This window comes from Myxococcus virescens (assembly GCF_900101905.1).
Lineage (GTDB): Bacteria > Myxococcota > Myxococcia > Myxococcales > Myxococcaceae > Myxococcus > Myxococcus virescens.
Genome location: NZ_FNAJ01000018.1, coordinates 1 through 57,671, shown reverse-complemented (window position 1 = coordinate 57,671; position 57,671 = coordinate 1). Strand labels below are relative to the sequence as shown.

The following is a 57,671-nucleotide window of genomic DNA, read 5'->3' as shown; positions in this document are numbered from 1 at the left end:
GCTGGCCGCCGGGCGCCTGGGGCCGGCGTCACCGGGCACCACGCGCTTCACGGCGGCGCGAATCACCGACCACCTCACCACCCACGCCCGTGTCGTGGAGCGCTTCCTGCCCGTGCGCGTCACGGTGGATGCGGGAGGTTCGGTGGAGGTCCGGCCCGCGTGAAGTCCGGGCCGGAACCGGCTCAGGCCGCTTCGTCGTCGCCGCGGTTGGCGCCGAAGGTGTTCTGCCCGGCGATGTCCTTGGACGTGTTCCGGTACGCGCGGATGCCGAAAGGCACGGCGACCACGAACACGAGCCCCGCGAGGCCGATGGCCATCCACGGAATCGGCTTCTGCTTGAGCTGGACGTCCTTGCCGTAGGAGTTGAGGTTGTTGCCCATGGCGCGCTGCTTGGCGGCCTCACGCTCCTCGGCGGTCATCTCGCGGGGGGCCTGGAAATCCTGGACCTGCTTGCGAGGCTGGGCCAGCGCGGCACCACCCGAGCTGAGCGCGAGGACGAGGAACATCCGGGGAACGAGGTATCGCATATGGCGGGGGAGGCTATCACGACCCAACGGATGGACTGAACAGGGCTTGCACGCTGAGTGAGCGTCCATTACGGGCCGGGGACCCACATTTCCACTCCGGACGCCATGCTGCGCCTGCCCTTCATCGTCCTCGCCAACCTGTACCTCCTTCTGGTCTCCCTGCTGGGCGCCCCATTCCGAATGATGGCCGCCAGCCACCGGCCCGCCTACGTCCGCTTCCGGCTGACGGGGAACCCGCCGTACCGCGAGCGACGCCGGCGCCGGTTGCAGTTGGGGGGCAGCCGCCCCGAGCCGTCGGATGTCACGTCCGTGGAGCGCCTCCGCGAGTCGTTGGAGCTTCTGGCGAAGGACGGCCGGGTGAAGGGCATCCTCCTGGAGGTGGAGGACCTGGCCGTGCCCGCGGCGAAGCGGGATGCGCTGGTGGCGGTGTTGAGGGCCTTCCGAGCCCAGGGCAAGCGGGTGGTGGGCTGGGCGGTCCACGTGGACAACGAGGGCTATGCCCTCCTGTGCTCGACGGACGAGGTGCTCCTGCCCCCCATGGGCCGCGTGGAGCTGGTGGGCTACGCCGCTGAGGCCACTGCCTTGGGCGCGGGCCTGTCGCGCGTGGGCATCCGGCCGCAATTCATCCGGCGCGGGGACTACAAGACGGCGCCGGAGCTCTTCACCAGGCCCGTCGTGTCGGACATCCAGACGCGGACGGTGGAGTCGTTCCTGGATGAGCGCTACGCGGACCTGGTGGACGTGGTGGCTCGGGGGCGGCGCAAGACGCCGGAGGAGGTCCGGGCGCTGATCGACCAGGGGCCCTTCAGTGCTCGCCGGGCGGTGGACGCGGGGCTGGCGGACGCACTGGTGAGCGAGGCGAACCTGCCCGCGCACCTCGGGCTGGCGAAGTCGGGGGACGGGGAGGAGGAGATGGAGCTGGAGCCGATGGAGACCTATCTCTCCACGGTTCCGTTCCCGCCGGTCCGTTGGAAACGGCTGCGGCGGAACCCGCGCGTCGCGGTGGTGCCCGTGTCTGGAATCATCATCCCGGGCAAGGGGGCCAGCGGGAAGATGGCGACCTCGGAGACGGTGGTGAAGGCGCTGCGCGCCGCGGGGCGGGACAAGCGGTCGAAGGCGGTGGTCGTCTACATCAGCAGTCCGGGCGGGACGCCGCTGGCGTCGGAGCAGATGCTGGAGGCCGTGCAACGCGTGGCGCGGAAGAAACCCGTCATCGCGTACATGGACCGGGTGTGCGCCAGTGCGGGGTACATGGTGGCGGTGGGCGCGAAGGAGATCTGGTCCGCGCCGCACGCCATGGTGGGCTCGATTGGTGTCTTCGCGGGCAAGTTCGACATGTCCGGGCTGATGGAGAAGCTCGGGGTGCACAAGACAGTGCTGGTCCGGGGGCAGAACGCGGCCATGCTCTCGTTCTCGCGTGGCTTCACGCCGCAAGAGGAGGCCACGCTGGAGGCCGAGGTGGAGGAGATGTACCAGGCCTTCCTCGACATCGTCGCGAAGGGGCGGGGACGGACGAAGGAGGAGATCCACCAGTTGGCGGAGGGCCGCGTGTACTCGGGCGTTCGCGGGAAGGCCGTTGGATTGGTGGACCAGGTCGGGGGTTTCGAGGAGGCCTGCCGCCACGCGCTGTCGCTGGCGAAGGTGCCGGCGGCGGAGCGGTTCGAAATCATGACCTATGGCGCCCCCAAGCAGCGGGTGAACCTGTTGAAGCTGTTGATGGGGGCGTCCCATGCGCAGACGTATGCGCTGTGCCCCACGGCTTTGAGCCTGGATGGGCTGGGCGGCACGGAGGCGTTTGAAGATGCCGCGCGCTTCGGGGTGGCCGACGTGGTGGGTAGAGTGTTTCCTGATGACCAGTGGCCATTCGGGGGCTGACGGGCGCGAGCGGTAGACTGGAGGGATGCTGAAGGCACTCGCGTTGCTGACCGCATCCTGTCTGGCCCAGGCGGAGGCTTCTTCCGCCGCGAAGGTGGAGGAGAAGCTGCCGTTCGTCACGAGCCTCCACTTCGAGAATGACGTGCTCGCCAAGAGCGACCGGCTCTACACGAACGGCGTCCGCATCGAGCACTTCGGGGAGTACGACGGGTGCCGCTCCATCGCGCGGACGCTGCGGCTTCCGGACGGCGTGCAGCACCGGTACCTCTGTGGCGGCTCGCTGGCGCAGAATATGTACACGCCCAGCCGCATCGTTCCGCTGCCGGAGCAGGAGGTGTTCCCGGATCCGAACGACCGGCCCTACGGAGGCTGGCTGCACGGCGGCATCTTCTTCCAGCACATCTATGCGGGGAGGGCGCCTGCGGACTCGTCGAGGCTGACGCTCCAGGCCACGGTGGGCGTCACGGGGCCGGCGTCCGGGGCGGCGCAGACGCAGCGCTGGGTCCACCGGACGCTGAACGACATCTTCGGGCGCACGGTGGCAAGGATTCCGGTGGGTTGGGAGAAGCAGTTGCCCACCGAACCCGCGTTCCACTTCTCCGCACTCCGCGAGCAGCCGCTGCTCTGGAGCCCCGTGGTGGACGTGACGTGGTCCGCCGGGGCGATGCTGGGCACGGTGTTCGTGAACGCGAGCCTCGGCGGGACGGTCCGTGTGGGCTATCTGGCTCGGCCGTATGGCCTGGCGCCCATCATGCCGTCCGTGGTCAAGGAACTGGAGGCTCAGCGGGCTCCGGGAGAGGCCTCCTCGGAGCTGATGGCCATTCGAGATGAACGCGCCTGGGAGGCCTACCTGTACGCCCGGGGGCAGGTGAGGGTGGTGGCGAGGAACCTGTTCCTGGACGGAACGCTCTTCCGTCCGAGCATCAGCGTCCGGAAGGCGCCCATCGTCGGGGACAGCGAGTTCGGCGCGGCCTTCCGGGCGGGCGGGTTCCAGTTCGGCCTGAGCATGGTCTTCCGCTCTCAGGAACTGGCCGACCCGCCGAACCCGCTTCTGTCAGGGCACCGGTTCACCCAGATTCAGCTTTCGTATCTTCACTGAAGCCAGGGTGGGGGGATGACTCAGACGAGTAGTCTGACCTGTCTCAGGTCAGGGGGTGCGAGCGCCAGGTTCCTTTTGGGGAGGTGGTGTGGTGGTCAGGGTCTCCGGATTGACCTGGGCCAGGACGTCTTCCTTCACCTCCACCTGGGTCTTGTCCTTCAATGATTGGACCAGCTCATCGAGTGCTTTCGCACGACGTTCGGACTCCATTCGCTGAACGATGCGTGACTTGACCTGATCAAAAGTCTGGTTGAGCCCCACCTGACGAGCCTGCAACAGGAGCAGATGGACTCCCGTGTCCGTTTCGATGGGCGCCGAGAGCTGACCAATTGCCTTCAGCGCGAATGCCGACTCTGCAAGGGATTCGCCCCCCGCGGCCACCATTTCATCGCGGGTCAGGAATCCCAGGTCGCCGCCTTGCGATTGCGTCATGGTGTCCTGAGAGTGGGTGCGCACGGCCGTATCGAATGCCTGCTTCACATTCTCACTGCGCTGAATCTCGGCGGAAAGCCGAGCGGCCTGGGCCAATGCCTTGGCCCTTTCCGGACTTCCACGGGGAGCCTTCAGCAGCAATTGATTGACGCGCACTCTGGGAGGCTTCACGAACTCGGAAACATTTGCATCGAAGTAGGCGCGAGCTTCCTCGTCGCCCACAGCCGCACCTCCCGCGGATTCCGTGTGCGTCTTCACGAGTTGCTGAACCATGACTTTTTCAAGCATGGCGCGGACTTCCGGATCCGAGTCCAGCCCGCGGCGCCTGGCCTCCTGAACCAGCAATTCAAACCGGACAAGATTGTCCAGGAATTCCTTTTTCTTTTCCTGAGAGGAATAGCGGGAACGCACGAAGGACGGTTGCTCGGCGAGCTTGGCTTCGAACTCCTGCTTCGTGATGCGCCCCTCGCCCACGATGGCCACCACGGGTCCTTCCTCTTTGGAAGGATTTCCCGTCTTGCTGCGTTCGCATCCACCCGCACCCAGTGTCAAAGATACGGCCAGTGAGGCCGTTCCCACCCACCGAAGCTGCCTGACCATCGAGCACTCCACCTTGAAGTCTGCATCCACGGACGCTGATCCGGGATTGGTGCAATTGAATGTCACATGTCCGACGTCGGACAACTGCCTTGCGATCTTTCTCACATATAGAGTAATTCTGCCGTCGGACGGAATAGCGAGAATGCAAGCACGATGAAGCGCGCGATGGGGCTGTTGAAGTGGATCTATTTCTGCAGCCTGCTCGGTATATCGGCGTGCGAACGGGCTGCGCCTGCGCCCGCTGGGCTCTCGGCGAACGTTGTTGCCCGCTTCAAGGGCGGGGTGGTGACCCAGGAAGAGGTCCTTCGCGAAAGTCAGCGGCTCCCGCCGGGGCTGCGGGTGCGTTTCGAGCAGGGCACAGGGCGGGAGGAGTTCATCCGCTCGATGGTCGATAAGCGGTTGCTGGCACTTGAGGCCGAGCGGCTCGGGCTCACCCAGGACCCTGAAATCCGCCGTCAGGTTCGGGAGTTGGAAGAGCGGCTGACCATCCAGGCGCTGTTGGCCCGGGAGGAGAAGGCGGCCGGTGCGCCGACGGACCAGGAGGCTCGGGCCTACTATCAGGGCAACGTGGAGCGCTTCGCCCAGCCCGAGCGCCTGCGGATCGCCCGCATCCTCGTGTCCGTTCCGCCTGGAAGCCCCCGCTCTGCATGGGGGCAAGCCCTTCAGCGCGCGGAGGGCCTGCGCCGACGCATCGTCGTTGGTGGTGAGTCCATCGCAAAGGTCGCGGAAGCAGGGGATGGGCCAGAGCGGACCCGTGGCGGAGAGCTGGGGCTGTTAGCCCGAGGCGAGTTTGGCGGTGCGGCCCTGGAGAAGGCGGCGCTGGCGCTGAAGAAGCCGGGCGAGGCAACCGCCGTCATCGAGGAGCCCGCTGGGGCTGTCATCCTCGTGCTGCTGGAGCGCCAGGCCGCGAGGGTGCCCCCGTTCGAGGAGGTTCGGGAGGTCGTGCTGGGGCAGATGGCACCCATGCTCCAGCGGCGTGTCTTCGAGCAGGTATTGACGCGACTGCGGAAAGAGGCCTCAGTCGAGCTCCCGTCCGGGGGGGCTCGGGCAGCGGCGTCAGCGGGCACCGATACGGTGGCGCAGCACTGACGCATTCGTCGTGGTGGGCGTGAGGCGCGGCCGAGACTGACCGCGCGTGGTCTTCGTCGGATTCGAGGGGGAGCTGTGCTCCTGGATAACCTGAAGCGGGGCCTGGCGCTCGTCGCGCTGGTGGCCGGACTTGTTGGCGCGGGAAACGCCCATGCGCAGTCGCGCGTGGCCACGGTGTTTCCGCTGACCCCCTTTCGACCGGGAGCGACCGCCGTCGACCTGGGCATGTCCGTCGAGGGGGATGTCCGTCAGCTTCGGGTCGCCGTGAAGGCGACATCTCCGTCTGCTGGCACGCTGGTGGACGTGCGAGACGTGGTGGTCAATCAGGACCTCGCGGGCGCAGTCCCGTTCCACGTTCGCGTGCCACTGCGCCAAGAGCTCCCCGCGGACGCAATCCTGGAGATCAAGGCCGAGCCAGCGGAAGAGGGCACCGCCACGCCCCTGATTGCCCGGTACGACCTGACCCAGGAAGCGCCTGTCTTTCCCGCGGGCGCTGTCCGGGTCAACGCCAGCCAGGAGCTGACGCACCTCATGGTGAGCGTCCGCGCCCAAGGTCCGGTGGCCCATGCGGAGCTGACGCTCGTGGGCGCCTCTGTCGAGGCGCTGCGACGGGTCCAAGGCAGCCTCAGTGACGCGGAGTCCGTGGCCTTCTCCAGCGTACGCCGACTGGTGGCGCGCCCCAGCGAGCAGACCTCGAGCCAGGTCGACTTCATCGTGCCTTTGCTCGATGGAGCCCAGGTCCCGGCGGACGGCGTGGTCGTGGTCGATGTCGCCGTGCATGACCCCTACGGACGGGTGGTGAACACCTCTGCCGTCGAGTTCACCAGCGGGCGCGCGTTCGATCCGCTCGTGGACGTCACGATCAGCCCGGATCCATTGCTGCTCTCTGGCGGGTACGGATCCTCCGCCCAGGTGCAGGTGACGGGGCATTTCTCGCTCGCGGGCGACGTGAATCTCAGTGGCTCGTTCCAAGGCGTCACGTACGAGTCCTCCGATTCCTCCGTTTTCGTGGTCTCGCCAGAGGGGCTCGTACAGGCGAGGCATGACGGAACGGCCGTGCTGACCGCGACCTTCGCGGGCGTGAGCAAGACTGCCGAGGTCGTGGTTGACTCGGACGCAAGCCTTATCGGCATCCAGATGCTTCCGCTTCAGCCCAGGGTGGAACGCGTCGGCGGGACGCTGACGTTGCGTCTAGAGGGAATCCTGTCAGATGCGGCGGCGCCTTCGGGCGAGCGTCGTGTCGACCTCACGGCCGGGGTGCTCGGTACGACGTGGAGCTCCGAATCGCCCGATGTGGCCGCGGTAGGACGGGATGGCAAGGTGACCGGGCTGCGCCCTGGCGTCGCGCGGATTCGCGCGGTGCATGATGCCTTCAATACGTTCCTCGATGTGACCGTGCGCGACGGTATGCCCACGGTTCGTGTGGCGGCCCCCTCCACGGTGACGGCGGGCACCTCCTTCGACTTCCATGCGACCGCGACGGACGACATTGCCGTGTCTTACGTCGAGTTCCTGATCAACGGCGCTCCGGCGGGGCGGGATACCGAAGCGCCGTATTCGATGCGCATCCAGGCGCCCCCCTATGGCGGTGCGACGCTGACCCTGTCTGCGGCCGTTGTCGATAGCAGTGGTCAGCGTACCGAGGCCACCGCGGTGAAGGTGCGTGTGGCCGGAGTTCCCGCGCCCAGCACCCAGCCCGTCGTCATCGAGTTGCCCGCGCCTGGCGCACTGCTGGTCCAGGGCCTGCCTCAGGTTCTGCGCGTCACCAGCGGATCGTGGGCGGGTGGGGGACTGTCGACGGAAGATTTCCAGCTCGTTCGGTATTACGTCGACGACGTCTTCGCGGGCTCGGTGGACCTCCCTCGCGTCGAGGTTCGTAAGCACCCCACGAGCGGGGACGTCATCCCGGTTCCTCTCTGGGAGCTCACCTTCACGCCGCGGAATGGGACGGCAGGGACGAGTCTGGCCTTTCGAGTGGAGGCACTCGATCGAGGCGGCGCCCTGGTTCGATCCGACACGCTGCTGGTGCGCGTTGTCGCCGACGCGCCGCCGCTGCTGAATGTGGACCAGCCTCGTAGCGCCACCGTCAACGCCGTCGCGGGGGCGCCGTTCCGGGTGACGGGCACCGTGAGCGACGATGCGCTGGCCTTCGGTACCCAGCTGTCACTCACCGTGGATGGAACCACGGTGGATGCTGTGCGAATCGCACGCGGCGGGGCCGGAGGGTCCCCCTTGGGGAGCGAGCGCTTCAGTCTGGCCTGGACGCCGACCACCGCGGACGTGGGGCGTGCTCGTCGGCTCGAGCTGACGGCAACGGACAGCGCGGGCCAAATCGTCTCCCGGCTCTTTACCGTCACGGCCAAGGCGAATGCGCCGCCGCAAATCTCCATTCTGAGCCCTTTGGCGTCCACCACGATGGTGGGGGGCAGTCGGGTCCGCCTGACTGCGCTCGTGGTGGATGACACCGAGGACCCCGTCGAGGTTCGTTGGATGGCGGGGGACTCCGTCTTCGGCAGGGCCTCCGTCGCGCCATTCGAAGCGTTCTACACGTTGCCCCCGGTGGTTGAATCGACGGAGGTGACGCTGATCGCCGAAGCGCGAGATGCCGCTGGGAACACGACTCGGACCGAGGTGAAGATCTTCGCTGTTCCGGACACCAAGCCTCCGGCCGTGTCCTTCGTCGTTCCGAAGGATGGGACTTCCGTCCCCAGGACGAGTGACGTGCTGGCCACCGTGGCGGGCCTGGATGACGTCGCCGTGTCCAAGGTGGAAATCCTCCTGAACGGCAACGTCATCTTCACGGACAACGCACCTGGAACGAACGGAAGTGTGCGTGGATCGTTCGTGACCCACACGGTGCTCACGGAAGCGCAGCTGCAGGGGGCGACCCAGCTCACCTTGGTGGCCAAGGCGTATGACACGTCGAACAATGTCGGCGTTTCGCCACCGGTGGAGCTCCACACCAAGGATGATGAGCCTCCGAGCGTGTCGTTCGCGCTTACCACCCCCACCGAGGCCACTGCGGGCACCATGGTCCACGTGGAGTTGCTCGCCTCGGATGACGTGGGGGTGACGTCGGTGGAGCTGTTGGTCGACGGTCTGTCGCTGGGCACCGACAACGTCGCGCCGTACCGCTTCTCGTTCGACGCAAAGAGCACGCCGGGCATCGTGCGGATGGAGGCGCGTGCGCGTGACCGTGTCCCCGACCGCGTGACGACCGCTGAGAAGTTCCTCACGGTTGTGGAGGACACCCGCAAGCCCATGGTGACGTTCCGCGCACCGCTCCCCGGTGCGCCCGTGTTCACGGGACGGCCGCTACAGGTGGATGTCGCCGCCTCCGACGACGTGAGAATCGCGAAGGTGGAGTTGTTCGCGCCCGAGAGCCTGGGGGCTCTGACTCAGGCGGACACGGACGGCTTGTTCCAGGTGTTCAGCTGGTCAATCCCCGCAGTTGCAACGCCTGCAGGCCAGAAGTTGCGGCTTCGTGCCGTGGCGACGGACTCATCCGGACTTGTCGCGGAGCGGGAGCTCGACGTGGCCGTAGTCGAGGATCTGCCTCCCGTGGTGACGCTGACGTCACCCGCGGCGGGTACCCCCTACAAGGAGGGTGAAGACGTGCGAATCGTCGCCACCCTGGGAGACGACGACGGCATCGTCGGCATGGTGGGGCTCTCCGGTGGCCAACGGCAGGGCACGCTGCCCGAGACAGGGCCGGTGATACCACTCAGTGCCCAGCAATTCTTCACCGTGTGGGCTCCCATCATCAGCAAGGGTGCGCCTCCCTCAGTGGGTGTGGAGGCCCGGGACACGGGAGGGCAGGCGGGCAAGGCCGAAGTCCACCTCACGATTCGCCCGGATACCGAGGCACCCACTGCTCAGTTGCTGGCGCCCGCGCCGCCGAGCACGGGCGGCCCTCTTTCAGTCCGGGTCAACGGCGCGCTCGGGATGCGTGTCGCCGTAGAGGACGACGTCCGAGTGGCTCGGGTCGACGTGGAACTGGTGACGCAAGCGGGGACGGCGGTGCCCATTCCCAACGCGGACGCCATCCTCTCCGCCAAGGACAGCCGATATGAGGAAACCCGCGTCCCCAATCCCCTGGCCCCAGGGGAAATCATCACCAGCCGGCGCTTCTTCTCGAGTTTCGAGGGCACGCTCAAGCTCCAGGGGATTGAACAGGGCCGCTACACGCTCCGGGCGAGGGTTTTCGACCCAGCGGGCAACGCTACGCCGACGTCGGACCTGGAGCTCGACATCGTCCAGGCGCAAGACACGGAGCCACCCCGCGTTTCGCTGAAGTTCCACGGGACGCCATCCGACAAGTCCTGCGTGGCTGGCTCTCAGGTCAGGCTCCAGCTTGATGTGACGGATGATGGGACCCTCCAGACGCTTGTCGCGGAAGTCGACGACAAGCCGCTCGACGTGGAGCCCTTCGCTCCCGGGCCGTCCGCCACCCGGAGCTGGCAGCTGACCTTGCCTGCGCTGGGTACATTTGGTTCCCGCAGCTACACCGCCAAGGCCCATGCAACCGATGCCGCGGGCCGTACCACCCATGCCAGCGTGACGTGCGAGCTGGTGGCGGACGTACCGGCGGTGGTTCGTTGGGTGCAACCCTCGAGTGGGGGCGGGCTGATCGAGGAGGCGGTGCAGGCCGTCCAGGTGGATGTCGAGGAGGACACAGGCATTGGTGCGGCATGGTTGCTTGCGACGACGCGCCCACCCGCGAATTTCAGCAGCGATGGCCAGTTCCTGCTGCCAACCCCTGGCGCGACGGGCGTCGCCTACGGATCGGCCATTCGCCTGGCGTTCGGTCAGGACCAGTCGTTCGCGGTTGATGCGGGCCCCACCGCGCTGGAGGTCAGCGCACCGGTAAAGGGCACCGTGGAGGGAGATCCCCAGCGGCTCATCCTGAGCGTGGATCCCGACGCAGCCCCTGGTCTCCAGGCCGAGGTCCACTACCGGTTCACCGTGACTCCCGGGATGGAGACGAGCCCCAACGTTCAATCCTTCCTGGCCAGGCACCCTGGAGGCGTGCGCCGGGTGGATTTGAGCGAGGCACCGCACCAGGCGAACCTGACCTTCCCCTCTGGCATCCTCGTGGAGGATGTCCGGGTGTCGTTCCTCCCGCAGGCGGGAACGAATACGGCCTCGGCGATTTCGGACGTGGGCGTGCACTACGAAAGCCAATTCGTCCAGGTCCGGGCGACCGCGGCGGGTGAACGGCTGACGGTGCAGCCGTGGACGATGACCGTGCCGCCTGGCCGGCCAACCGTTGCAAGAACCGACTACCGCCTGCCCTCGGCCTGGTCCCCCAGCCCACTGGAGCTCACGGCCGCGGTTCGTGACCTTGCAGGCGCGCTGACACTCCAAAGTCAGAACGTCGCCGCACTGCCTGACACCCAGGCGCCCACGGTCCGAATCACCCAGCCCACCTCAGAAGATACCGTGGTGGCCGGCATGCCTTTCACGGTTCGTGTCCAGACCCGTGACGAGGTGGCGGTCCAACGGGTCGAGCTGCTGGTGGATGGCGTCCTGAGAGGAGCGCGAGAGGGCCGGGTATCCTCGGAGGTCGACTTCCCACTCTCCATTCCGGCTCCGACGTCAGGCATCCCCGTCATGCTCACGGCCATTGCCGTGGACCCGGCAGGCAATGCGTCCGTGTCGCAGCCGGTCTACCTGGAGGTTCATGACGACAGCGCGCCCCAGGTCGCCCTGGATCGGCTCTGGTATGACCTCCCGGGAAGTGGTCAGCACTTCGTCTCCGCCACGGAGCTGCGCAGTGGCTACGTCCGGCTGCTTCAGGGCGTACAGCATTCGGTGGTGGTGCGCGCGAAGGATGACGTCGGGCTGACGCACATGCAGGTGGAGTACGCAGGGACGGAGCTGATTTCCGAGGACCTCCCTCAGGTCCCAAGGGAATTCAGCCTCACCGTCAAGCTCACGCCACCGGTCGAAGCCAACGGAGCACCGTCGGTGCTGCATGTCACGGTGACCGACACTCTTGGCGCTCAGCAGTCGCTGAGGTTGGTTGTCGAGGGGCAGAAGCCGCAGGCGCCAGCGCTGGCCATTGCGAGTCCCACCCCCGGCGCAACCCTGACCGAGGGGAGCATCGGCATGGTGCTGTCGTCGGTGGCCGCCGATGACACGGGCGTGGCCAAGGTCGAGTATTTCGTCAACGGTCGACTGGCGCTGATCGTATCCCGTATCGAAGCGAGGGCCATCAGCGCGGGGGCAGCAGATGGGACGCCGAACAGTTTGCCCCAGGCTCATGACCCGGCGCTCAGGGACGCCATCAAGCATTTGCCGCCGTCGTTCCAGGCGGACCTGTCACGGGTCAAGGAGTTCCGGGGCAGCATCCTGATTCCCCCGGGATTCGTGACATTGGATCCCACGCGTGAGCGCACTGAGATCACCATCAGGGCGGTGGCCACGGATCTGGAAGGCCATGACACCTGGACGGAGCAAGTCGCCCAGGTCGTTCCTGATCAGGTGCATCCCTCCGCCATCATTCTCCGGCCTTCGCTCGGACAGGACCTGGTGGAGGGAAGCGCGGTCATCGTTGAGGCGGTCGGCGTCGACAACGTCTTCATCGAGGAGCTCGAAATCCTCGTGGGTCCCACGTTGGGTCAGCTTCGTGTCATCCGGAGCGCCGGTGGTTTCTCCACCGACTCGGGAGGCGAGAGGGACGGCTACTCATACTCCAGCCCGGTGGTGCGTGCTGAGTTCACCGTGCCTCGGTTGAACGAACTGGGGGCGGGGGACTCCGCTCCGTACCTGATCGCGGTTCGCGTTAGGGACTCCGCCGGTAAAGACAATGAGAACGAGCTCGCACTCCAGTTGGTCGATGTCGTCCGAGATCGTGCGCCTGCGGTGTCGCTGCTCTCTCCGGTGGATGGCAGTCCGGTCGTGGAGCACAGCACCATCCCGGTGACGGTCTCCGCCGAGGACGATGTGGCGGTCACCAGCGTCGCGCTGCGGGTCAATGGCGTGATGCTGGATCTGGTGCTGCGGGCACCGCCCTACGTGTTCATGGTTCCTGTTCCGGAGGGTGTCGAAGCCGTTGAGCTCCAGGCGGTGGCTCGGGACTCGTTCGACCACGAAGTCCGGAGCCAGGTGGTGCGCCTCCCGGTGGTCGAGGATCAGCCGCCGACTGTTGCCATCGCTGAGCCGCGAACAGGCGTCACGCTCACCGAGGGCAGGGACTTCGCCTTCGTGGTGGCCGCCCAGGACGATGTGGAGATTGTGTCAGTCGAGGCCAGCGTGGAAGGGGGGCTCAGCGGGCCGCTTCATTTCGCTGCCACAGCCGCGCCATTCCGCTTCCGCGTTCCACTTCCTCCTGGCTCAGCGGAGCGGACGCTGACGCTTCGCGCCACTGCGCGAGATTCGACGGGAAAGGAGGCCCGCGCGCCAGTCGTCCAGGTGGCTGTCCAGGCGGATACGACACCTCCTGAAGTTTCATTCCTCCGGCCCGCCGACAACTCGGAGATGACGGCCGGCCAGGTCCTTCGTGTCGAGGCCCATGCGGACGACAACGTCGGGGTCGTGCGTGTGGATTTCGAAGTGGATGGCATGCCGCACGTCACCATGCCCGCTCCACCCTTTGCCTTCTCGTATCGCGTCCCGCCGGAGCGGGTGGAGACCGAGCTTGAGTTCAAGGCGATCGCGACGGATACGTCCGGCAAAACGAAGAGTGCCACGGTGACGGTGGGGGTGGTGAAGGACGACCTCCCAGAGGTCGAGCTCAAGCCGATTGCTCAGATGATATCCGGTCGTCCCACGGCGCTGGTCGCAACAGCTTCGGACGATATCGCGGTCGCCAGCGTGAGGTTCTTCATGACGCGCCCTGGCGAGACCGAGGTGGAGATCGGCCGGCGAAACCAGCTTCCGTTCGAGTTCATCTACACGCCTGAGCGCATCACCGGGAACGCGCCACTTCCGACGCTGGTGTTCCGCGCGTGTGCCGTCGACGTGGCGGGGCAGGAGGGCTGCAGCAGCCCGGTCTCAGCGACTGTCCAGAAGGATCAGCCCCCCACGGTGACTGTCACCTCGCCACCGGCGGGCAGTGCAATCTTCGAGAGCGCCTCCGTGCGCCTGGAGGCGGATGCCCGAGACATCGAGGGAGCAGTGAAGGCCGTCCACTTCTTCGTGGACGGGCGGAATGTGGCCACCTCGACGGCACCAGCCGGAATCTCCGGCAAGCCCACCCTCTTCGCCGCAACGTTCCATCCCGAGTTGGGGAGCGGCAATCGAACGCTGGTCCTGACGGCGGTCGCCGTCGACTCCGCGGACCAGGAAACGCAATCCGAGCCTGTGCTGTTGGGCACCGTGAGGGACACCGTCCCGCCCGAAGTCGATCTCGTCGAGCCTCCCGGCCACGACGTGGTAACGGAGGGGACTTCCATCACGCTGTCTGCGGGGGCATCGGACAACGCCCGGGTCGCCCGAGTGGAGTTCCTGCTGAATGGCAGCGTCATCGACTCGACGACGGAGTCGGTCGTTGGGCCCGCGAACAGGCCACTGTACAGCGTGGAGTGGCCGATCCCCACGGACCACCGTGTTGGCGACATGTTGGAGTTCCGCGCAGCCGCGGTGGATCCGACTGGCAACCGGGGAGTGTCCAGCAGCGAGGAAGTGGAGATCGGCATGCGTCCGAACTTCTTCTTCGATGCGTTCAATCAGCAGGGCGAACAGTCTTTCCTGAGGGCAGGCCCTGACCAGCGCCTGTTGCTCGGCTCGATTCGTGACGGGGGCCACCAGGTGGCCCTGGTCCAGGTAGGTGAGGGGACCGCGACGACGTTGGGGTTGGCCATGGTGGATGGCCCTCCGAGAGCCGCGGCGCTGAAGGGGAACATCGCGGTGGTGGCGACCGGACGTTCGGGAACGACATCGACGGGACAGCATCCGCCGCAGCTGACGCTGATTGATATGACCGGTGTACCAGAGGTGCTCGCCCGGCGGCTGGGCTCGGTCGATCTTCCTGGCGAGAACATCCATGGCCTGGCCGTGTCCGGGCAACTCGCGTTCGTGGCCAACGGCGCGAACGGCGTCGCCGTGGTCGACATCGCGGATCCTGACTCGCCGGTACGGCTGAATTCGAGGAGCACCGTTGGCCCTGCGATGGACGTCGCGGTGCACGGCGACTTGTTGCTCGTGGCGGGTGGGCCCTCGGGGCTGCGAGTGCATCACCTGCAGGACCCCAGCTTCAAGGAAGCGGGCTTCATCGGGCTGCCTGGAGAGGCCGTTCGCGTGGTGGCGCAGGGGGCTCGGGCATACGTCGCGTGCAAGGACCCATCGGCGACCCTGGCGATTGTCGATCTCTCGAATCCCAGCGCACCGCTGCTTCAGGCACTTCTGACTCACCGTTCGGAGCGCCAGTCCCTCGTCGCGACAGGGCTGTCCGACGTCGCCGTGAGTGGGAACCTGGCGGTGGTAGCGGCCTCCCTGGTGGATGGCAAGGGCCAGCCGGTGAAGGGACTGATGTCGGTGTCCGCGCTGCAGCCGAATGGCACGCTTGAGAGCCCTCCCCTCAAGGCCAACCTGCCGCGCGCCAGCAGTGTGGCGATCACCTCGGGCATCCCCGTGGCCACCTACGGTGCGGCAAGAGGGGCGGCCTTCGCGCCATTCCGTCTCGTTGTCACCGGCATGCAGCCGCAGGACGGCGCGTCCCAGGTTGGCGTGGAGGCGCCGGTGGCCATCGAGTTCTCCACGCCCCTGGCCCCTGCATTCGTGACGGAGCAGTCCGTGATGCTCCGTGAAGGCGACGCCACGCTGGGGCGGTTGATTGATGCGGAAATCGAGGTGACCGCGAGGACGGTGACCCTGACGCCGCGGAAGCCCCTGACCGTGTCGGCTCAGTACTTCGTCACGGTGACGGAAGAGGTCAAGAACCTCAGCGGAGTCCCGTTGGAGGCGCCGTACATCGCGAGCTTCAGGACGCGAGGCACGGTCAACGAACTCCCTGTCGTGTCGAGTCTGTCTCCAGCCGCAGGTCCGCTAGACGGCGGTACGGAAGTGACGATTCGCGGCGACCATTTCGCGCAGGGCGCCCGGGTGTACTTCGCGGGCACCGAAGCGCGAGTGGTCACAGTGTCACAGGACCACAAGCAGCTCACCGTCATCACGCCTCCTGGTGTCGAAGGGCATGCGGTGGTGACGGCCCTCAATCCGGATGGTGGCGAAGCGTCACTCGTGGGCGGCTTCGTCTATCTGCCGATGCTGCAGGTGTCGCTGGTGGCCCCCGCTTCGGGCCCAGTGACGGGCGGAACGCAGGTCGAGGTATCAGGCGCGGGCTTCCACCGGGGCGCGACGGTCACCTTCAATGGAACCGAAGCGACGGAAGTCAGGGTCGTTGCGCCTGGGCGGCTGGTCGCGGTTACGCCCGAGGGCTCCTTCGGCCCCGCGGATGTGGTGGTGACCAATCCGGACGGTCAGCGCGCGTTCTCGGCAGGGGCCTTCCTCTACAGCCGACTTGCAGTTTCCAGGCGTGTTGGCCGTCACGATCCCCAGTCTCACGGCGAGAGCCAGCCGACTGGCGTATTGGCGCAAGGAACCCCGCTGGCCGTTGCGCTCCAGGACAAGACGGCGTGGGTGTTGTCGGGGGCGCGGGTCTACACTGCGGCGAAGAGTCTCACCGAGCTCTACTCCAAGAGCGCTCCGGGCGCTCTGGGGGCCGTGGATGTCACGTCGCCCGAGAACGCCTGGGCCATGGGCGGTGCGTCCATCCGGCTTCCTTTCGCTCCTGTGGCCCTGGCGGTGCGTGGTTCGCGCGCATTCGTCGTGGCCAATGGGACGTCCTTCGAGCATGTGGACGTCGCTGGAGAAGGAGAGGGCGCGCTGTTCGTCTTCGACCTGAGCAACAAGAGCTCGCCCACGTACGTCGGTGAGGTGACCTTCCCCGGAACGGCGCAGGCAATTGCCTTGGTCGGTGATCTGGCGCTCATCGCGGCGGGTAGCGCGGGTTTGCAGGTGCTGTCCATCGCGAACCCGGATCGCCCGTTGCTGCTTGGTGCGAAGCAGAACTTCCTGATGGCGGGAGTCTCCGGCCCCGTGGCCGTGGAGAAGGTCGCGGCTTCCGGGAGCCATGCGCTGCTTCATGCAACGCGGGGCACGCTGGCGAGCACGCTGATCGTCGACCTCGCCACTTCGTCGTTCTCGGTCGTGGGAGAGTTGTCCGGAAGCTTTGGGGAGATGGACATTCGTGGGCCTCAGGCACTTTCTGCGTCACGGTCGTTGCGTACCGTCTCGCTCGTGCCGTCGTCCCGGCCCTATGTGCAGGCGGTGGTGCCATCGCTCATGCGCTCGGGCCTCTTCGTCGGCGGTGCGGTGCAGCCGCACGTGATGGCCGCCATCACCTCGCCCATCAGTCCCGTGGGCAGTCCCGCATCGCTTCAGCTCGTGGAGGCCTCCAACATGGCGGCGCCGCAGAGCATCGACGCGCTCGACCTGTACCCCGCGACGAACCTCTCCGACGTGGACATCGATGGAGACGTCGCGGTCGCGACCATTTCGGCGACCCACCAGGGGGCCGCGCAGGACGGACTGGCCGTGGTGAGACTACCGTTCCCGGTGGTTGTCGCCAGCAGCCCACGAAATGGCGAGGAGCATGTCCGGCCGACTGAGTCCGTGCGACTCACCTTCAATGTCCCCATCTCTTTGGGGGACGAAGGTGACAGCTCGGTTCGCCTGTCTGAGCTCAACGGTTCTTCCGAGGGGCTAGACGTCACGGGAGCCGTGGGCGTCTCCGGCAATACGCTGACGGTGATGCCCAGCAGCAACGAGCTGGGGTTGAACACGCGCTATCGCCTGACCATTCAAGGCGTCCGTGAGGCCACCGGAGAAGATGCCGGCAGTGGTGCGGTGATGCCGGGCACTTATGTTCTTGAATTCACGACGGCAGGGGCACGTGACGCAGTCCAGATGACCATCACCCGCCTCTCGGTCCGGGAGGGACCTGTCGGCGGTGGCACGGAGATGAAGATCGAGGGCAGCGGGTTCACTCAGGGCCTCACGGTGGCCTTCAATGGGCGCCCGGCGGACAACCCCGATATTTCCGAGGATGGAACGGAGATTTCGTTGCTCACACCGCGCGGCGCCGAGGGGGCTGCGACCCTGGAGCTGAAGAGCACGGCGGGACATTCGACGGTGCTACCGGGCGCATTCCTCTACACACGCGAGCTCATGCTCACGAGCCTGGCGCCCGCGCGGGGCCCCACGTCGGGCGGCACGCGGGTCATCATCGAGGGGCACGGCTTCTCGGTGACCGGGCACGTCACCGTCCGCTTCAATGGCGTGGAGGCGCAGCGCGTTCGCGTCCTGGGACTCAACAGGCTCGAGGCCTACACGCCGAACGGTGTCGCGGGGCCCGCGCATGTCACCGTGCAGAACCCGGACGGCGAATCCAGCACGCTTCCGGCTGCCTTTACCTACGATGCGCCCACGGGGGCCTCGGTCGCGCTCGAGGGCACCCTTCGGGACGCGGTGGTGATTGGCTCCTATGCCTATGTGGTGGGGAGCCACGGCTTGCATGTCGTGGATATGTCGGGCGTGTATACCCCTGGCTCGCAGACGGGGCAGAGCGCTCCCATTCCCATTCCCCCCGATCGCCAGGCCGAAGTCGTGGACGAGGACGGTATCGTCGGCGATGACCGGATCGTGGGGACCGCAAGCGGTGGTGACCTGTGGGCGGTGTCGTATCCAGACACGGGGGGCGACAGGCTCTTTGCCAGTGGCGTGGCGACACGGGACGACGAAAAGGGCATCGTCGTGGGCGGGATCTACGAGTTCGACATCTCCGATCCAGCGAAGCCGCAGCTCATAAGCGAGCGGACCATTCCGGACGCTGGGGTGTATGACGTGGATGCGCGCGGAGACCGGTTGCTGGCTGCGGCCGCCAGCGCGGGCTTCCACACCTTCGATATCTCGCATGAGCCATTCCCCATTCGAGATTTCGCGTCGGACCCCGGTGCGCAAGCCGTGGCGCTGGAGGCCGGGCTGGCGGTGGCGGGCGTTGGAACACGAACGTCATCGGGCGAGGTGGCCGGCGGAAGCCTGCGGACGCTCTCGGTGGAAGGGCCGTTGACGGTCCAGGGAATGCTGGACGTCAACGTCCAACGCGTGCGGCTCCGGGGCACGCTCGCCGCCGTGGCCGCGGGCCATGATGGATTGGTGTTGGTGGACGTGAGCGACCCGTGCAACCCGCAGCAGCTTGGCGAGATCGATGTTGGCGGGTTTGCCAATGACGTACGTCTGGTGGGGAGCCTTGCCTACGTGTCGGCTGGCGCCGCGGGAGTAGCGGTCGTGGACGTGACTGCTCCGAGATCGCCGCAGCTCTTGCACCACGTCACGGGGGCACACGCGGGCAGCACCTTTGCCGCCACGGTGACGCCAGGTGGCCGGGTGGTGAGCCTGCGCCAGCGTGCAGTTGGAGGCGGCTGGTCGCTGGACTTCGGCCCTGGAACCGAACTGTCCGTCGTGAGCGCCAGTGTATCGCCCGGGCAGGTGGTTCCATTGAACCTCAGCTCGATCACCGTGACGTTGTCCACCGTGGTGAACGCCGACACGGTTGAGTCCGCGTTCCAGCTCACCGCAGGTGGCATGTTGGTCGAGGGGGACCTGGAAGCGGGCAACGTGGAGGAGGGGCGGAGTACCATCGTCTTCCGGCTCACCGAGCCGCTTCCGGCCAACGCGCCCATGCACCTGAGGCTGTCGGAAGCGCTGGAAAACACGGCCGGCAAGCCGCTCGTTGCCCCATTCGAGGTCGAGTTCTGGAGCGCGTTGGCCGAGGGCGGTTCCCCCCGGATAGCGCAGATGTTGCCCCGCGTGGGGCCCGTCTCGGGAGGCGGTACCAGCGAACTCCTGGGCTTCGAATTCGATACCTCGACCCAGGTGTCCATTGGCGGGAAGCCCGCGGACGTTTTGACCCGCTCGTCGACACGCCTCACCGTGAAGGTCCCGCCTGGCGAGCCAGGACTGGCGGACGTGGTGGTCTGGAACCAGTCCTCGGGACTGAGCGCGCGCCGTGCGGGTGGCTACCTGTACACGCTCCCGCTCTCCATCCGGAGCGCCACCCCGCAGTTCCTGAACCCCCGGGGTGGAAGCACGGTGGACATCACGGGTGAGGGCTTCCTGCCTGCCTGGGCTCACGCCCTGGGCTCCACCCAGGTTCGGGTCCGTGGCATTCCTGCGACCCAGGTCCAGGTGCTTTCATTGACGCGGATGCGCGCCGTTGCGGGCCCGGGTTCGTTCGGTGATGCCCCTATCGTGGTCGTTGGCCCGGATGGCATCGAGCGAAGCACGGCGCCGGATCGTGTGGGCTACGGCCTGCCTTTCCTCGGCGAGGAGCAGGCGCTCTCGGTCAGGCCTGGGGCGCTCTCGCGCAGCCCGCTGTCACCGTTCTACATCTACGCCGCGGCGGGTTCGTCGGTCAGTGGCAACCGATTCGAACAGGAGTACCAGGGCATTCTCACGGGCGGTGGCCTGGTGCCGCAGTCCTACCGAATGGCCTCGTTTGACGTTCAGCTCGCCACGCGGCCCAGGGCAGCAGGGGCGCAGGTCGTGGATCCTCCCGACGCGCTGGTTGACAGGCTGGTCGCCGTGCTGCAGCGCCGGCTGCCAAGCGGCACGCCATTGCCGGATGTCGAGCTGATGCCAGACTCGCTGGACGTGGCGATTTCGGGCGACACGCTCTATGTCGCCAATGGCCAGAGTGGTTTGTCGGTCATGGACGGGCGGGGCACGTCGGAGCAGCCCGACGGGTCGCTCGAAAGCCTGAAGCTCCTGGGGCGCGCGAAGCTGGGCTCTTCTGATGAAGGCCTGTTGGCCTCTCGTGTGGTCCCGACTCCCGTGGGAGCGTGGGTGCTCGCGAACGGATTGAAGGTGGACCCGGCTCTTCCACCGTCCAGCTTCTGTACCCCCATTCAGCCGCTGATTGGCGCGAAGGGTGCTCTGAGCCTGATTGACGCTCGGAATCCCGCCGATCCGTTGGTGGTGTCCCATATCGCCGGCGGAGAGGACTTCCAGCCGTTCGGTGCCACGATGAAGGATGGGCGGCTCTACGTGGTCACCGGCGAGCACCAGGGCGTCCAGTACGTGAAGTGTGACCCTGCGCAGCCGATGCCGCCGGCGCCATACCAGTCGCTCGATTACGGCCAACGCACGGCTTACAAGAATCGTGACGCGCTACCCACGAACCATCGCCTCTTCATCTACGGTTCCGCGGGGGCGGATGCCCAGGTCGTCGGGTCGATTGCGCTCGACGGCAACCTCACGGACGTCGTCGTTCATGATGGCGTGGCCATCGTCGCCTCGGCCGAATACGGACTCACGTTCGTGGACGTGACGGTTCCTGAGGCATTGAAGGTCATCAAGCGGATCAACTTCGATTCGCACCTCTCGAACAACCCGGGCCAGCCGCAGCGCCTGCGGCTCGTGGGCGACGTGCTGTTCGTCTCCGCCAGTGAAGGCGGCGTCGTCCTCGTGGACGTGTCGAAACGAGAAGATCCTGTCCTGCTGAGCGGCGGAAACAGTGAGTTTGCGCTCGATGTGTTGCCGGTCGGAGACCGGCTCATGCTCGCGGGCAAGAGCCGGCTGACGGAGCTGGAAACGCCGTTCATGCTCGTGACGGGCTACAGCCCGGCACGCGGGGCGACGGTGCCACCCAGCGTTCCGCAGCTCGTGGTTCAGATGAACCGTCCGATCGCGGCATCCCGTGTGACGAGCGACTCGGTCCGCCTGCTGGGCCCCGATGGCGTCTCAATCCCCCTGGACCTGGCGATCAGGGACAATCCAGGACAGCTCGACTACGCCATCGTCGCGACCCTCGGTGCGGCGCTGGCGCCCGAGAGCGAGTACCGACTGGAAGTCGACACCACTGTCACGGATCAGCGCGGAGGTGCGCTGCTGGTCCCGCTGCGGACCCACTTCCGGACGGGCAAGGCGAACGCTCGACAGCCCATCTTCGCCGCTGTCTCGGCTGTCTCGCCGACCACTGTCTCGACTTCGGGGGGGCAAGAGGTTGTCGTGCGCGGCAGCGGGCTCGCTGGCGTGAGCACCGTGAAGCTCTCGTCGAACCTCCAGGCGTCGATTACCTCTCGTTCTGAGACGGAGCTGCGTTTCACGCTCCCTGCGCTGAATGCGGGCCCCATCGACCTGTGGGTCATCGATGAGGGGCTGCCGCAGGCGTATCTGCCGGCGGGCCTGCTCGCGCTGGAGCCGTTCGCCGGGCCGGCGGCCATCAGCCCGGACCATGGGCCCGTGGAGGGGAAGACGCGCGTCCGGGTGTCGATGCCGGTTCGCGCCGTGGCGCCAGGGACCACCGTCCGAGTGGGGAATGAGCTCGCTGTCGATGTGGACGTTCTGAACCTTTCGTCGCTCGAGTTCACGACGCCAGCGGCGACCGGGGCCGGTATCGCGATGATCGAGCTGGTGCCGCCGTGCGACGAGGGATCGGCCGCTCCGTGCCCGGAGCCGGTCGCGGTGGGCGCTTTCTCCTACGATTTGCCGATCGGCGTGAGCATGGCCCTTCCGGGCTTCCCTCCGCGCACGGCATCGGACATCAAGCTGGTCGGAGACAAGCTGTATGTCGGTGTCTCCACCCCGGGGCAGGCCGGTCTTGAGATCTTTGATGTGCGCCTGGCGGAGCGGCCTCTCCGACTGGGAGGGCTGTCCACGCAGTCTCCGGTTCGGGGGCTCGATGTGGATGGGGCTCTGGCTTTGCTGGCGAACGACCTGGCCGGCCTGGCCGTGGTGGACGTGACGCACCCAGAGACGCCGGTCCTCATGCGACAGGTGAGCACGGGGAGCGCGGCCCCTGGAGCGGGACGGGCCACCGCGGTGCGCATCGAGGGCACGCAAGCGTTCGTCACGACCGTGGATTCGACGGTGGCGACAGGGAACGTACAGGTGTTCGATGTCAGCTCTCCCGTGCTGCCCGTGCTTGAGACGGTGCCGCTGGATGCGGATGCCTTGGCCCTGGACCTCGGTCCGGGACGCCTGTTCGCGCTGACCTCGAACATCGTCGAGACGCAGGGAGATGGGCTCTTCCTGTCCGTCTACGACCGTCAGGGCGCTCGCCTGGGCGGCATTGCTGTTGACACCGCCATCAGCTCCTACGAGGCGCTGGTGAGAAGCCGGCTGGTCGTTCGTGCGGACCGCGCCTATGTGACGGTAGGAAGCCGCCTGTACGTGTTCAACCTCTCGAACTTGGCGGACATCGAGCTGCTCCAGGACTCTGAGGTGGGTGCGGGGCTGGCCGGCATGGGGTGGGCAGCTGGCACACTCTTCGTCGCCACGAGCGGCCCCAACACGGTGCAGGTCGTTCCTCCGAACGAGCTGCTCGCGGTCGGAATGACGCCAGTGCCCGGTGGCCAGGCCATGCCGGGCACGCACGTGAAGGTGGACTTCACGCTGCCAGTGCTGAAGGCGTCCATCACCTCGGAGACCGCGACCGTGACGGTGGCCCGCGCGGGCCAGATCCTCACTGCCGCCGGAGAGTGGCACGTCGAATACGCGGTGAGGGGCTCATCCGTCATCTTCACGCCGAGCGCGCCGTTTACCCCCGGCGACGAAGTCACGGTCGTGCTGGATGGCCTGGACTCCTTCGATCAGTTGCCTCAAGCCGCCGCATTCGTTGGGACCTTCGAGGTCGTGGACGGCAACGCGTTGCAGCCGACCCTCAAGACATTGGAGCCTGCCTCCGGACGCGCCGACGAGGAGACCCTGGTCGAGATCGAAGGAAGTGGCTTCCGCCAGGGCACCATCACCAGCCCAGGCACCATCGTCCTCGTGGGTGGACAGGTTGCCTCGAGAAACGTGAATGCAGCCGGAACGTCCATGACCGTGACGGTTCCTGCCGCCCCCAAGGTCAACGGCATCCACGCCGCCGGCCCAGCGGCTGTGGAGGTCATCGACCCGAGCGGTCTCCGCGCACTGCGCTTGGGTGGCTTCGTGTATCGAGAGCCGCTGGAGTTGCTCAGTCTCTCTCCGACACGTTCCGCGCAGCAGGGAGGTACCCGGGTCCGGTTGCAGGGCAGGGGATTCGCGCCCGGGATGCAGGTGTCCTTCGGGGGGACGTACGCCTTCGATGTCCGCGTCCTGAGCAGCCAGTCTGCGGAAGTCGTTGCGCCGCCACATGCCGCTGGCTTGGTGGATGTGATTGCGCACGTGGGCTCCGATGAGTCCCCGCTGACGGGCGCGTTCCTCTACGGAGCGGGGGCTGTAGCGCGGCTGTCCACGGCCCCAATCCGCGACGTGGTCGTCGAATCCGGCGTGGCTTATGCGGCCTTGGGGGCCATCGTCGATATCCACGACGTGAACGGGGGCCCGCCGCTGCAAGCGAACCGGAAGACGTCCAACGGCGGACTGCTCGTGGCCAACCTGAGCGACCCGACGCACGTCACCGTCATCAGCGAGCTCGACTTCCCTGGAGCTGGTGGCAGTCGACGAGTGCTGAAGCGCGGAGGGACCGTTTACGTCGCCGCAGGGGAAGGGGGCGTCCGTAGCGTAGACGTTTCGACGCCCGGCGACATCGAAGATCCGGTCCCACCGCTCGAGGTCAGCGGCGCTGCGTCGGACATCGCGCTGGGCGACTCACTCCTCTTCGTCGGTGACGCGGAGGGTGTGAAGGTGTTCGATCTGGGCAATGGCAGCCAGCGGCCACTGCGTGTCGGAAGCCGTGCCATCCCAGGCGGCGTGAGTGCCCTGGCCCTGTATGGCCCGAACCTGCTGGTGTCGAGCGCCGCTTCTGGAGCTCCGTCGCTCTATGTCCTGGATGCCCGGACGGGCGATCTGAGCACCCGGGGGACGGTCGCGCTCTCGGCTCCTGCGGTGCACATCACGGTGGAAGGGACACGTGCCTTCCTTTCGCTCGGGAAGGCGAAGCAAGTCGCCATCTACCAGTTGCTGGACGTCCAGAATCCCGCGACCGCAGGCACCTTGATGGTGGAAGGGGTGGTTGGCGGTTGGGCATCCGCTGAGCAGACGCACGTCGCGGGAGGCGTTGCGTATGTGGCCGCGGGGGGCGGCAAGGTGTTGCGCTTCTCCGTGCGCGAAGGGCAGGCCCCCACGCAGCTGGGCCGTGCCACGGTGGTCGGCGATGCACGGACTCTGTCGTTCATGGGCCGCTATCTGCTGGTTGGCACGCTCGTGCTCGACAGGAACGGCACGCCCGTCGAATTGCCTGTCAGCGACCCAGTCGATGCCGGGCTGCCGCTCGCAGGTGCCCTGGCGTCGGTGGAGCTCGACACGCTCGACATCCGGGGAACGCATCCGCGAGATGGCGACATCGTGGCGCCAGGGGACGTTGCGCAGGTGCTGCTGACCGCGCTGCCCGATGCGTCGAGCGTGGGCGAAGTAAAGCTGGTGCGGCGGGATTCCGGAGAGGAGGTCCCCGTCGCGCGGCAGGCACTATCGGACGCCCAGGGCGGACAGGTGGTGTTGACGCCGTACGCTCCGTTGGCCCGGGATACGGCCTACGAGCTTCAGATCGGCGCCGGTTTGAAGGACCTCCGAGGCGCGACGCTGGGCACCCAGGGACGGGTCCGCTTCAGGACCAGCCGGGATGCCGTGCAGGAACGCCCCGAAATTGCTTCCGTGTCGCCCGGCTATGGGTTGGCTTCCGGTGGGAATGAGGCGGAGGTACTCGGGAGCGGTTTCCTGAGCGGCTGTACCGTCACGATTGGGGGCGTGCAGGCTCCCGTGCAGGAACTGGCGGCGGACGGTCGCAGGATTCGCGTGTTGGTACCCGCTGGGAAGGCAGGGGCCGCGGCGGTCGAGGTCACCAATCCGGGCGGCTTGTCTCACCTGCGTCTGGGGGCGTACCGGTATCTGGCGGCGCCGACCGTGGCTGACGTGCAGCCACGGCACGCCGCGTACAACAGCCGTTCGGTGGTCAAGCTGACCGGCGAGGGGCTCTTCCCGGGCTCACTGGTTCACTTCGACGCCAAGCCCGCGCGTTCCGTGACGATGGACGACACGGGGGCATTGCTCGTCGAGGTCCCGGACCAGGTGATCGGGCGTGTCGCCCTGACAGTGCAGACGCCCGGAGCACCTCCCCAGCAGGCGACGTTGCCGGGAGGATTCACCTTCACCCTGGCTGAGCGTTCGCACCTCGACAACATGGGGCCCGTGCTGGTTCGACGGGGACACCGTGTCTTCGCTGCGCGGGATGGGTGGCTCTCCGTCGTTGACTTCTCCGTGGCGGGAAGCCCGGAGCCTATGGGCGATGCGGTTCACGGGGTTAATGACCCCGTGGACATGGCCATTCATGGTGAGGACCTGTTCCTGGCTGGCCGCCGCGAGATTGTTCGCTACAGCGTCTCGGACGTGGTGTGCAGCCCCGCTCCCAAGGCGCCCTGCAGTCCGGTGGAGCAGGAGCGGCTGCCCTTTGCTCCCGCGTCCGGCTTTGAGTTGACGGCCGTCGCGGCGGGCGGCGCGGGCGCCTATGTCGCAATCGCAGACGGGAACGAGCTGGCGCTCATGGCTCCGGTGGACGGGGCGTACGTGACCGTTGCCCGAACCTTCCTTGGCAGCGGCAAGGTCATCGACTTGGATGTGGTGGACGGCGCCTTGCTCCTGCTGATCCAGGACGGAAGCGATTCCCGCCTGGAAGTGCGCAGCACGGAAGGTAGTTCGCTTCCGTTGATTGACGACATCCCTGGTCTCGGAAGCTCCATGGGGGCGATGACACGCGAGGGCTCCCGGGTCGTGGTTTCGGCGGGGACCCAGTTGCACCTGATTGATGTCACGAGCGTGGATGCGCCTCAGATATTGGCTTCCGCCGTGGATCCGAACGGCGGGCTCTCCAAGACCCTCGCGCTGAGCGGCCCATGGCTGATCGCCGCCAATGGGAACCGGGTCTCCTGGCTGGACACCACGCAGGGCCTGGTGGAGCGCACGTTCGCGAGCACTCCGGGCACGGTTTCCGGCGCGGCTATCCTCAATGGCGTCGCCGTCGTGAGCGCCAGCGGCTCGTTGCGGGTTCTTGAATTGCCGTACCCCACGGTTGACACGCTGTCTCCGTTGCCCGGCGCGCCCATCGCTCGGAACGGGAGCGCTTCCGTCACGTTGCCCTCGGAGCTGCCTGGATCGGTGGCCGCGGCGTCTTCGCTGCAGCTGTGGGACGGTGCGCTGCCAGTCGGCGGAAATGCCGGACACAGCGGGTCGTCGCTCAGCTTCGTCCCAACGGGCGAGCTCGACCTCGGGAAAACCTACGTGGCTCGGCTGACCCTGGAGCCGATGCCGTTGGTGACGGGAGGCCACCTGTTGGGCGCGTGGGACTACGTCCTCCGAGCAGGAGGTGCGCCCACATCGCTCCGCGTGGATGACGTGGAGCCCGCCACCGGCCCGATGGCGGGCGGCATTCAGGTCACGGTGTCCGGCGTTGGATTTGATGAAGGGACCACGGTGCAGATTGGCGGCGTCGAGGCCACGCGCGTCGGGGATGCGCAAGATGGCGTCCTGACGGTGGTGCTCCCTTCATCCGCGGCGCCAGGGCCGGCGCTGGTCCGAGTGATGGGGGGCAACGGGGCCAGCGCCGTAGCGGCTTCACCCTTCGTGTATGTCGCGCCGATGAGCTTCGTGGACGTGAGCCCGCGCGCGGTAGACGTAGAGGGTGGCTGGGTCCACATCTCCGGTACGGGGTTCCACCGCGGCCTCGAGGTTCGGTTCGATGGCAGTCGCGCAGTGACTGAAGACAACTTGGCCACCAGCGTGCGGGCCTTCGTGCCCAAGGGAGACATCCGTCACCTTGCGCTCACGCTGTCTCAACCCGGTGCCGAGCCGCTCCAAATTCCGAAGGCCGTGTACCGAGGGGACGTGCGTGCGCCAGAGGTGGAGCGTGTCGATCCGATGGCGATGGTCGGCTCCCAGAACGTGCCGCTGGCGTCCGTATTCGAGGTCCGGTTCGACGAGCCGTTGTCCACCGAGAGTGGAAGCCTTCTGCAACTGCGGCTGAACGCATCGGATATCGCCATTCCTGGCGTGTCCCAGTTGCTGGCCGATGGTCGGACGCTGCGCTTCACGCCGACAGCGAACCTCGCCTCGACAACCTGGTACGCCCTGACCGCCACGGGGGTGACGGACGCAGTGGGCAATGTCGCGAGTCCCTTCCGACAAAACTTCCGTACGGTGGATACCACGAAGCCTACGCTCCAGCTCCAGCGGGCAGGTGGTACGGTCGTGCTGGAGAGGGACTCGTTCGCGGCGGGCGTCTTCTGGTCGTTCCACGTTGCCGCCACGGATGACAGTAGGCAGTCGGTCACGACGACTTTCAGCGTGAACGGCACGCCCGTGCCTAGTGCGTCCAATGGGGCCTACGTGTACAGGTGGCCTCTGGACGAGGTGGGCACCCGTCAGCTCCTGACTGCGACCGCGACGGATTCGAGCGGGAACATCAGTGCTCCTGTGGAGGTGGTGATTCATGTCGTCGAGGATTCCCCGCCAGAAGTCAGGATCCAGCAGCCGGTCGCGGACGTGACGCGGGAGGAGGGCGGTTCGGAGCCCGTGGTGGTGACTGCGTTGGACAACGCCGTGGTCACGGCGGTCGAACTCCACGTGGATGGCATCCCGTGGGCGAAGCTGGATGGCCTCACCCAAGCGAGCGCAGCTTTGACGCGCGATATCCCGCTGGCCCGCATCAAGGGCTCGGCGGCGAGCGAACAGCGCGTGCTCACAGCGTATGCTACCGACAACAAGGGGCAGGTCACCGCGTCTGCGCCCCGAGTCATCACGGTGACACGAGATGCCGTGCCGCCGTCGGTCCAGCTTCGAACGCCTGTCGCGGGTGGCAAGGTGGCAGGGGGCGCGAGTCTGGCCATTGAGGCCCTTGCCTCCGACTCGAATGGAATCGCCGAGGTCGAGTTCTTCGTCGATGACGCCTCGGTGGGGCTGGTTCGTAATACTCCGTGGCGTGTCACATGGCAGGCGCCGGTCGTTTCCAGCGCCCAGACTCATTTGGTTCGCGTCGTTGCACGTGATTTCCGGGAGAATGAGGCCGACGCTTCTGCTTCGTTCACGGTGGAGCCGTCGCCGGTTCGGCCGTTCGCACAGGTGACTTCGCCTGACGCCGGGACCCAGCTGCAGGAGGGCAGGCCTTTCGGCGTGACGGTGAAGGCGGTCTCCGTCGCCTCCGTGGCGTCCGTTCGAATTACGGCAGGCAGTGAGGAGCACGTGCTGACCCAGGCTCCCTGGGTGACAGAATTCCGGGCGCCCGTGCTCGATGGCGGAACGGCGCCGCTGGAGCTCACCGCACAGGTCACGGACGTGGCGGGGGCGTCGAGCCTTGTGTCCCGCGTCATGGTGTCCGTCGTTGACGACGGTCAGTCGGAAGTCAACGTCGCACTGGCTCAGGAGCCGGATGGGCCGTTGCTGTTGGGCGGCTCGATGTTGACGCTGGCGGGGGAAACCGACGCTGGCGTTCTCCCAGAGCTGTCCGTGAGTGTGGCGGACACCACGGTTCACGTGCAGAGAGTGGCGGGAATCCCAGTGGGTGAAGCGCGGCTGCCGGAGGAGCCCGAGGGCGCCCCAGTCATCACCCGTGCATCGCTCCAGGCGCCAGGAGGCGCGTCCAGTGTCGCCGAGCGGCAGGGCTCTCTGGCTGTGCTGTCCATGGGAGAGACCGATGCCGTAGAGGATGCCCTGGACTTCATGGAGCCCGTCGCCCTGGTCTCACGTGGCGATTCGGTCCTGGTCGTCCGGTCGGATGGTGGGGGAGGTGGCGCACTGGAGCTGAGGTCGCGTCAGTCCGGCACACGAGTGGCTTCCCGGAGCTTCACTGGGACACCTGTGGGAGCCGTGTTCGCGGGCAACGAGGTCGTGGTCGCCATTCGCAAGCGGGGCGCCGGAGCGCTGGAGCGATTCTCACTGCCAGGGCTCGAACACCAACCCCTGGAATCGACACCGCTCGTTCGCGCTCCGACAGCGTTGGACGGTGCGCGAAACTGGCTGGCGGTCGCGACCGACCAGGGGGTTGAGCTGCGCCACGTTGACGGAGCACTGGCGAGCCGGATCCTCATGCGGCCGGTGCTCGCGCTGTCCGCCGAAGGCTCGCGGCTCTTTGCCATGACGGCCACGGAGTTGGTGGCGGTGGATGTCACTGCTGCGCATGCGCATCGCGAGCTCGCGCGTTTGCCGTTGGACGGTGCTCCCTACAAGGCCGTCGCGGCGCTCGGAAACGGCGGGGTCTGCGTGGCGGGTACCGAGGTGCGTTGTTTCGCAGTCGCAGAGACAGGGGGGGCGCAAGCCGAGTGGCTGGCGCGAGGAAGCGTCTCGCTGGGTGCCGAAGCGCTGAACGCCTTGGCTTTTGGCGAGTTGTTGTCGGTGGGAACTCCTTCAGGCGCTCGCGTCCTGGACGTGCGTGAGACGGTCATGGGAGCAGGCCTCTACCCGGCGGTGAAGGGGCTTGCGGCGCTGGTGCCTGGCGCCCTGGTAGGGGGGACCTCGCAAGGACTGTCCCACCTGGCGGTGATTCGTGGCCCGATGACACCTCGGGTGGCCTTCCAGCTGCCGGCAACGGCACGCCAGGGAGCGCGCGTCACAGTCGACGCGTCGGTGTCCGACGATGCAATTCCCCTCAACGGGTTCACGGCGGAACTCTCTGTCAACGGCGTCGTCGTGGAGACCCGGGACACGTCGTTGCCGCAGTGGATCGACATGCCATCCACGGGCGACTCGGCCACAGTGGAACTGGCGGTGCGGGATCTTGCGGGACGTCAGGTGGTGCTCAAGCGCGAGGTGACGCTGACTGAGCCTGGCCCGGCAGACGGACCAGCGCTGGCTGACGTGCGCCTGCCCGCGGAAGTGCCGGAGGGCGCCTACTTCCCCATCGTCGCCCTGCCGGAGGCTCCAGCGCAGGTGGCGCAGGTGGAGGTGACGCTCGCTGGCGGCGCTCCCATCATCCTGACGGCGCCGCGGCTTGCGGGCGAGCTCCGCGCCCCCATGGTTTCAGCAGGAGCGCCAACGTCCGTACAGGTGACGTTCGTCGCTCTGGATGTGCAGGGGCGACGCGGCGCGCCTTTGACACGCACGCTGTTGGTGCACGACGACCCGGGGGCATCGATCCCCGTGGTGAGCGTGCTGCGGCGCGCGCAGGGTGATACGACCCCCATTTACGAAGGGACCTTCGTCACGATTGAGGCTGCCGTCGAGGGGGGAACCGGTGGCGAGATCATCGTCCTGAGTGTTGATGGATTGGAGGCTGGGCGCGCCAAGGGCGCACAGCTACTGATGCCTGTGCGTACCCCATTGGGTGATGGCGCCAGGACCGTGACTGTGACTGCAGTGGCGAGAGATGCAGCCGGGCGCGAGTCAGCCCCAGCGACCTTGGCGCTCGTTGTCGTCGATGATTTGACTCCGCCCGTCCTGACGTCCATCAAGACGGACCCTGAGGGAGAGTTCATTGCCGCAGGCAGCGAGCTGATTGCCAGCGTCGAGGCCGCAGATGGGGTCGCATTGGAGCGCGTCTCCATCGAGCTGTCGATCGATGAGGTACGCCAGGCCGGGGGAGGGAAGGAGCTCCGGTATGAAATCCCCGAGAATGCTGCTCCTGGAACGTTGCTGAGCCTGACTGCAATTGCAGAAGATGCGGCTGGGAATATCTCGACAGTTTCGGCGACCCGGACGGTAACAGGGGGCGCGCGACCACACGAGGTAGCAAGCGTCTCGCTCGATGGCGCTTCCCAAATCATCCGACGTGGGGACCTGGTCTACGTTACAACCTCGATAGGACTCTGGATCGGTCAGGTGAGCGGGAACGTACACGCTCCTACGGTCACGCAATTGGCTTCATTTCCGACGCCCGTGCCCCCTGTGGGACTGGCGGTACTTGATCAGCTATCGGCGCTTGCTCTTGAAGGCCATGGCCTGTGGTTCGTCGATGTCAGTGTTCCGTCGACTCCCCGATTGGTGTCTCGGTTGCCGGGGATGTACAACAGCGTGGCCTCGTCAAAGATTTTCTACGCGACGCGTAACCAGTCCAACTGGACGTATCGCTTCGAAGAGATTGATGTTGGCGATCCGGCCTCTCCAGCACGCTCCGAATGGGGGAACTCAAGCGGGCCGAGTCGAGTTTTGGAGGCCCTCGCGGAGGGCCCTATCGTCACACACAGTGCGTCACAGGTGGTCGTACCTATTGTGAATGACTTGGGTGAAGTGCACTCGCGAATCATTGATGTTCCGAACGAGCAGATTCGCGCTGTGGCACGGGATGGGGATCTGATCGTCGTCGGAACGGAACAATCACTTCATGCTTGGGTAAGGGTCGATGCGAATCACGTCCACGCAAAAGCACGGGTTCTTTCGCTGACCTCGGGCGTGCGTTCGCTCAAGGTTATTCGTGGCGTGGCCTACATCGCTTGTGATGACGGCTGGTTGAGAATGGTGGACTACCGCGAGCCGAGTGACCCGCGCGTGGTCTCTCGAATCAAGCTTGACGTGCTCGATCTGCAGCTGAGCGGCGGTCTTTTGTTCGCCGTAGGCCCGTCCGGCCTTCAGGTACTGCGACTCCCAGCGCCGACCTCGGGACAGCCTACGGGCGCTGTGCCAGTCCAGCACGTTGCGTTCGGGCTCGCACCCTTCAGGGGCGGCGTCGTTGTTGCGAACGGGGCATCGGGTGTTCAATACATTGACGTTGCAGGTGGGGCGGAACCGTCTCTTCGCGGAACTGCTTTGTCTGGCGCGAATATCCATCAGGTCGAAAGCCTCGGTCGTAACGTCTTTGCCCTTGATGACAAATCGCTGAGGATCGCTGAAACAAGCGCGTCGATTGGAGGTCAGCTTCAGTGGCTCACGAGCAGGTCGGGAGCGCTCCAGCAAGCGCTTGGCCCTGTGGATCGATTCTCGGTTGCGCTTGACCGGATCTGGGCAATTTCCTCGTCGGGCACCTTGAGATCGGTCAACTGGCCTGCTGTGACGGGCAGCCAGACTTTGGCGTTTGGGCGCTCGGTGCTCGACGTCACGGGTGACGAGTCGCGGGCGCTCGTGGCCATGGGCACCAATGGAGTTGCCGTGGTGGAGGTCGCTCCGTCAGGGCAGTTGATCCAGACGGCGGTGCTTCCCGTATCGGCATCCTTCGTTGCACTTGACGGACACTTGGCTTTGGCCGGCAGCGAGAAGTCGGTCTCCATCTTCGAACTGCGCGATGGAGACTCGCCAGAGCTCGTGGGAACCCTGTCTACGCTGGGGGACGTGCAGCGGATTCGCCTTGAAGGACGGCTGGCACTGATCAGCGAAGGCGCCGCAGGCGTCGAAGTGTGGCATTTGCCAGAAGGGGGACCGGCGGAACGGGTTGCGCATCTTGCAGAGACAAATGCGCAGGATGCAGTTCTTGCGTCTGGCCGGATAGTGGTTGCAGACAGTACGGTCGGAGTTTCGGGAAGTGTCCGTACATACACTCCTCCAGACGCCGTAACGCCTTCGGTTCGAATCCACACGCCCAAGGGCTTCATGGCGCTAGAAGCTGGAAGTGAATTCAACCTCCATGCTCTCGCGCGCGGTGTCAGAGTAGATGCCGCTGAATTGCTTGTGGATGGGCGACCGGTGGCGGCCATTGACGAGATGAGCCTGAGCGGGGCTTGGATGGTGGATCCGCGCTCTAGTGCCGGACAGTCTCACTTTGTGCAGGTTCGTGTTCGCGACGCGGGCGGCACGATCGCCACTTCGCCTCCAGTAGAGATCTCCGTTCAGCCACCCTCCACGGAGTTGCCTACGCTCCGCGTGACCGTCCCTTCCAGTGGCGCCGACATCTACTCAGGAGCTGTTGTCAGTGTCTCCGCAGAAAAGGGAGGGGGATTGCCTCCCTTCAGGGTCACGGCTCGGCTTGGGGCGACCTATCTTGGCCAGCTTCATTCGGTCCCGGGAGACGCGTCGAAGTTTGAAGGCGCGTTCCAAGCGCCGATCTTCGATACATCCGAGAGCATTCCTCTGACCGTGGTCATGACGGAGGGCGGGGGACGAATGGTCGAAGCGTCGGTTCCGGTCGACGTATTCAGAGATATTCAGCCTCCCGGGATGCCAAGCGGCCTACCGGCACAAGTGCGAGCGGGACCATTTGTCAATCAACTGGTGCTGAAAGGTACTGATGATGGGATTCTGTGGCTCGAACTCGAGCAGGACGGGAAGCTGATCGCCGTTTCGCCGCAAGTCAGAAGCAGCGTTACGTTCAACCATTCCCTTCTCCTGCCTGAGGAGGCGGTAGGGCAGTCCTTGTCATTGGTGCTGACTGCCGTGGACCTGGCAGGGCGCCGAACGAGCGTCTCTCAAAGTTATACCGTCCTTCCGGATGGGACGGCGCCAGCAGTGACGTTCGCAGCGTCGAGCCCACCCACATCTGCGAGCGAAGGCACGGTTGTTACCGTCACAGCGACGGCGAATGATGCCGATCGAGACGTGTCAAACGTTCGAATCTTTGCGGACGGTGTCGAAATTGGGTCTTCGAACTCCACCTCGCTCTCCGTTAGTTATACGCTGCCCCGCCTGAGTGAGCGGCCCTCGGTTCATTTCCGGGCTGTTGCCACAGATTCGCGGGGCCGAACGGGCTCGGACGAACGCACGACAGTCCTGGCGGCCAACCCGCTTCCTGTAATCGATGCCTGGATACTCCCAATCAGTCCGATTCAGAGGGAGACTGTCCGCGCGTGCGTGCAGGCAACCGACAACGTCGGAGTCGTCACGCTCACCGCCACCGCCGATGACGTACCTCTGGAGGAACGTGTCTCGTGCGGCGAACGGTGCCAGAGGCGCTGTGCGAACGTGACGCTTGGGGCATCCGCAACGCAGCTGTTGGTCACTGCGACTGCTACCGACAGTCTGGGTGCAGTCGTACATTTCTCTCGAACGTACTCGGTAGGCGCCAATCGGCCGCCTGCCGTTACGCTCAATCCGATCACCTACATGCTGGTCGGCGAAGAGAGAGAATTCATTGGATACGTCGTCGACGAGCGAACCCCGCTCGCGTGGGCAGAGTTCCGCGTGAATGGCATTGCTCTCGGAGAGCGATTCATCGCCCCAGCGACGTCAGCGAATCTTCGTCGAAGGTTCACGCCTATCGCCGGTGGAGTCGCACGCATCTCGCTCGTTGCGCAAGACCAGCATGGCCAGGTGACAGAAGTGCATCAGGATGTTCTCGTCCTGGATGCGCGATATCCTGCGGACGTCACCAGCACCATTGCTGCTGATGACATGCGCTTTGAAGGGCAGGACATCATTATTCGAAGTGGTCAAACCATCCGAATCGATGGCGTCCATGCATTCCGGAACCTGTATGTATTGCAGAATGCAGTGGTGACCCATGGTCCCCAAGACGGAGAAGTGCGAAACGTCATGGACCTCACTGTCTCGAATGAGGCGAATATCTATCAAGGAGGCAAGATCGATGTCAGCGGTCGCGGCTATCTCGGGGGCCGGCAGCCTGGAAATTCTGATCGATCTGGCAAAACTCTGGGAAATGAACCGACGGAATTCGATTCGGCTGGAGGGAGCCATGGTGGCTTCGGGAAGGCAATTCCTCGAGCTGACGGCGCAGTGGCTGTCGCAACTTACGGCGATTATCGAAATCCGGCTGAGCTCGGAGCAGGGGGGGCCGGCGGAGAAGCCTCGGACGTTCTCGGAGGGAACGGGGGCGGTCTAATAAGGCTCAAGGCGGCGACGTTGCGCTTGGATGGCGAATTGCTTGCGAATGCGGAAGGTGGAAGCACCCTCAATGCGAGCTATGGCGGCGCCGGCGGCGGGATCCGTGTCGAGGCCGGAGCGCTGACCGGAACGGGCAGCATCAAGGCGAACGGTGCTGGCCGGGCGACGGCTTACGGAGGAGGCGGCGGACGCGTAGCGATCTACTATGACTCCGCCGTGAGTTCATTCGACTGGTCGAAGGTAGAAGCCAAGGGTCAGTACGCCAGCGCGGGGACGGTGTTTTTGAAGGGGACAGCGCAGGAGTATGGCGAACTCATCCTGGCGACCGACGCTGGAGGCCTGCTCCACTTCAATGACCGCGCAAAACCTACGCGGGTTGATGGCGGCATTTTTGATCGCTTCGTTGCGTTTGGGCATGGCGACGTGGAGGTCATGGGGCCGCTCACGACGGATACTCTCGAGATTGAGCGCGGTGTTCGGGCCACCTTCCACGGAGAAGTGACGGGGGCAGTGGCATCGCTTCACGTCGATGGAGCGAGCCAGATGACCTTGCGTCAGCCTTGGGCATTCCAACCCGATATTTCGGTGGAAATAACCGGACAGCTTGCAGTCGTCGGTGGCGCGCCGCTGCGGTTGTCGAGCTTGAAGTTGACAGGAAGTTATCCTGTGCTGAGGCAGGAGCGCAGTTTGGACAACCAGCCGCGGCCGCTAGAAATCGTTGTCAATGGCCACGTCGACTTGGTGGGCGGAGCGAGCATCGATGTTTCGGGGCAGGGCTATTTGGGAGGGGGGCGAGAAGGGAACCCCGATCCATCCGGCCTGACTCATGGCAATGTGCCCTCCGGACGGGTCGGCGCTGCAGGCAGCCATGGCGGATATGGACGGATGACCTACCCGCTCTCTCAGGGCGAGCCCGTTGCTGTCTATGGTGATTACAAAATGCCCTTGACGTTTGGAGCAGGAGGCTCCTTGGGCAACGTCGATGCCGGAGGAAACGGGGGTGGAGTGCTCCATTTGACTGCGGCCTCCATGCGTTTGAACGGCAACCTGTACGCGAACGGTTCGGGCCGTGCTGTCGGTGGCTTTTATGGCGGAGCTGGAGGAAGTGTCCTCGTCAATGTCGGAGCACTGACAGGGTCAGGCATCATTTCGGCAAGAGGCGGCTCCAACTGGGCAGGAGGGGGACGTATCGCTGTTTACTATGACGCCTCTGCATCCTCGTTCTCCTGGAACGGTACCTCTGCGAATGGGGCGGATGAAGGTGGCACGGGAACGGTGTACCTCAAGGCACTCCAGGACGAATACGGCGACATTGTCTTTGACAATGGAACGCGAAAGCCCGACCCGACTCGAGTGAGGCCAACCGAGCTCTTTGGGACCCCAGAAGGGGTACAGACCTTCCGAAACTTCACGGTCAAGGGCGGGGCTTCGGTGTTCACACCTGACGCGTTGGACGTCAGGGGGGCGCTGACTGTGGATATGAATTCCCGACTGCAGTCTCAAAACATCATCCGGCCATGAAACTCATCTCCTACACTCGGGGCGCTCCAGCGCCCCGTTCGCTCAGGCGCACCTCGTCTGCAATTGTCATCTTCTTGACGGTTGCCTCAGCATACGGCTGCCGTGATGCCGATGTGATCGCGGAGGTAGGGCACACCGAACTTCGGCGCTCGGACCTGGTTGAGTTCTCCTCTAGACGCGCCACTGGCGCGGAGGCATTGGATGCCGAGCTCGAGGCGCTTGTCGGGCAGGCTCGCCTGGCTGAGCAAGCTGTTTCTGCCGGGCTTGATCAGCGAGCCGATGTACGTGCGCGGCTTTCGGCAGCTCGCCGCGAAGTTCTGGCGCAAGTATTCCTCCAGGAGGAGCTCCAAGGCGCCACGAGCGAAGCGAACTTGCGTGAGCGCTTTGAGTCCACGAAGGCGTCTTTGGCGCGGAGGCAAGTTCATGTCCGTCAGGTCATCATCAGGATTGCCTCCAATGCGGACGCGGCCGAGCGCCGAAGGGCCATGGACCGCGCAAGCCTCATCTATGCCCGAATCATTGGTGGGGAAGCCTTTGAAGACGTTGCTCGAGAGGTAAGTCAGGACGAGGTCTCCGCGGTGCGTGGAGGCGACCTCGGTATCGTTCGGGAAGGACAGGTTCACGCCTCGTTCTTCGAGGCCGCGGCTGCCTTGAAGAAAGATGAGGTGAGCAAGCCGTTCGAGACGCCCTATGGCATTCATGTGGTCCAGGCGCTTGCGCCCGTAGAAACCGTAATGCCGACGTTCGAAGAGGCGAGGGGACGCGTTGCCGCAGAGGCCCGGCGTGAGGCCGAAAGCCATCTGATGAAGGAGCTGGAGACGAAGATTCCCGTCAAGCGCTTTCCTGCGGCGCTATCGGCGCTCGATGGTGGTACTCACGCGTCAGGAGCTTCGGCCGGGGAAGGGGGACAACAATGACCTCCTCGCGAAATCGCAGAGGGCTCTGCCCTGGCCCGGTGACAGCGACTGCGAGTCGTCCAGCGTCCATGCACCGAACACTGGTTCGGTCCTTGTGCCTGGGGTGGATGCTGACCTGGAGCTTTGGCTGTAGCGAACAAGCCGCGACGACGGTAGAGCGGCAGTCCGATGCTCCTGCCACTCCATTGAGTTCGGTACGGCCGGACCACCAGTTCGAGCAGGCGAAGCAGCGGACCAAGGCACTGGGAGAGCGCTGTGCCACTGGCGGCGAGTCCGATTGCCATTCCCGCCTCTGCCTGCGGGCCGGGCCTCAGCTCGACCAGGACTATTTCTGCAGCCAGCAGTGCCGCAGTGATGACGACTGCCCGAAAGCCTGGAGCTGCGTCCAGATTCATCCCTCCGCCGGAGGGCAGGTGTGCGCGCCGCCTGAAGGCTGGACCGGCGCTGTAGCGGAGTCTCGATGAAGCCGTATATGGGTCCTTCTGTTTCGCTCCTTGGAGCCTTGTGCCTCATGCTTCCGGGGAACGCCTTGGCGCAGAGCCTGTGCCTTCCCGGAAGCGACTGCTGCGGCGTCGAGCCGTGGTCTCAGACCGTGACGGAGCCTGCAGCGGGTCGCGGGAACGGGCAGGAGTCGCCGGCATCTTTCTCACGCGTCTTCACCTCCCTGCCCGGCATGGAGGCGGGTGGTGTCCCTCGCGTCTACCAGACGGTGGACTCATGTGACGCCGCCGGGGCATGCAGCCCAGGCAGCGTGCGCCACGAATGGGCCTGTGCGACCGAGAACGCGCACGCCTACGAGCGCGCCATCAAGAACAAGCGGGATGCCTGGGAGGTGTACGTCCACGCTCCGTCCGGTGAGGGAGCCGGGGCGCCCGCAATGACGATGGAGAAGAGGACCGTGCTCCGCGGGGCCCAGGACATGGCGGGCACTGGCGCACTCATCGAAGAGCACTACACCCACAGCTACGGGCCCGGTGGACAGCAGCAGTTGGCTTCGGTGGAGAAGGCCAGCTTGCTGGGCGGCGCTGACGAGCGGGCCCGGACTTACCACCGCTACAACACCTCGGGCCGGCTGGTGGCTTCCATTCGTTCCGGGTGGACTCGTGACATGGACAGGCAGACGAATGCCTGGAGCACCCAGAAGCGGTGGATTGGCACCTTCTACTTCGTTCAGCGCACGGGTGAGGAGACCTCGGATCCATTGGGGCGGGTCCTCGAGGTCCACGGCCCTTGCTGGGTGGATGGCGAGGCCGCCACGGACTGCCAGGCTGGAACCAACTACCCGCTCACACAATACTTCTACTGGGCGGACTCGGAGACCACGGGCTTCCGCAAGAACCAGCTGAGGCGGGTGGCTCGCTTTCCCGCAGGCCCGTCAAGCGCGCCCGTCGACACGCGATTCAACGCATATGATGTCGCTGGAAACGTCACTGAGCGCGTCGATGCGAACGGCGTGACCACCGTCTTCACCTGGAATGATGGCCTTCTGACGGCGCAGACGGTGCGAACCTCCGGGCCACAAACGGACATCGTCACCCGCTTTGGCTATGACGACGGGCACCTCGCGTGGGTGCAGCGGCCTGAAGCGAATTTCGAGGTGTTCTGCTACCGCACCGGGACACCCTCTGGGGCCTGTAGTGGCGGAACACTCACCGAGAACCTTCAATGGAAGGCTCGGGCGGCGGATAGCACGGGAGCCGTCTGGACGGAGAAGGTCGCCTTCACATATTGGCCGGACGGTTCCTTGAAGGAAGAGCGATTCCTGGAGGCACCGGGCGTGGCTCGTCGCGTGCGCTCCTTCGCCGCGGATGCGCATCTGCGCCCCACGCACGAGAAGTGGGGTGTTGGGCCTGGCAGCTACACGAGCGCGAGGTCATTTGACGGTGCGGACAACCTGACTGGGGTTGGACATGCCTTCAACGCCCCGCCTGCGTGGTGCGGTGTGGGGCCCAATGGCGTGCCGTCGGCTGCGGTCTGCAGCTCGCTTTCGTACGACCGGGCGAACCGTCTCGAACAAGTCGACGAGTTTCCTTCCGAGGGGCAGGGACAGCGGTTGCTACTGCGCTACGACGCACACGGCAATGTTTCGTCCCTCAAGGCGGGTTGCCTCAGCAGCAATACCTTCGAGGCATGCACGCAGCCTTCCGCGACCTTCACCTATGACGACTTCGGCAATCTCGTGGAGGTCGCGCCCCCACAGATGAATGGCGCCATGCGCTATGCCTACGACGCGCTCGGCAACAAGACCGTCGAAGTCTCGCCGTACATGGGCAGTACCTTCAAGATCCCGCTGCTCTTCACGTACGACCATCTCTCCCGACTGGTCCAGGTCCAGGCGCTCTACGCAGACGCGGACTTCGTCTTTACGCACTACAAGCTCGCGTATGACAACGAGGGTACGCCTCCGTCTGGCTGTGCGACGCAGCTCAAGAGCATGGGCCGGCTTCGGTATCGGGAGGATAGTTTTGGGCGCACCTGGTACCAATATGATGACTTCGGCCGGGTGGTTCGCGAGATTCGGGTGCGGGCCAATGCGTCCGGGTGCGGCCAGGGGCTCGATCTCGATCCGGACACCCACTACAGCTACACGCCGAACGGTAACCTCGCATCCATCACGTATCCCCACGGCCGGCAGGTGTCGTACGTCCATGGCGTGGGGGCCGGCGTCGACCGGGTCACCGCCGTCGACGTGACACACCACGATGGCACGGAGTGGCAGACCCGACGCGTCATCAGCGGCGTGGTCTGGGAGCCGTACGGCGGTTTGAGGGGCTACCAGCAGCAGCACGTTCGTGCAGACGTCACCCGCTCGGTGGAGTACATGCTCGGGGACGATGCCTCCATGCCGCCGGCGACGTCAGCGGCGGCCTGCGCAGATACGCCGCCTTCAGCCGCGTCGACCGATCTGACAGGGCGACTCCGGTCCTTGCGCGTGTCGTCCGGGCCGCTCAGCCCTGGTTCGGGGACTGGGGACATCTACAGCCGCACCTATACATGGACCGCTGACCTGGTGCGCAGGATCGACACCTGTTTGCTCGACTCGACGCAGGCCCAGACAGAGGAGTTCTCCTACGACCGGACGTTGCGGCTCACGAGCGCAAGTCGTCCTTCTGGAAACCTTGCCGCGGCGGGAGGGCCGTATGCATCGAGGACCTACGTCTTCGACCGTCGAGGCAATCGCACATCGTCCTCGGAAGACGGTCTCAGTAGGACGACGACCTATCATTTTTACGGCCCCCAGGATCCCGACCACTTGTTCGTCGAGAACTCGGGCCCGGGGCCCATGTTCGCCAACACCTTTTATTACGACCCGAATGGCAACGTGAGCAGGAAGGCCACGAACCGGCTCACGACGGGTGATAGTCATACCCATCTCAACCTGAATCCGGCGGACGGCGTGCGGGACCAGCACATGCGCTCGATGAGCGTGGGCTGGACGAACTCCTACTACGTCTACCTGTACGACGCCTTCAATCGTCGGCGTCTCAAGGACTATCCGACGGGCGTTCGTGAGGAGTTTTTTCACGACCTGGGCGACCAGTTGCTGTCGGACAGAGGCGGCGATCGGATCCTCGCGCCGGTGAACTACCTGATTGAGGATGACTTCGTGTGGTTGGGGGGCAGGCCGGTGGCCGTGGTTCGCGGCAAGTTCACGCCGCAGTGGACCCGACTGTCGGATGACTCGCCCGAGTGTGCACGCAACGGAGACCCGGCTGCCTGTGGTCTCTACTTCATCGTCACGGACCACGCCGGCAGGCCCGTGCTCATGATGGATGCGGATGGCCGCATCACGGGGACCGGCGAGTACGATCCGCTCGGACACGTCAATCGCGTATCCCATTACGCGATGTCCGGAAATCCCTACGGTGATGGCCTCGACCAGGAGTTGACTCGATTCCAGCAGCCGGCACGGAGCGCATCACTGAAGCTCCAGGCGCGGGTGCTTTTCAGCCTCATCGACACCGAGCCCGCACACGACTACGTGTTCCTCAAGGATGGGAGCACGGGCGCCCAGCTCGCAGGCCCCTACAGTGGCACGAACCGGGGCATGGTCTGGAGCGACTGGGTCGAAGCCACGAATGGCGAAGTCGCCGTGCAGTTCGTCACCAACATGACCTGCGATGCCGCCACCTGTGGTGCAGACGCGGGCGTGCCTTCGAACTGCACCTGTCCAGGAACCGCGCGGCGGCGTGGCGTCGCGATTCCCGCCTACGAGTACCGGCGTTTCGAGAACGGGGCAGCACCCTTCTGGACGAACCTCCGACGGGTGGGGCAGTACTACGACACCGAGTCGGACCTGTTCGACGAAGGCATGCGGTCCTACGACCCGAGCGTGGGACGGTATTTCCAGCCGGATCCGCGCGTCCTCGATCCTCAGGTCATCATCTCGAACGCGCTTCAGGGCCGGAGTGCCGCGCCCTACGTCTACGCCCACAACAATCCGCTCCAGAGCCTGCGCACGGAAGCGGAGGCCAACATGCGTCTTCCTGGGGGCTCGACCTGGAACGGCCATCCCGCTCCTGGAGCCTCTCTGGGGGAGGATCCCCGGCATGGGGTGGAGTTGAACCTGGGCATAGTGCGCGACAGCACGCGGCGTGACGTAACAGGGCCGTAACGGCAGGGGAACGGGCGAGGCGCCACGATGAAGCACGGTTCATTCATGCAGCGTAGGACGGCAGGCAGGACGCGCCGCGCTCTCCACCCCGGGTGGAGAGCGCCGGAGCGTGCGCGACACCGGGATCTGGGCGCCTGGCTCGTTGCCACGCCTGGGGACGGGATGACCGTGTTGGTTCGACGTCTGCGAGCCCAGAACCGTAGTGCGAAGAGGGGATGTCGGATGAGTCGGTTGCTGCAGGTTCTGGCGCTGGGGCTCTGGGTTGCCGCGTGTACGCAGGAGGCCCGTCCCTCCGAATCAGCCGCCGCGAAGGTGCTGAGCGCCGCCGTCGAGGCGGCTGACGCGGCTCCCACAGACGTTTGCGCGGAAGTGGAGCCCGAAGGGCACTCCGCCGACTGGGTGGCGGGACCGGTTGAGTCCACGGGCACTCCGGTCGCGACGACGTTTGCCGCGAGCGCAGGCGAATGGGGCCTGCTCGCCCTCCAGCATGGAGATGGGCTGGGGCAGGGGGCGGCGGGAACCGCCGAGGTGCTTCTCGATGGGCAGCGCGTCGCCTTCGCGGGCAGTGGCGAGGGCTTGAAAGCCGTCCCCGTGTGGCTGAGCGCGAGCAATCAGCTCGAGGTTCGAGCCACCGGTGGCAGCTCCGCCCGCGCATCCGTGGCTCACCTGTCCAAGTTGCCTTGCACGTTGCTCGATGTGACCGTCGAGCGCGGGCGGGGTGCCCCTGCGCGCGTGTCCCGGAGCTTCCATGGGGCAGGCCCCGGGGCTCAGGGCGTCCTGGTGGTGGAGGCACGGAATGGCAACTCGCTCGTTGGCCAGGTGGTGTTGAACGAGCGCGTCGTCATGCGCCTCAGTCCCGAGGCGGGGCCGTTCCGCCCTCGCGTCATCCAAGTGCCCCTGCTGATGGCGAATACGCTGAAGGTCGAGCTCTCCGGCGGCCAGGGTTCGTCCATCCAGGCCCGCGTGTTGGATGTCGACACGCTCGCGCCGATGTTCGAGCTGACGTCACCCCAGGATGGCACGCTGGCAACCGCCACGCCCTGGGAGGTGAGCGGTACCGCGGGACTCGACGTCACCCGCGTGGAGGTCAACGGTGTTCCCGCGACCCTGACGTCGGGGACGTGGAGTGCCTCCGTGCCGCTGACTCCGGGGCAGAACGCCCTGGTCACGACGGCGCGAGATGCCTGCGGCAACGTGCGGCGCAGCTGCCGTGCCGTGACGCTCGACGACCAGAAGCCGGTGGTGACGGTCTCCGGCGTTTCAGAGGGGCAGTACGTCCGTGGCCCCGTGGTGCTGACCTACACCGTGGAGGATGCGCACCTCGACACGGCGACGGCCACTCTGGATGGCCTGCCTTTCTCCAGTGGCGGCAGCGTTTCAGGTGATGGGCCACACGTCCTGGTGGTCACGGCGGTGGACCGGGCCGGGAACACCGAGGTGGTCCAGCGGAGCTTCGTCATCGACTCCGTGCCCCCGGAGTTGGTCGTGCAGTCGCCTGTCGCGGGCCTCGTCACCCAGGAGGAGCAGGTCGAGCTCGTCGCGTCCGTCGTAGAGGCCAATGTCGTCGCCAGCGTGAAGGTGGGCGGCCAGGACCTAGTCCGTGGCGGCGATGGGCTGTGGCGGCGGACCATGGCGCTGACCGAGGGCGCCAACCACCTCGTTGTCTCGGCGATGGATGCTGCCGGCAATGCCGATACCGCCACGCTCACCGTGTTGCGGGACTCCACGCCGCCCCAACTGGTCGTGACCAGCCCCTCGGCGGGGGCCCGCATCGGTGGGCTGTCCGTCAAGGTCCGTGGCACCGCGACCGACACCTCGCCGGTGGTGCTCACCTTGAACGGAGCGCCCATCCAGGTGACTGCGGATGGCTCCTTCGAGATCGACCATGCCTTGAGCCAGGGAGACAACACGTTGGAGCTCCTGGTGACGGACGCCATCAACCTCTCCGCCGCTCGCACCATCCATGTGCGTGCGAATGGAAGGGCTCCGAACCTGACGGTGACTGAACCTACGTCGGATACACAGACCGAGGAGCGGACGGTGACGGTGCGTGGCACGGCATCCGTCGAGGACACCGAGGACTCCGTCACGGTGGTGGTCGCCGGTTCTCTGGCCGCTGTCTCGGGGGATGGGGCCTTCGTTCGAACCGTTCAGCTCACGCCCGGACACCAGACGCTTCGCGTCGTGGCCATGGATGGCTACGGACTCCAGACGGAGCGCATCATCAACGTGACGCGGGTCGTCTCGGAGCCCGACGGGGGCTCCACGGACGCGGGGACCCTGCCGGATGCCGGGAGCGGCACGGATGCGGGCAGTGAGCCTCAAGTCGACTCCGGGACGCCCGGAACCGACGCGGGTACGGGTTCATCCGCACCCGTGCTCCGTGTGGACATGCCGTCCCCCGATGCGGTGCTGGGTGGCGAGAGCCTGGCAGTGGTGGGGCAGGTGGAGGGCGGCACGCTCCCCCTCGACGTGAAGATCAACGGTGTCGCCGCGACGATGATGGTGCGCAGCTTCAGCCAGTCACTTTCGCTGCCCGAAGGTGACCACACGCTGACCCTCGTCGTCACGGACGCGGACGAGCGGACCGCGAGCACGACGCGCACGGTGACCGTGGACCGGACTGCGCCCATGCTGGAGGTGACGCGACCTGCAGCGAGCCCTGTTACCGTGAGTGAGTCTCCCTACCTGATTCAGGGCATTGCGGGTGACAAGCACCTCGCGGGAGTCACGGTCCAGGGGGTGCCCGTCACGGTGATGGGAGGCAGCTTCAGTGCGGCCGTGCCGCTGTCCATGGGCCAGACCGTCGTGAACGTGGTCGCGAGCGACCGGGCTGGCAACCAGAAGCACCGCAACGTCGTGCTGAACGTCGAGAACGCGCCCCCGGTCATCACCGTGCTCGAGCCCGCAAGTGGAAGCGAGGCTCCGGCGGCGACGGTTCGTGTCCGGGCTCGCGTGGTCGCCTTCGCGGCGCTGAGCGAGGTGCGGATCGGAACGGGACTGGCGGCCGAGGAGTCCCCCGGAATCTATGCGGCGCACGTGCCGCTGGCCCTGGGGGAGAACACGCTCACGGTGACCGCCACGGATGTCCGGGGCTTCTCCGCAACGAACTCCGTGACGGTGTTCTATCGGGACCCCGCGACGGAACCGCTGGTCGTGACCGGCGTCCAGCCGGAACCCGGTGCGGTGAACGTCAAGACAGATGCGCTCATCAGCGTGTCCTTCAACAAGGCGGCGACGCTGGAGTCGGTTCGTACCGGATTCCGAGTGCTCCATCGAGGCGCCGACCTGCCTGGAGGCTATTCACTCGCGCCGGGTGGACAGACTGCGACTTTCATCGCGCGCTCGCCACTTCCCGAGAGCGAGCCGCTCGAGATCCGTGTGTCGGACCTCCACGCCGCGGTGGGGCCCGGGCAGGCCGACGACTTCCGTAGCGAACTGACCGTGCGCCGTCCGCTGACGCGGATTCGCGGCTTCGTGATGGACGACAGCTTCCAGCCGCTTCCTGGCGCCCGCGTGGTCATGGAGGGCACTGGAGAGTCGGTCCGCACGGGGGCGGATGGCAACTGGTCCCTCAGTACCTCGGTGTCTGGACCTCAGGTTCTGCGCTACGAGGGGGGAACGAGCCAGGATGGGAGGCCGCTCCCGACGGTGCGGCGCCTGCTGACCGTCACCGCGGAAGAGGAGACGGTGGACGTTCCGGTCGCGTTGACGGCCGTGGATACCGACAGCGCGGTGCGCGTGGATACGACTGCTGCGCTGCACGTGGATTTCTCGTCGCGGCACGAGGGCTTGACCCTGGATGGCAGCGCCGACGCACTCCTGTTCGAGAATGGCCAGACGCAGGGAATGTTGACGGCGACCCGGCTCGAAGCCGTGACGCTGCCGATGAAGCTGGGGAGCCATTCGACGCCCACCGCCGTCTGGCAGATCGGGCCGGCCGGACTTCGCGTCCAGAAGCCGCTCATGCTCCAGTTCCCGAACGTCACGTCGAAGGGGGCGGGGCACTTCGCTGTCGTGCTCGCACACGAGCCGCGCAATCACACGCTGGCGCGCATGGGCCTGGCGCGGGTATCCGCCGACGGCGCGTACGTCCGGACGGAGACCCCGCTGGACCTCCGCTCGGTGGAAGTCATCGGCTACATGATGCTCACCGACGAGCAGCACACCATCGTGAATGACGCCCTGGCGAACATGGGCGGGCAGGGGGCGTCCCCGGACGACGGTGGCATGCAGGGAACCCTGTTCCCTGGGCAGTTGCCCGCACGTCCCATGGGGCCGCTCTGGAAGCAGGCGCTCGATGCGCTCTTGAGCGAAGCCCACGCGCAGTACCCGCCAGGAACCCAGGTCTATTCGCAACTGGACCAGTCCATCCAGAACCAGGTGCCCGCGACGGTGGTCGGTGCACTCCGCGCCCCTGAGGACCGTCGGATTGCCGTGGGCCTGTCGAAGGACACGCAGCGTTTCATCGCCGTTCCCCGTCAGGTGGCCTTGCCCTACCGAATGCCCGTGTCGATGCAGGTGACACGCGTCGCGACAGGGGCGTCAGGGGCGCGCATCGACGCCATGCTCTCCGCGAAGGCGGCGAATGGTTCCGAGATCGCTCCGCCGGCAGGAGAGGTCTGGGCCGCGAGCAGCCAGGCTGAGGATCAGACGGAAGTCACACTGACTGGCAATGTCGAACTGTCGCGCGGAACCACCACCATCTTCTTGCGCGGACGCACTGGGAGCGAGCTGCGGACCTACATCCTCCAGGTTGAGACGGTTCCGGTGGATCCGGAGGCGGGAACCGCGCCCGATGCAGGAGCAGCAGGCGATGGCGGCACTGGGGGAGCTCCGTATCGGCTCGTCTTCAAACTGGATGAACAGGCCACTGCGGGCACGGAGGAGATGCACTCCGTGGTTCGCTTCCCGGGCATGCGCGTCACCGTCACGGGGCCCGGTCCGACGATGAGTGGGGTGACGGGCGCTACGGGGGAGTTCGCCATTCCTGTGTCGGTTCCCGCTGGCGCCTCAATGGGCATTGCCTGTGCGGATGTGCCGCTCGGCGCCAGGCCCGTGCTCGGGCGTGACACGGCGACGGGCGCCCCCGTCGTTCAGTCCATGGTTTCCGCGAGCTACCCGACCTGCTCACCTACCTTTACGGTCAGCTCGGGAAGCCAGGTCCGCGCGGATCTGCTCGTGGATGCCCGGCTGCTCCACGGAGCGTTGCACTTCGTGGACCGAGAAGGCCGGGCGCTGCGTCACGACTGCGAGGCAAACGCATCCAGCGAGTACAGCCCGGATGCGGGGGCATATGTCTCCATTGCCAATGCGGACATTTCACAGACGGAGGTCCACTTCTTCCGTGGGGATGACCTGACGCGCCCCATTGCCCAGTTCACGGTGGGCGTGCCCGACAACGAGTGCGCGCCGGCACCGCAGGGACAGCGCGATCCGCAAGGTCGTTATGCGAGAGTTCGCATGGGGCCCACGACGCCCTTCAAGCGTGTCATCCGGGAGCGCTGCCGAGAGCTCAACCCCGCCCTCGTCTATGACCCGAGTGCGCCTGCCCCCAGTCACCTGAGCGAGGCCGACCGCGCCTTCTACGAGACGGAGTGTCGCGACAATCACACCAACTTCCTGCGGTTGACCGCCGGTGAGCCGCTGGTCGTCGTCGCGGTCAACCATGCGACGGGTCACACCGGAATGACGCGGCTACCCGTTCCGCCCATCTCCAAGAAGCAGTTGGATGAGACTGGACGCTGCGCACTGGACGATGAGCTGGGGCCGCTGAAGGTCGTGGAGTTCGGCCAGACAGTGCAACTGTCGCGCTGTTCGGTGGCGCAGCTCGGCATTGATGCGCCGGTGTACCTCTTCCCGCCGGAAATCGACGTGCGCATCTGGCGCAGTGCCGAGGCCGGGGGCATTCAGCAGGACCTGCCGCCGACGCTCGTCCGTCATGGCGGCGCCGCCACGACGCGTGACAACTACGTGCACCTGGACACCCACTGGCGTGTTCGGACGATGGCTCCGGTTGAGTGGCGTAGTGAAGACGGCGGTGTGCGGACGTCGCCCATCGACGCGGGGCTACCCCCGGACAGAGTGGACGGCGGCGTGTCCCAATGCGGGGCAGGCAGCGGACCGGATGGTAGTGCCAATCCGAATTGCACGCCGAACGTCCTGCGGGATGTCGGTATCTCGGGCGTGCTGCTCGAAACGTGCTCGGAGTACGGGCCAGGCGCGGCGGCCTCCGCGACCAAGCAGGCCGCGTGCCTCCGTAGCCAGGATCTCCAGGACGTGCCTGCTGGCGTTCCGCCGCTGGCGGGGCGGGTGGTGCGCGTCACGGACTCCGCTATGGAGCAGCCCGAGGTGACGCAGTTCGCGGTGGTGCCGGGCCGAGGCTCTGGCGCGCTCCAGGCCGCGATGCGAATCATGGGAGCTGACGGTCAGCAGATGACCGTGGGCAGTCTGCCGCGCGCCAATTTCTACCTCCACGTCGTTGGGCATCAGGTGTTTCCTCGAGACCTCGACGGCGATGGCGTTCTTGCTCCGAGTGAGCGCAATTCGAGTCCGCCCGACTTTACGGAATCGGAGGAGGTTGACCTGCCTGGGATGCCCTCACGAGCGCTCGGGCTGAAGAACGTCTATTCCAGCATGGACCCAGATGGCTTCCGGGTCCTGCGGTACGACCGCGACCGTGAGCACGAATTCCGCGTGCTCGATCTGACCAATCCACGAGTCGTGGCCCAGAACAGCGTCGGCCAACGCGACGTGGGAAGCGAAGAGTCCACGGAGGCGGCTCTCGACGACCTTGCCTACAGGTTCCTCGCGGCCCTCTTGGAGCCCGACGAACCCGGGCGTGCCGGGACGCTGACTGGCGACTATGTGGTGCGCTTCGGTAGCGACCAATATGGAGTGGAGTGTGATGTCAGCTTCGACGACGGCGCGTTGGTGGGCTCGTGCGACAACGAGTTCATTGACGACGTCCTCGCGGCGAATGACATCCTGTACATGGAGTTGTATCTCAGCGGAAACGCCGAGAACGTCCTCTATCGCTTCAACTTAATGGGCGTGTCTCCGCGCATCGACCTGCTGAAGGCCGGCAGCGCCTTTACGGCCGAGCGGTCTGTCGAAGTCGATGCCCAAGGTCAGGCAGTGACCGACCGGCCCGTTTCGACGCCCGCCGTTGCTCGGTTCGCCCTTGACCCGGGCGTCATCCACCGAGGGCGGGTGAAGGTGTGCACGTCCGAAAACTGCGCCGCGGACACCCTTCTCAAGCAGGCGGATGTGGAGTTGCTCGGCAGCGGCGCCTATCGAGTCGTTGGCGAAACAGGGACAACGCAGCAGAAGCTCGAACAACTCGACGAGGTGGGGCTCAACGCGGCCCGGTTCTTCCAGGTTCCAATTCCCGCAAACATGGTCTCGATGCCAGGTGCCCTTACCGCAGGGAGGCGGTTCTACCTGGTCCAAGAGATTGAGCTTCCCGAGCCTCGTCACCTCGTCCAGAGGCTGGGGCGTCCGCAAGGCCGTTTCGAGGGAGCGAATGCCCGAGCGCCGGGCCAAGCGACCATTCAGGGCATCAACGTAGCCGACGGCCACCTCGCATTCGAGCACGAGGATTTCTCCGTTCCACACATGGCCGAGGTGGTCCGCTTCGCGCGTACCTACAACAACCAGAGCAGTCGCGTAGGGCCCACGGGCGTGGGCTGGACGCACAGCTACGAGGGCTACGTCCAAGAGGAGAAGGTTGGGCGTTATACCGTCGTGCTCGCAGGGCAGGCGTACGACGTTCCACTGTGCGGTGCCATCGACGAAGAGGAATCTACTGCGGATAGCTGCGCTACCGACCGTTCACATGGGCTGGATGTGACGTTGGTGAAGCGCGATGGCCTGAACGTCGTGGTGGTGAAGACCCCTGATGGGTTCGTCTACGAGTTTGGAACATTGGCTCGTGGCTCTTCGCCAAAGATGCGGCGGCGCTGGCTGCTCGACAGGTTCCACAACGGTCGCGGACGGGAAGACGACGAAGGGTGGACGAAGCTGGTTTACCGGGCCGAGGACACGCTCCTGGACTCCGTGGAGCGCTCTCCCGGCAAGCTGCGCCTCGAGTTTGACTACGAAGCCATTGATGTTGCGAATCCTGCCGTCGCCTATCGACTGCGGAACCTGTCGCGGAATGAAGGGTTCAAGCTCCTCAAGTCGGTGGAACTGGTCCTCATCTCTGACGAAAAGGTCTTGCACAGCCTGGAGTTCGGGCACGACGAACGCGGAAACCTGACCCGCGTCACCAGGGTTTCAACGTCCCTTCCCACCGCAACGCCCGGGACGGATTCGAACGCAACGCAGTCGTGGGAGTACGCGTATCTTCCACTTCCCGCGGACATGTCTGGATACAAGCAGTGGCTCGCCTCCAATGAATTGGCGACAGCAAAGTACTTCCTGAGCCCTCCGATGGGAGGCGAGCGCAAGGTCCAGTGGCAAGTGACGTACGGTCGTACAGCTTCGCAAGGCACCTACGCGCACTTGGATGTGCGGGAAGTGGTGACCTCAGTACATGGAACGGGGATGCCCAGCCCGGGCTGGCGCATTGTTGCGCCTGATTCCTCGACCCGAAAAATCCACCGTCCGGATGGCGTCGAAGTCACACTTCAGCTCAATGCCTACGGGAACACGAACGCAGTGCGCGTCCCGGATTTGGGCCCCAGCACGATGGCATGGGGCAGTGATGCCCGTGGCGGCCCTGTGCAGATGGAAGTCTCAGCGTCACCATCGGGGCGCAGCATCCGGAATGAGCACAACAACAGGATGCAGCTCGATCGTAAGTTGCTTGAGGAAGCGCCTCCAAACAGCATCCCCATACCGGGTGTAGGCGCCTCGGCCGAACTGTGGTCCGTCCAGTCTCGTCACGAGGCGACTGGTCGCATAACCAGCATGACGGTGCTTAAGGGGGGGGCTCAACAAGCTTCCGTAAGCACGCCACTGACGAACGCAGGTGATCCGATGGGGGTCACCATCAGCGATGGGGCGTTTGGGACTGCATTCGCCGCGTCCCAGTTCCCTGATCCAGACGGCGTGGTCATCGAAGGAGAAGATCCGGCGGGCAACACGTTGCTCTACTCGGGGCACGAGAACCAACCGCTGGGCCTGCCCACGCACGTGACAGTGACGCACCCTGAGCACGGTACTGAAACACCTACCGGAGGTTTGCTTCGCTATACCATTGCCTACAGCTACGACGACCTGGGGAACCGCGTTTCAGAACACAATGAGACCACCGGGGCGCGGGTGGATTTGGCCTATGACTCAGTCGGACGGGTGCTCACGCGAAATGTGGCAGGTCAGCCCTCGCAGGAGTGGAGCTATTCGTATGAGCTTGGTGACGATGAACTGACTGTCACGGAATCGCTTCCTCTTGGACATTGGGGCCGGACGCAGATTCGCAAGACGATTACCCGGGAGGGGCTCAAGCGCGAAGAGACCGTTCACTATGGCCGGGACGATCAGCCGGCAACAGTGCGCTACACTGGCTACCTGGGGACTCAGCTGCGCTCGTTCCAAGATGAACGAGGGAAACTCCATGAGTTCGTCTACGACTCTGCAGGACGTTTGACGGGAGAGAAGGTCGATTCGGTCTCTCTTTACACGTACTCGCTCGATGAAGACGGAAAGGTTGTTGAAGAAACGGATAGCAATGGATTGCGGACACGTATCGGCTACGACGCTCTTGGGCGCGCAGTCCGTTGGGAATATGAATCGAAGATCAATGACCCTGGCTGTTCGGGTGACTGCACGTTCTCCGATGTCGAGTCCGTCGTCCTGAACGCGTCGGGTGCCGTTGTCGAACGTACGTTTGGATCACTCAAGGACGGTTCCGTTCGAAGGCCGCACATTGTTGAGTCGACGGTGGATGCACTTGGTCGCGAACGAAGGGTTGCCAGCCATGTAGATAGCCAAGGTGGCATCAATTCACGGACTGAATACGATGAGGCGGGTAGGGTAACGCTCCAGGAAGATTACGAGACGGAGCTCCGTGACACTTATGAGTATGCCGACGTCATGGGGCGCCTGACGCGACACGAGCGCACAGTTCAGTCGGTTCATGGGACAAGAACCCTGCTCGAGACGCATGCCTATAGCGACTCATCCTCGGGCACGACCACGACCGTCGTGACAAGGACCCTGAACGGCAGAGACGAGGCTTCAGACCGGCAGGAGGTTAGGACTTATACGGTCGACACGCTCGGACGTGTTCGAACAATGCAGGAGACGGTTGACGGACAGCTTGCCATACATTCCTGGAGCCATGATGCGCTCGGTCGACAAGTTAAACACACCGATCCCTCGACGTTCAGTCGAGAAACGACGTGGGAGTATGACGCGGCTGGCAACCTCTTAAGGGCTAGCGCCCCCGCGACTGGCACGATTGAGTATTATCATGATGAGCAAGGTCGAGTTCGCAGACGAGTCGGACCGCAGATTAATGCTCAGTTGGAAATGTACTATGACGCTCTGGGGCGGATCGAGCGTCGCACCCAGGCCCTGGACCCAAGCAGTCCGGATGGCGCACTGGCCGAGTGGCGCTTCGAGTACCTTGGTGGTGGTGTAGAAAAGGAGTACGCTCCACACTCCACCACCATTACCCGAACTCAAAATGCCCGCGGACTGGTTGAAGAAGAGTTCTGGGAGCAAAAGGATTATGAGGCGCACACTGTACGTACTCGATACGACGGCGCTTGGGTGAAAAGGCAGGAAACTGCAGAGGGCCAGTCCTTGCTCGTGGTGTCTCGCGAGGCCACAAACGCTATCGATGACCGTGGGCGTGCGCGAAATGAAGTTGAAGCGTGGTCCTCGCAAGGGCGCGAATACCGCTACGAGACGAGCACGCAATGGAACGGTCGGCAATCTACGGCTGTTAATTCGTGGACATGGGGAACTACGGATCTGGGAGGCAGGACTGTAACGACCCAGTTTGACAGCCTCGGCAATGCTGTTCGGCGCACCCAGGGCGGCGGCACGGACCAATGGGACTTCTATGCCGACGGGAAATCGATGTGGGAAGCCTCCTTCGGCTTCGATGCCGATGTTGCCGCACGAACGTGGACCTACGAAACAAGCGGACGCGTCAAAGGAATGCGCTTCGGCCAGGAGTTGACTGCATATACCTACTATGCGGATGGCCTGCCTAGGTCTGTTACAACTCCCGATCTACGCATCCGCATGCTGGCATTCAATGCTCGGGGGCTATTGGAGACAGAGAAGTATGGGCGCGACAATGACGTTAGGAGCACCCGCTATGCCGCGCACGACAGCGCCGGAAACGCCACTCAGGTCTGGCATGCAGCTGACTCAGAGACTGAAAGAAGCGCGTGGAATTATGGCTATGGGCCAAACGGTGAGTTGCTCCGGGTGTCTAATGCTGACATAGGAACATTCGAGTACACCTATGACGCCTTCGGACACATTGCCGACATCAATCCTCCAGTAGGATCCGTCACGCCTTCTTCGGCATTCAAGTACGACTCACTTGGGCGTGAGCGCTCGCGCAGTCGCGGAACGTCAACCTGGAACACTACGTGGCGGAACGGAAGTACAGAGATACTGAATCCACTGGGAGAGCGCGTCGAGAGAATTCTCGATGGGCGCGGTCGTGTTGTTCGAGAATTGTTCAAGCCGGCTGCCCCTCAGGCGGACGCCTCAGGTGTTTCGCGGACGTTTAAGGATATCGAGTCAGTTGATTATGCTTTCAACGGCCTCGATCAATTGCGACAGGCGACTGAACGCCGTGGCAACAACCTAGTTGTTCGTAAGCTCGATTACGACTTGCGCGACCGTCTTTGGACCAACAGCGACGGCGAAAGCTTGATTCTCTATAGCTATCACGACAGTGGCGCATTGAAATCACTGCAATCTCCCGCAGGGATTGTTCAGTATGCGGTCGATGGATACCAACGACTGGATACGGTGATTTTGACCAATGGGCGTGCGCTTGATGTTGACTGGGAGGCTGGCGGCGAGCGCCTATCATCGCTGGGGGACGCATCAAACAAGCAGTCATATTGCTATGATGCGCGCGGTCGAATCAAATCGATAACGCACTCACCGCTTCCTGAGAACTGCGCCAGCCCAATTGCTTCGCCTTTGCTCCGCTTTAGCTACGAATATGACGAGCGTGACAACAGGCTATCTGAACTGGTGAGCAGGCAGGGCTCGGAAACGGTCGAGACGACGCAATTTGGATACGATGCCGCCGATCGCTTGACCGGGGTGCGCTACCCAGAGGGGCAGTCGGTCGTCTATAGCCTGTCGAATGATGGTTCGCGACTTGCAGAAAAAATTGTCTCTGCATATGCAGGCCCCTTGGGGAAAGGGGCTTTCGAGGCGGTAACGCATCCGCAGGAACACCTGACGTATCACTACGACACCTCTGACGCGCCCGGTTCTCTACGTGAGATTCGGAAAAAGGCTTTGAATCTACCACCTGGCGATGTCCCTACAGACATCGTCGTTGCGAGCTACTCAACAAACCGTGCAGGACGTGTGGTGCGCGATGCGCAAGGAGCACTCACGCGTTGGATGTATTTTGATGCGGCCGGCCGACTTGTTGAAATGGATTTGGTGGATGGCGATCGGCAGCAAAAACTCACATACTCGTATGATTACGCCGGACTACGTCGTTCCCGCTCAAATGGCGACAGCGTCACAAAGTACCTGTGGAGTGGGAGTTCGTTGATTGAGGAGCAACTGCCAGGTGCGGAGCCACTAATGTACCAGCGTGCAGCTGGACTGGTAGTGGCTACTGGCGGAGACCGCATTTTGCATGATGGGCTCGGGAGCGCGGTAGGCCGGCTCAAGACTGACGGTACCCTCACTACGACTCAGTTCGACGCCTGGGGTGGGTACCGCAAAGGAATCGCCCCGACGGCTGCGCAAGCCAGCATTGGATACACGGGCCATGCCTGGGACGCCGAAGCCGGACTCACCTACGCCCAGCAGCGTTGGTATGACTCGGCTACGGGGCGGTTCCTGTCCGAGGATCCGGTGGGGGCTGGGGCTTATCTTGGAGCGCCTAATGAGCTGAATCCGTGGCTGTACACGGCCGCTAATCCGTTGCGGTATGTGGACCCGGATGGTCGAGAGCTGACGTGGGCAGGTGCAAAAACCTCTGCAAAGGAAATAGCCCGGCAGGGAGTTAATGGGACACTGACCGCATATGAGTACGCCGTTCGGGCCTTCTCGCTGAGCCGACTTGACAGGGAAGGATATTACCTTGACGGGAATTGGAGCCTGCAGCCCAAGCCGGATGCGTATTACAAAGAGCGCGCCTTCCAGGCCCTGGAGAATCGGGAACGTGTCCTCGAAACCTTGGCAAAGGGGCCGAGCCGCACAGGCGCTGTCCTTGCGAAGAATAGCTTTGATGGGGCAGTAGACGGGATTGGCGGCAATATCACCAGAGCTGCCCAGAAATGCTATCGAGCGCATATATCGCAAGGGCCAGATGACAAGGGGACGAGTGAGTGTGTCGAAGCGCTGCCTGGTGCGGCTGGAGGAGTATTTGGGGCGCTGGAGCTCGCCACCGGCACCAGGGCGCTAATTAATAGTCTCCCGTCTGGTACGCCAAATGTTCCAGAATTGGCTCCGGCTGGTGTGCCTAATGGAGCGCTGAGGGCGGCCGACGAAGCAGAGGACTTGGCGACCTCATCTCGGCCGATGCAGATGAGCGCCGGGAACTCATACCCTGCAGGAGGGGCAGGTCCGGCCCAATCTCCGTCGACGCCGGCTCCAAGCCAGAGCGGGGCGACACAGCCAAGCCTTCCGGATTTCAATGATGCTGAGGTTGATGCCGCAATCGATGCGGCGAAATCATGGAACGCCTATGAGCTTCCGGGGCAAAATCCGAAAACGAAAAATGGACTAACCGGCATGAAGCTGAAGTTCGATCTTTCGAAAGACATATATTTCCATAACAATGCCAAGTTCAAGGGCATTGCCAATGCACCAGGAGGGAAAGTTGAAGTCCGTTACCATTCGGCCAATCCGAATGCGCCGATTGGAAAATACTCAAACCAGAATCCAACAACACAGGTCAATTCTGTCAACCCGAAGGAGTACATGTTGCCCGATGGAAGATTCAAGCCACTTTCGGCAATGACGGAAGCAGAGAAGGAAGCAGCGCATTTCAAGTAGGAGCGAGCTATGTACGAGCAGCTGCGGGATGCTTTTCATAGACAAGAGCCTGAATTGGTACTCACTGGCTATGTTGCCGATGTTGCAATATTTGACATGCTCGATTGTGATGGATATCGAGTAGGGGCAATGCGATGTCTAGGCGTATATGTGCTTTGCGTGACGACTCGACTAGAGTCGTATGGTCTTCTGGAGTGCTATCCTCGTGAGAATTTACCTGATGGTTTGGGGTGGATGAAAGAGGGGATGCCGGCAGGGTCCTCTGTTTTTCTGTTTGGACTTGCCGACGAGGATTCATCTTCTGAGTCTGTATTGCCCATGGTCGATGGGCACCGACTTGCCTATGTTGTGTGTGAGTCTGTGGAATTTCAGGCAATAAGCGGAGGGCGCTGATTGGTTCAATTGCCTCAACTTTCTTTGTGACTGCCGAAAATTCCATCGCAGCGTCATGGGTGCATCATGACGACCAGATTCCCAAAGCGCTTCCGAGGGCTCGAGGGCCTTGGTTAGCGGCGTATCGGGCCGTGGGCGCGCGGATGAGGACGGGTACGGCTATGGGGCGAACCCAGGGTGTGGAGAGAATCTCGCTGGACTCCACGCTCTGGTGGCCACCTGCAGGCCAACGGCGTCAATCCCGAGGAGTACTGGCCGACGTGCTGTTTCGAGTGCAGACACATCCCAACTCACGCATCGATGAGCTACGTAAGCGTCCGGCCAATGACGTGCTGAGGGGTGCTGAGTGAGGAGTCGCCGCCGTGGCCCCTGGCATGCATGTTGAAACCAGTGGAGAAGCAGGAGTGATACCGGGTCGATGAAGCCTTCGAGACGAGCGAACTGACTCTGAAGGAGGTTTCCGCGCAGCGCGGTGTGCGGTTTGGAGTTGCCCCCGTCAAATCGGACATGGTCAGAGGGGTGAAGCGGCGAGTCGAAACTCTCTCGGGGAGCGCATCTTCAGCGCCTTGTGAGGGTGCACGGTGTTGTAGTCGTGAAACCAGGCGGGGAGCTGCTGGAGGACTGCCTCGGCGCTGTCCAGTCGGGCCAGGTACACGTAGTCGCGCTTGAAGCTCTTCACGAAGGACTCCGCCATGCCATTGCTCTCGGGGGAGTAGGCCGGCGTGGTGCGGATGAGCAGGCCCAGGCTGCTCCCAAATTCGCGCGTCTCATGGGCTGTGTAGGCCGGGCCGTTGTCGGTCAGCCACTCAATGGGGTTCGAG

12 protein-coding genes (1 of these 12 running past the window's edge) are annotated in these 57,671 nt (G+C 64.7%); 9 read left to right on the top strand and 3 right to left on the bottom strand.

Annotation, left to right across the window (positions count from 1 at the left end):
- A protein-coding gene (gene rtcA / locus BLU09_RS32285; RefSeq protein WP_090494389.1) for an RNA 3'-terminal phosphate cyclase crosses the window boundary here: on the top strand, positions 1 to 163 show its end. The gene continues 920 nt to the left of window position 1, outside the view; 163 of the gene's 1,083 nt are visible here — the last part of the coding sequence; its start codon lies beyond the left edge, outside the window; its stop codon occupies positions 161 to 163.
- A gap of 19 nt (positions 164 to 182) precedes the next feature.
- Here rtcA and BLU09_RS32280 read toward each other — a convergent pair whose 3' ends face one another.
- Positions 183 to 506: a hypothetical protein gene (locus BLU09_RS32280; RefSeq protein ID WP_090494387.1), complete on the bottom strand. Its 324-nt coding sequence runs from the start codon at positions 504 to 506 to the stop codon at positions 183 to 185.
- A 78-nt stretch (positions 507 to 584) separates the two neighbouring features.
- On the opposite strand from BLU09_RS32280, the gene sppA reads away from it, so the two are divergent.
- Both sppA and BLU09_RS32270 read left to right on the top strand, forming a co-directional pair.
- Complete coding sequence (gene sppA / locus BLU09_RS32275) at positions 585 to 2,402, top strand: signal peptide peptidase SppA (RefSeq protein ID WP_090494385.1); 1,818 nt, start codon at positions 585 to 587, stop codon at positions 2,400 to 2,402.
- Positions 2,403 to 2,427: 25 nt separating this feature from the next.
- Positions 2,428 to 3,501 carry a lipid A deacylase LpxR family protein gene (locus BLU09_RS32270; protein ID WP_090494383.1) on the top strand — a complete coding sequence of 358 codons (1,074 nt, stop codon included), beginning with the start codon at positions 2,428 to 2,430 and terminating at the stop codon, positions 3,499 to 3,501.
- Positions 3,502 to 3,549: 48 nt separating this feature from the next.
- Here the strand turns inward: BLU09_RS32270 and BLU09_RS32265 are convergent, their stop codons facing one another.
- Positions 3,550 to 4,533 carry a peptidylprolyl isomerase gene (locus BLU09_RS32265; RefSeq protein ID WP_090494381.1) on the bottom strand — a complete coding sequence of 328 codons (984 nt, stop codon included), beginning with the start codon at positions 4,531 to 4,533 and terminating at the stop codon, positions 3,550 to 3,552.
- 153 nt (positions 4,534 to 4,686) lie between these two features.
- On the opposite strand from BLU09_RS32265, the gene BLU09_RS32260 reads away from it, so the two are divergent.
- The 6 genes from BLU09_RS32260 (at position 4,687) to BLU09_RS38450 (ending at position 56,850) form a co-directional block, all read left to right on the top strand.
- Entirely contained in the window at positions 4,687 to 5,622 is a 936-nt protein-coding gene (locus BLU09_RS32260; RefSeq protein WP_090494379.1) for a peptidyl-prolyl cis-trans isomerase, read from the top strand.
- A gap of 75 nt (positions 5,623 to 5,697) precedes the next feature.
- Positions 5,698 to 36,759 carry an Ig-like domain-containing protein gene (locus tag BLU09_RS32255; RefSeq protein ID WP_090494378.1) on the top strand — a complete coding sequence of 10,354 codons (31,062 nt, stop codon included), beginning with the start codon at positions 5,698 to 5,700 and terminating at the stop codon, positions 36,757 to 36,759.
- Entirely contained in the window at positions 36,756 to 37,676 is a 921-nt protein-coding gene (locus BLU09_RS32250) for a peptidylprolyl isomerase (protein WP_090494376.1), read from the top strand. Before BLU09_RS32255 ends, BLU09_RS32250 begins: the two co-directional genes overlap by 4 nt.
- Before the next feature lie 592 nt (positions 37,677 to 38,268).
- Complete coding sequence (locus BLU09_RS32245) at positions 38,269 to 42,291, top strand: RHS repeat-associated core domain-containing protein (protein ID WP_167371206.1); 4,023 nt, start codon at positions 38,269 to 38,271, stop codon at positions 42,289 to 42,291.
- Between the two features lie 825 nt (positions 42,292 to 43,116).
- A complete protein-coding gene (locus BLU09_RS32240; protein ID WP_143043238.1) occupies positions 43,117 to 56,457 on the top strand; it encodes an RHS repeat-associated core domain-containing protein in 13,341 nt (4,446 codons plus the stop codon).
- Between the two features lie 9 nt (positions 56,458 to 56,466).
- The gene (locus BLU09_RS38450) at positions 56,467 to 56,850 is read left to right on the top strand and encodes a hypothetical protein (RefSeq protein ID WP_143043237.1); all 384 of its coding nucleotides are present in this window, start codon (positions 56,467 to 56,469) and stop codon (positions 56,848 to 56,850) included.
- A gap of 511 nt (positions 56,851 to 57,361) precedes the next feature.
- Here BLU09_RS38450 and BLU09_RS32235 read toward each other — a convergent pair.
- Positions 57,362 to 57,671 (bottom strand): integrase core domain-containing protein (locus BLU09_RS32235; RefSeq protein WP_143043236.1); only part of this gene is annotated, 310 nt, incomplete at its 5' end.

Bases quoted from the DNA above. Each gene is read 5' to 3' on its own strand.
- BLU09_RS32250 (WP_090494376.1), top strand. From the start codon at position 36,756: ATGAAACTCATCTCCTACACTCGGGGCGCTCCAGCGCCCCGTTCGCTC.
- BLU09_RS32260 (WP_090494379.1), top strand. From the start codon at position 4,687: ATGAAGCGCGCGATGGGGCTGTTGAAGTGGATCTATTTCTGCAGCCTG.
- BLU09_RS32280 (WP_090494387.1), bottom strand. From the start codon at position 506: ATGTTCCTCGTCCTCGCGCTCAGCTCGGGTGGTGCCGCGCTGGCCCAG.
- BLU09_RS32265 (WP_090494381.1), bottom strand. From the start codon at position 4,533: ATGGTCAGGCAGCTTCGGTGGGTGGGAACGGCCTCACTGGCCGTATCT.
- BLU09_RS32270 (WP_090494383.1), top strand. From the start codon at position 2,428: ATGCTGAAGGCACTCGCGTTGCTGACCGCATCCTGTCTGGCCCAGGCG.
- BLU09_RS38450 (WP_143043237.1), top strand. From the start codon at position 56,467: ATGTACGAGCAGCTGCGGGATGCTTTTCATAGACAAGAGCCTGAATTG.